This window comes from Calyptranema fuscum S582 (assembly GCF_055793305.1).
Window position 1 is genome coordinate 1 of record NZ_JBSLYH010000003.1, and the last position, 57671, is coordinate 57671.

44 protein-coding genes and 1 pseudogene are annotated in these 57671 nt (G+C 48.5%); 19 read left to right on the forward strand and 26 right to left on the reverse strand.

The window, feature by feature from the left end; translation table 11 throughout:
* A partial coding sequence (locus ACR6Z4_RS02945; protein ID WP_479715726.1) for an alpha-mannosidase occupies positions 1-2260 on the reverse strand: 2260 nt, incomplete at its 3' end.
* 216 nt (positions 2261-2476) lie between these two features.
* Between ACR6Z4_RS02945 and ACR6Z4_RS02950 the strand changes: the two genes are divergently transcribed.
* Positions 2477-4513 (forward strand): hypothetical protein, encoded by a 2037-nt coding sequence (locus ACR6Z4_RS02950; protein WP_479715727.1) that lies wholly within the window; start codon positions 2477-2479, stop codon positions 4511-4513.
* Between the two features lie 364 nt (positions 4514-4877).
* A complete protein-coding gene (locus tag ACR6Z4_RS02955; protein WP_479715728.1) occupies positions 4878-6299 on the forward strand; it encodes a sensor histidine kinase in 1422 nt (473 codons plus the stop codon).
* Between the two features lie 119 nt (positions 6300-6418).
* Here ACR6Z4_RS02955 and ACR6Z4_RS02960 read toward each other — a convergent pair whose 3' ends face one another.
* Both ACR6Z4_RS02960 and ACR6Z4_RS02965 read right to left on the reverse strand, forming a co-directional pair.
* On the reverse strand, positions 6419-7573 hold the full coding sequence (locus ACR6Z4_RS02960) for a transposase (protein ID WP_479715729.1): 1155 nt from the start codon (positions 7571-7573) through the stop codon (positions 6419-6421).
* 414 nt (positions 7574-7987) lie between these two features.
* Positions 7988-8707 carry a hypothetical protein gene (locus tag ACR6Z4_RS02965; protein ID WP_479715730.1) on the reverse strand — a complete coding sequence of 240 codons (720 nt, stop codon included), beginning with the start codon at positions 8705-8707 and terminating at the stop codon, positions 7988-7990.
* Positions 8708-8926: 219 nt separating this feature from the next.
* Here ACR6Z4_RS02965 and ACR6Z4_RS02970 point away from each other — a divergent pair, with 219 nt between their 5' ends.
* Complete coding sequence (locus ACR6Z4_RS02970; RefSeq protein ID WP_479715731.1) at positions 8927-9130, forward strand: RNA-binding S4 domain-containing protein; 204 nt, start codon at positions 8927-8929, stop codon at positions 9128-9130.
* A 225-nt stretch (positions 9131-9355) separates the two neighbouring features.
* On the opposite strand, the gene ACR6Z4_RS02975 is transcribed toward ACR6Z4_RS02970, so the two are convergent.
* Complete coding sequence (locus ACR6Z4_RS02975; protein ID WP_479715953.1) at positions 9356-9859, reverse strand: hypothetical protein; 504 nt, start codon at positions 9857-9859, stop codon at positions 9356-9358.
* 571 nt (positions 9860-10430) lie between these two features.
* Here ACR6Z4_RS02975 and ACR6Z4_RS02980 point away from each other — a divergent pair.
* The 3 genes from ACR6Z4_RS02980 (at position 10431) to cofH (ending at position 13719) form a co-directional block, all read left to right on the forward strand.
* Complete coding sequence (locus tag ACR6Z4_RS02980; RefSeq protein ID WP_479715732.1) at positions 10431-11282, forward strand: calcium-binding protein; 852 nt, start codon at positions 10431-10433, stop codon at positions 11280-11282.
* A gap of 769 nt (positions 11283-12051) precedes the next feature.
* Positions 12052-12339, forward strand: a complete 288-nt coding sequence (locus ACR6Z4_RS02985; RefSeq protein ID WP_479715733.1) for a DUF2470 domain-containing protein — start codon at positions 12052-12054, stop codon at positions 12337-12339.
* A gap of 240 nt (positions 12340-12579) precedes the next feature.
* Complete coding sequence (gene cofH, locus ACR6Z4_RS02990) at positions 12580-13719, forward strand: 7,8-didemethyl-8-hydroxy-5-deazariboflavin synthase subunit CofH (RefSeq protein WP_479715734.1); 1140 nt, start codon at positions 12580-12582, stop codon at positions 13717-13719.
* A gap of 235 nt (positions 13720-13954) precedes the next feature.
* On the opposite strand, the gene ACR6Z4_RS02995 is transcribed toward cofH, so the two are convergent.
* The 6 genes from ACR6Z4_RS02995 to ACR6Z4_RS03020 form a co-directional block, all read right to left on the reverse strand.
* The gene (locus tag ACR6Z4_RS02995) at positions 13955-14503 is read right to left on the reverse strand and encodes a deoxycytidylate deaminase (RefSeq protein ID WP_479715735.1); all 549 of its coding nucleotides are present in this window, start codon (positions 14501-14503) and stop codon (positions 13955-13957) included.
* Positions 14504-14549: 46 nt separating this feature from the next.
* Positions 14550-14984, reverse strand: a complete 435-nt coding sequence (dut, locus tag ACR6Z4_RS03000) for a dUTP diphosphatase (RefSeq protein ID WP_479715736.1) — start codon at positions 14982-14984, stop codon at positions 14550-14552.
* Between the two features lie 336 nt (positions 14985-15320).
* Positions 15321-16304, reverse strand: coding sequence for an Rpn family recombination-promoting nuclease/putative transposase (locus ACR6Z4_RS03005; RefSeq protein WP_479715737.1), 984 nt, complete (start codon positions 16302-16304; stop codon positions 15321-15323).
* Between the two features lie 387 nt (positions 16305-16691).
* Complete coding sequence (locus ACR6Z4_RS03010) at positions 16692-17030, reverse strand: P-II family nitrogen regulator (protein WP_479715738.1); 339 nt, start codon at positions 17028-17030, stop codon at positions 16692-16694.
* Positions 17031-17325: 295 nt separating this feature from the next.
* A complete protein-coding gene (locus ACR6Z4_RS03015; RefSeq protein WP_479715739.1) occupies positions 17326-18378 on the reverse strand; it encodes a WG repeat-containing protein in 1053 nt (350 codons plus the stop codon).
* A gap of 47 nt (positions 18379-18425) precedes the next feature.
* Entirely contained in the window at positions 18426-19223 is a 798-nt protein-coding gene (locus tag ACR6Z4_RS03020; RefSeq protein WP_479715740.1) for a hypothetical protein, read from the reverse strand.
* Positions 19224-19348: 125 nt separating this feature from the next.
* Between ACR6Z4_RS03020 and ACR6Z4_RS03025 the strand changes: the two genes are divergently transcribed.
* The gene (locus ACR6Z4_RS03025) at positions 19349-19594 is read left to right on the forward strand and encodes a hypothetical protein (protein WP_479715741.1); all 246 of its coding nucleotides are present in this window, start codon (positions 19349-19351) and stop codon (positions 19592-19594) included.
* A gap of 170 nt (positions 19595-19764) precedes the next feature.
* Here ACR6Z4_RS03025 and ACR6Z4_RS03030 read toward each other — a convergent pair whose 3' ends face one another.
* Positions 19765-19959, reverse strand: a complete 195-nt coding sequence (locus tag ACR6Z4_RS03030) for a hypothetical protein (RefSeq protein WP_479715742.1) — start codon at positions 19957-19959, stop codon at positions 19765-19767.
* Positions 19960-20224: 265 nt separating this feature from the next.
* Here ACR6Z4_RS03030 and ACR6Z4_RS03035 point away from each other — a divergent pair, with 265 nt between their 5' ends.
* Both ACR6Z4_RS03035 and ACR6Z4_RS03040 read left to right on the forward strand, forming a co-directional pair.
* Positions 20225-23053: an NACHT domain-containing protein gene (locus ACR6Z4_RS03035; protein WP_479715743.1), complete on the forward strand. Its 2829-nt coding sequence runs from the start codon at positions 20225-20227 to the stop codon at positions 23051-23053.
* A 451-nt stretch (positions 23054-23504) separates the two neighbouring features.
* The gene (locus ACR6Z4_RS03040; protein WP_479715744.1) at positions 23505-25703 is read left to right on the forward strand and encodes a phosphoketolase family protein; all 2199 of its coding nucleotides are present in this window, start codon (positions 23505-23507) and stop codon (positions 25701-25703) included.
* Between the two features lie 101 nt (positions 25704-25804).
* Here ACR6Z4_RS03040 and ACR6Z4_RS03045 read toward each other — a convergent pair whose 3' ends face one another.
* Positions 25805-26515, reverse strand: coding sequence for a CADD family putative folate metabolism protein (locus ACR6Z4_RS03045; RefSeq protein WP_479715745.1), 711 nt, complete (start codon positions 26513-26515; stop codon positions 25805-25807).
* A gap of 214 nt (positions 26516-26729) precedes the next feature.
* Between ACR6Z4_RS03045 and ACR6Z4_RS03050 the strand changes: the two genes are divergently transcribed.
* Positions 26730-26861: a hypothetical protein gene (locus ACR6Z4_RS03050; RefSeq protein WP_479715746.1), complete on the forward strand. Its 132-nt coding sequence runs from the start codon at positions 26730-26732 to the stop codon at positions 26859-26861.
* A gap of 86 nt (positions 26862-26947) precedes the next feature.
* Positions 26948-27193 carry a DUF4351 domain-containing protein gene (locus ACR6Z4_RS03055; protein ID WP_479715747.1) on the forward strand — a complete coding sequence of 82 codons (246 nt, stop codon included), beginning with the start codon at positions 26948-26950 and terminating at the stop codon, positions 27191-27193.
* Positions 27194-27226: 33 nt separating this feature from the next.
* Here ACR6Z4_RS03055 and ACR6Z4_RS03060 read toward each other — a convergent pair whose 3' ends face one another.
* Positions 27227-30037, reverse strand: a complete 2811-nt coding sequence (locus ACR6Z4_RS03060) for a tetratricopeptide repeat protein (RefSeq protein WP_479715748.1) — start codon at positions 30035-30037, stop codon at positions 27227-27229.
* Between the two features lie 259 nt (positions 30038-30296).
* On the opposite strand from ACR6Z4_RS03060, the gene ACR6Z4_RS03065 reads away from it, so the two are divergent.
* Complete coding sequence (locus ACR6Z4_RS03065) at positions 30297-31616, forward strand: ATP-dependent DNA helicase (protein WP_479715749.1); 1320 nt, start codon at positions 30297-30299, stop codon at positions 31614-31616.
* 299 nt (positions 31617-31915) lie between these two features.
* On the opposite strand, the gene ACR6Z4_RS03070 is transcribed toward ACR6Z4_RS03065, so the two are convergent.
* Both ACR6Z4_RS03070 and sds read right to left on the reverse strand, forming a co-directional pair.
* Complete coding sequence (locus tag ACR6Z4_RS03070) at positions 31916-33022, reverse strand: glycosyltransferase (protein ID WP_479715750.1); 1107 nt, start codon at positions 33020-33022, stop codon at positions 31916-31918.
* Positions 33023-33028: 6 nt separating this feature from the next.
* A complete protein-coding gene (gene sds / locus ACR6Z4_RS03075; RefSeq protein WP_479715751.1) occupies positions 33029-34000 on the reverse strand; it encodes a solanesyl diphosphate synthase in 972 nt (323 codons plus the stop codon).
* A gap of 169 nt (positions 34001-34169) precedes the next feature.
* Between sds and ACR6Z4_RS03080 the strand changes: the two genes are divergently transcribed.
* The gene (locus ACR6Z4_RS03080) at positions 34170-34304 is read left to right on the forward strand and encodes a hypothetical protein (protein ID WP_479715752.1); all 135 of its coding nucleotides are present in this window, start codon (positions 34170-34172) and stop codon (positions 34302-34304) included.
* Between the two features lie 187 nt (positions 34305-34491).
* On the opposite strand, the gene gltD is transcribed toward ACR6Z4_RS03080, so the two are convergent.
* Together gltD and gltB are read right to left on the reverse strand one after the other, a co-directional pair.
* Positions 34492-35976 (reverse strand): glutamate synthase small subunit, encoded by a 1485-nt coding sequence (gene gltD, locus ACR6Z4_RS03085; RefSeq protein ID WP_479715753.1) that lies wholly within the window; start codon positions 35974-35976, stop codon positions 34492-34494.
* Positions 35977-36092: 116 nt separating this feature from the next.
* Positions 36093-40709, reverse strand: coding sequence for a glutamate synthase large subunit (gene gltB, locus ACR6Z4_RS03090; protein WP_479715754.1), 4617 nt, complete (start codon positions 40707-40709; stop codon positions 36093-36095).
* A 1038-nt stretch (positions 40710-41747) separates the two neighbouring features.
* On the opposite strand from gltB, the gene ACR6Z4_RS03095 reads away from it, so the two are divergent.
* Complete coding sequence (locus tag ACR6Z4_RS03095; RefSeq protein ID WP_479715755.1) at positions 41748-41960, forward strand: hypothetical protein; 213 nt, start codon at positions 41748-41750, stop codon at positions 41958-41960.
* A gap of 358 nt (positions 41961-42318) precedes the next feature.
* Here the strand turns inward: ACR6Z4_RS03095 and ACR6Z4_RS03100 are convergent, their stop codons facing one another.
* Positions 42319-42852 carry a tetratricopeptide repeat protein gene (locus ACR6Z4_RS03100; protein WP_479715756.1) on the reverse strand — a complete coding sequence of 178 codons (534 nt, stop codon included), beginning with the start codon at positions 42850-42852 and terminating at the stop codon, positions 42319-42321.
* A gap of 342 nt (positions 42853-43194) precedes the next feature.
* On the opposite strand from ACR6Z4_RS03100, the gene ACR6Z4_RS03105 reads away from it, so the two are divergent.
* The 3 genes from ACR6Z4_RS03105 to ACR6Z4_RS03115 all read left to right on the forward strand — a co-directional run bounded on the left by ACR6Z4_RS03105 (position 43195) and on the right by ACR6Z4_RS03115 (position 46309).
* Positions 43195-44766 (forward strand): mechanosensitive ion channel family protein, encoded by a 1572-nt coding sequence (locus ACR6Z4_RS03105; protein ID WP_479715757.1) that lies wholly within the window; start codon positions 43195-43197, stop codon positions 44764-44766.
* A 1-nt stretch (position 44767) separates the two neighbouring features.
* A complete protein-coding gene (locus ACR6Z4_RS03110) occupies positions 44768-45109 on the forward strand; it encodes a cupin domain-containing protein (RefSeq protein ID WP_479715758.1) in 342 nt (113 codons plus the stop codon).
* Between the two features lie 825 nt (positions 45110-45934).
* Entirely contained in the window at positions 45935-46309 is a 375-nt protein-coding gene (locus tag ACR6Z4_RS03115) for a hypothetical protein (protein ID WP_479715759.1), read from the forward strand.
* Between the two features lie 324 nt (positions 46310-46633).
* Here ACR6Z4_RS03115 and ACR6Z4_RS03120 read toward each other — a convergent pair whose 3' ends face one another.
* The 8 genes and pseudogenes from ACR6Z4_RS03120 to ACR6Z4_RS03155 all read right to left on the reverse strand — a co-directional run bounded on the left by ACR6Z4_RS03120 (position 46634) and on the right by ACR6Z4_RS03155 (position 55390).
* Entirely contained in the window at positions 46634-47356 is a 723-nt protein-coding gene (locus ACR6Z4_RS03120) for an amino acid ABC transporter ATP-binding protein (RefSeq protein WP_479715760.1), read from the reverse strand.
* Positions 47349-48002, reverse strand: a pseudogene (locus tag ACR6Z4_RS03125) (amino acid ABC transporter permease); the annotation flags it as partial. The pseudogene ACR6Z4_RS03125 and the gene ACR6Z4_RS03120, both read right to left, overlap by 8 nt.
* Before the next feature lie 456 nt (positions 48003-48458).
* Entirely contained in the window at positions 48459-49271 is an 813-nt protein-coding gene (locus ACR6Z4_RS03130; protein WP_479715954.1) for a transporter substrate-binding domain-containing protein, read from the reverse strand.
* Positions 49272-49576: 305 nt separating this feature from the next.
* Complete coding sequence (locus ACR6Z4_RS03135; protein ID WP_479715761.1) at positions 49577-50506, reverse strand: nucleoside hydrolase; 930 nt, start codon at positions 50504-50506, stop codon at positions 49577-49579.
* A 2-nt stretch (positions 50507-50508) separates the two neighbouring features.
* Positions 50509-51102 (reverse strand): Uma2 family endonuclease, encoded by a 594-nt coding sequence (locus tag ACR6Z4_RS03140; protein WP_479715762.1) that lies wholly within the window; start codon positions 51100-51102, stop codon positions 50509-50511.
* Positions 51103-51182: 80 nt separating this feature from the next.
* Positions 51183-51818: a type I restriction endonuclease subunit R gene (locus tag ACR6Z4_RS03145; RefSeq protein WP_479715763.1), complete on the reverse strand. Its 636-nt coding sequence runs from the start codon at positions 51816-51818 to the stop codon at positions 51183-51185.
* A 197-nt stretch (positions 51819-52015) separates the two neighbouring features.
* Positions 52016-54436 (reverse strand): hypothetical protein, encoded by a 2421-nt coding sequence (locus tag ACR6Z4_RS03150; RefSeq protein ID WP_479715764.1) that lies wholly within the window; start codon positions 54434-54436, stop codon positions 52016-52018.
* Positions 54437-54940: 504 nt separating this feature from the next.
* Complete coding sequence (locus ACR6Z4_RS03155; RefSeq protein WP_479715765.1) at positions 54941-55390, reverse strand: peroxiredoxin; 450 nt, start codon at positions 55388-55390, stop codon at positions 54941-54943.
* Between the two features lie 702 nt (positions 55391-56092).
* On the opposite strand from ACR6Z4_RS03155, the gene ACR6Z4_RS03160 reads away from it, so the two are divergent.
* Both ACR6Z4_RS03160 and ACR6Z4_RS03165 read left to right on the forward strand, forming a co-directional pair.
* Positions 56093-56476 (forward strand): hypothetical protein, encoded by a 384-nt coding sequence (locus ACR6Z4_RS03160; protein ID WP_479715766.1) that lies wholly within the window; start codon positions 56093-56095, stop codon positions 56474-56476.
* Positions 56477-56875: 399 nt separating this feature from the next.
* Positions 56876-57232, forward strand: a complete 357-nt coding sequence (locus tag ACR6Z4_RS03165) for a hypothetical protein (RefSeq protein WP_479715767.1) — start codon at positions 56876-56878, stop codon at positions 57230-57232.
* Positions 57233-57671: the final 439 nt, after the last annotated feature.

Consider the following 57671-nt stretch of genomic DNA (forward strand, 5'->3'; position numbering starts at 1 on the left):
GAGTAGGGGTGAGCCAGAAGAGGCGGTAGCCGATGCCGGGGATAGATTGGGCTAGGAATTGGATGTGAAGCGTCGTATCTTTGCCCTGATTCCCATCAATATCCTCGATAATGCCAATGGTGCTGGGGACGGGGTTGCCGTTGAGGTCATGCACCTGCCAGATTTGCTCCATCGATTGAGCCGGAAGGGCGATCGCCACCAGTTCTGACCGTTCCCAGGTGAGGGAATTGAATACCAAAATCGGTTGGCTGTTTTCATCAGGCGGTTGCGGTAAACCGATGTCAGCGGCGATCGCCCCCAACGCCTCCGCTAAAATCTGCTGCCCCACAGCTTGCACCTCCGCCCAGGCGCGATCCGCATCGACAAACACCTGCGGAATCGCCGAACCGGGCAGAATGTCATGAAACTGATTAAACAACACCCGCTTCCACGCCGCTTCAATTTCAGCCTTAGGATACCGAGCTGCCGTCAGCCAACTTGCTATCGACGCAAACACCTCCGCCTGATACAACAACCGCTCAGACTCACGATTTTGCCGCTTTTGACCCGCATGAGTGGTATAGCAACCGCGATGAAATTCCAGATACAGCTCAGAATTCCAGACCGGAAAATCAGGAATCGGCAACCCAGCCCCACCAGCCAAACCCCCGATCGCGCCCCCACCCTTCATCCCTTCATCTCTCTCTCCCCCATCTCCCCCACCCTTCATCCCTTCACCCCTACTCTTCATCCCTCCATCCCCATCTCCCTCACCTCCCAACTCCTCCAAATACCCCAACACCGTCCCAAACGCCAACCGAGGGAAGAAAGGCGATCGCTGCCACCGACGAGCAACCTCAAGCATGTCCCGACTGGGACCCCCACCATGATCACCAACACCGGGAAGCCAGAAGGCATGGGAAATTCCGGTTTTCTGTTCCCAGGTGCAGGCATAGGTTGCCATTTTGATCGGGTCGATGCCTTCACCAATGGGCGGCGACATATAACTGAGAATGGCAGTGCGATCGGGCGCTTCCCAATAAAACAAGTCGTAGGGAAATTGAGTGGTGTCGTTCCAGCGCAACTTTTGAGTGACGAAATAATCCACGCCCCCTTGTTTGAGGATTTGTGGTAGTTGCCAGGTAAACCCAAAACTATCCGGCAACCAGGCAACTTTGCAGAGCGGAGCGGTGTTTAACGCATCTCCAGTCACATCTCCAGCCGAAAACTTTTCCCGGACATAGCGCTGACCGTACAACACCTGACGCACCAGCGATTCTCCATTGATCAGATTGAGTTCCGGTTCTACCCAGAGTCCGGCAACCACTTCCCAACGTCCGGCAGCAATCTGCTGCTGGATTTGGGCGAATAAGTCAGGACGGTTTTGCTCGAACCAGTCATACAACGCAGGGCTGGAGTGGCAAAAGATCAGCTCTGGAAAGTCTTGCTGAAGCGCCAGAACAGAGACGAATGTGCGTTCTGCAGCATCCCAGGTTTCAGCGACCGGCCACAACCACGCCAGATCCAAATGGGCATGTCCTAATAGATTGATCTGGCGGTGTTTGATCCAGTCACTCCAGGGAATTAAGGTCTGCCGAACTGTTGCCAAAGCGTGATCAAATGCTGAGCGATCGCCCACCATCGTCCAATCAATTCGCGCGATCGCCCTTTCCAGTTCCAATAAGTTCTCCGGCGCGAAGGCAGTGAGATAGTGCTGCACCACAGCTAGCTCATCGGCAACAAATCCCGGCTCTGGACAAACGGCATCTGCTAAATCCGCAACTTCGTAAAGGCAAACAGACCGCACCAGAGCACCCTCATCGTGCCCCGGACTGATCAGCCGTAGCGCTAGATTAAAGATATCTCCCGGTTGTGCCGCCGCACTGAGGCAAATGCGAGTAGAACAATCAAACAAATCTCCCGCTTGCACGCGATCGCCATTGACAAAAATTTCAGCGTCCTCTGCCCACCAGGTCAAAGCAATCCGCAGCACCAATCCAGCTAAGGGATATCCGTGAGAATTTGAGGGAACCCGGATCTGCTGCCCCAGCCAGAGCACCTGCTGCCCCTTTGCCCAGGCAATGTGGTGCCGCGCATTCAGATCTGCGATCGCCCAATCATCCCAGGTTGTAGGTTGAACCGCTTGCTCCATCGGAACATCGCTTAACATATAGCGCCAGCTGGACTGAACATCGATTTGCGTCAGGTGGCGCAGACGTTGAATGGCGTTTGTAACAAAATCTTGTGCTGAGGGATCGGCAGAGTTAACAGAGACGGTCATCTTTCCACTAAAATCAAGGCATCCCCCTGCTTATATCACCAAACGGATTCGTTGATGGTATGGGAAGGCGATCGCCTGCTCATGGCATGGCTCAAGATTATATGACGTATGCGTTGTCGTGTGAGAGCCTTGCTCCGCGCGGCTCTCACACGACAACCGAATCTATCCAGACGCAAAGCGCTATAAATTACATTCCAGTTATTGGGTTGAACTGCGATGGCTTCTACAGGTCGTTTTCAAAGTCGAATGTTTAGCCTGGTGTCGCAGCAGTCGTTACGGTTGCGCGATCGCCTGGCTCAAACCCTGAGACAGGTCAAAGTTGGCATGATTTGGGGCACTCAGATTGCCCTGTATCCCATCTATGCGCTGTTTCAGTCTGCGCGCATGGTCGATCGACAACTGCGACAGGCAACCCGACAAGCCTATCCCCGGTTGCAAGCGGCTAATCGGGTGATTCAACGCATTATCTATCCGACCCGACCCAGCCTCGCACCCCAAGCGGATACCCCCGTCCGGCGGGTATTGAGAGCCGTGAAAGAGTTTGTTACACCAGCGGCTTTGCCCCCTCTGCCAGCGGGATTGCGGATGGACATCCCCCCGATCGATCCACCCCTGACGGCTCCGTTAAGTGCGTTGCAATTGGCAGAAACCCAGGCGATCGCCGCTACCCTGGAGCTATCGGGTACGGTCGAACAACGCCTGACGACCTTGTCAGAAATCGAAGCGGTTGGCGAAATTCAGGGAATTGCATCGTTGCTGAGCAACCGCGCCATGGTGTTGGTGACAAACCACAACCAGATTTTAGATATTCTCACTGCCGAGCAACAATGGCAGTTGCGCCAGCAGATTGCCTGGGAAGTCGCAGGCTATTGGCGCGAACGCAAGCGATTACAAGCTGCCCAGCGATCGCTGCCGCCTTTCTTACCCCTCCCCGTGCGGCGCAAAAATCTATTGCCACCAGTGCAACAATTCCGCCAGTTGATGGCATGGATGCAGACCAGCCCCGTCGCCGTTGCCACCAATCTGTTTCAAGAATCAACGTTTGTTGCCATTGTCCAGGTTTCGTTAGACAGCCAATTGGCGATCGCGCGTCAACTGGGAGGTAAAGCCCTGAAACTACTGTCTGCGGCTGAGCCAACCCCGGCTACACCCAACACCACCCCCAAATGGCACGTTCCCCTACTACCGGCAGCGAACACGGCAGTTAACTGGGCACACTGGCTATTCCAGCGATCGGTGTTACAGCTTAGCCCAGAAGGTGGCTCGCTGGTCAATGTGTCCGCCCCTAACCGCGTATTAGATAGCGCCCTCAACGCCCCTGCCAAAGAAGGACTGCTGGATAATTCACCACTTTTACAGGGACGTCAGACTGGCTCACCCCTGTGGTCTGGTTTTCCCTTTCAAGCTGTATCGCTGACCAATGCAGCCTGGAATCCTGACGCTTCATTGCGCTCAGTCGGCACCCATGAAACGGCTCAACCGCAGACCGCTGAGCCAGCCGTAACCGCAACCTCTACCCCTGCCAAATTGTTACAGGCAGCCGCTGAGGCAGCAACATCGCTGGTTAAAGGTGCCACGTCTCCATCTGTGGAGCATCAAGCCTCTTATATTGATACCCAGGCTACGTTCATCGGCTATGTCCGCCATCCGTTAGAACAACTGTTGACCTGGCTCGATCGCGGCATGGCATGGCTAGAGGAACAGGTGCCGCACTGGTGGAACTGGTTGCAAGAGCAGGCAATGTCTGCCGATTTCCCGGCTCTGCGGCAACGCGTGCAAGACCTGTGGCAACACCTGCGAGACGACATTGCTGCCCCAGACTTAATCCCCAGATTGCGTGACCGAGTTCTCCACACCGGGCAAAAGCTACGCCAGCAGGTAATGACGGACATTGCGCCCCGGCTAACCGTAACCTTGAAGCAGGGTTGGCAATCTTTACAAACCTGGATCAGGGCAGAAGCGGTGCCAACCATGCAGGCAAAACTACCCGAACTGCAAGCCAAAGCCGTCCAACTCTGGCACTGGAGCAAAGCCCAGGTAACTGACCCCGATCGAATTGCCCACCTCAAGCAAACCGTTGGGCAATACCAGCAACGAGTTCAGGAGCAGATCGCAGCGTCTGACCTTGTAGCGCAGGTCAAACAAACGGTTGGGCAGCAACAACAGCGACTTCAAGACTACCTTGCCTCTTCGGCAGCCGTTGCCCAGGTTAAACATCAGGTTCGCCAACTCTGGCAACGATTCCGCCGATGATGCTCTGGAAAGGGTGATACCTGTTTGGCAACGCTCACAGTCTGAACGTTACAAACAGTGATCAACACCTTATAAAATCCGCCCCAAATTCTCCGTATTTTTCGGAAATGCTGAATATCCCCTGTATTTTAAATTTTGATGACTGAGCGATCGCTCAGTAAACGCGCTCATTTGAAAACAGGGGTTGCACCTAAAAATTGATTGGCGAGTTTAAATCTACCTTTAAAACCTATGAAAATAAGGTTATAATCTTTACAGAAGTTTAAGGTTTTAGTCTAGGTACACAACAATCCTTAAGCCTCAGTTAAGAACGGGTCGCATCACACCGCTTCGCTACTATTTTTCAAACTTTAAGGCATTTCCGATGACTTCAAAAGCACCTGTTAGGATGCAGGACTTTGCCGTGACTCAATCTTTTGGGCAATTATCAAAACGCGACATCGACAGCATCATCCGCTTGTCTGAAGGAAGTGTGCCATCAAAAGATACGTTTTGGCTGTACGATCGGGCGATCGCAGCCACCAGTTGTGGAATTGTGATTGCCGATGCAACCAAACCCAACCGCCCCATCATTTATTGCAATCCTGCTTTTCAATTGCTTACCGGATACACACCCGAAGACGTATTGGGGCACAACTGCAAATTTTTACAGGGTCCCGAAACCGACCCAGACACCATCGAGCAAATCCGGCAAGCGTTGCGACAGGGTACGGAATGTCAGGTTGTGATCAAAAACTATCGCAAAGACGGCACGTACTTTTGGAATGAACTCAAGATTTCTCCTGTCTACGATGAGGCAGGCAGCATTACCCACTTCATTGGCGTCCAAACCGATATTACAGAGCGATTGCAAGCAGAAGCAGCATTGCGTCAGTCAGAAGCCCAACTGCGCGAAAAGACAATTCACTTAGAACGCACGCTGGCAGAACTCAAACAGGCTCAGACCCAACTGATTCAAAGCGAAAAAATGTCGAGTTTGGGGCAACTCGTTGCCGGTGTTGCCCACGAAATTAATAACCCGGTTAGTTTTGTATACGGCAACTTGCAATATATCCAAAAATATACTCAAACCTTACTTGAAACGGTGCAGATCTATCGGCAGCATTGTACTGATTTGCCCGCTGACGTGCAGGCAGAGTTAGACAATCGCGACTTGAATTTCATCATGACAGATCTGCCCAAGTCGTTGAGTTCGATCAAAGTCGGGGCTGAGCGCATCCGAGAAATTGTTAGCTCGCTACGTAGCTTTTCTCGACTGGATGAAGCCGACGTTAAGCCCGTCAATATCCATGAGGGCATTGATAGCACCTTAATGATCCTGTCCAGTCGTCTCAAATCAGGTACATCCGAACCAGCGATCGCCGTGATCAAACATTATGGTGATTTGCCCCTGGTGCAGTGTTATCCAGGGCAGCTCAATCAAGTATTTATGAACATTTTGAGTAACGCGATCGATGCTTTAAAAGAACCGTCTCGACCTCGCAATCTCGCAACCCCATCCTTTATCCGCATTACAACTGAATGTATTAATCAACACTGGGTCAAAATTTCGATTGCCGATAATGGTGCAGGCATTCAAGCCGATGTTCAACAAAAAATATTTGATCCATTTTTTACGACCAAACCTATTGGCAAAGGAACAGGATTGGGGCTTGCGATTAGCTATCAAATCGTTGTGGGTCGGCATCACGGGCAATTAAGTTGTCAATCGCAACTCAATCAGGGAACAGAGTTTGTTATTACTCTCCCTGTGACTCAAACCAACAGTATTGAAACAGATATCTAAAAAAATATAGTCATCAGCTCCTAGCCCTCTGCATTCGACCTCGAGCTAGCATTGCAAACACTAAATTTTGCACCATAGGGGTGTGGGCTTAGTGGTGCAGAAAACTCATAGCTGTCTCACTATGAGAATGAAACGACTTTAGAGAACTCAATGCGGCAATCCAATGCGGTTCGCTTCTTTCGGGAAGCACAAGCTGGAGGTGGGTTTGTCTTGGGCAACGCTAACAGTGAGGGCAAGGGTAAGCGTTGATAGCAAAGCCCTGCCAATTGACGCAGACCCAATTGCAGAAAACTCAAACCCCGCTCTCCGTGCCAATCAATCGAAGCTCGTTGTCTGGCTCGCACCAGCAGCATCGCTAACATCAAGGCAATCAGTGTGGCACAATCCAGTAGCATCAATAAGCAAGTCAGAGCCTGAGCATTCCGTAATCCGGACTGCAAAACCTTGAAACCGGCAGACTTGTAATCCTTGAAATGGGGTTCAATGCCACCAAATCGTTGACCATAGAGGGCAAAGGTTTGCAACGAGGGGGGATGGTCCGATAGAACCGCCCAAGCGTCTTTCGCATCGCTGAGTTGGGCAGTGACAAGATGAGCATCAATGTCCGTGAAGACCCTTACATTCTGGTACAGATAAGCCTGCCCAGAGGGTGGAATGAGTTGGTCTACTGAGTGGGTTTGACCCTTGGCAAGCGTGACCGTCAGATCTGATTTGACCCGGATTGCCCAAGACCATTGGTGCTGGCTGAGCCAGCGGATTAACGACGCATGTTCAAAGCCTCGGTCGGCGAGCAAGGTGACTTGAACCCCCGGTGGTAAGACATGTTTGGCACGCTCTAGCAAAGGTTGATACTGCTCAAAACCCACCATCGCACTGCCATGTTCCAGCACCACTTGAGCCAAGGTAAAGGAGCGTCCACCCCAGGCAAAACAGACTTCGATCAAACAAAACTGATCCCACAGCATACTGGTGTCAAGCGTGAGCAACACGGCTTCTCCAACAAATGCTGTCAAAACATGGCGTAGCATGGGTTCATAAAACCGCTCAGCATTAATCTGTTGATTATGGAGAAAATAACTCAATCGCTCCATGTGAGCACGAGCTTGGCAATCCCGGTGTCGCAGATAGGTGATCCACTCCCCTAAGCAGGCACTTTGCGATTGCAGAATCGCCGCAACAATTTCGCTAAAGCCCTGGAGATGTCGTTGGTCTTTCGGGCATACCCATTGACGGAGTTGGTCTTGCAGTTGACGATACAAGAGGGGTGTTTCCATGAGGTTTGCTGATAGTTGGGGAACTTCAGCGTCTCATGAAACGCCCCCTTTCGGGTACTCCCTATCTCATTTGAGACTCTCAGCAGAATAAGCCTTTCAAGACTTTTCTGCACCACCAAGGGGGTGTGGGTTGCGCCCCCATGCACACCGCTATAGCGATCCTAAATCAGTTGTGAAAGCGCCCGCCCTTCGGGCGGGCGCTTTCACAACCGATCATTTTCACGAATCAAATAGGATTGCTATATATAGCGGTGTGCAAGTTCGTTAAGTACACAAGCGGTGTTGTGGGGCGCGGAGCGCCCCACAACACCGTACTGAATCAACCTGCACAGCGCTATATATGGTTAGGAATGGAATTAAATAACTCCGCTGATTTGTTGTACGGGCGAACGGTCGTTCGCCCCTCCAAACGATTTAATATTCGATCTTATTTAATCCACGATCCTTAACGATCTGGCGTTGTCTCTGTTGAGCCTGATTAAATTGTTGCTGAGCTGCTGTCAAAGCCGTATAACGGCTGGTTGATTGCATATCCCATTGCACTTCTGCCAAAAACAACAGGCTACCAGACATAACCAAGCCTGAGATTAAATATTGGCTCCCCGGAAACATGGGTAAAAGGGCGATCGCCATCAGGTGCAACATGCCAGTGAACAAAAAAGCACGCGATCGCAATCCCCAGGCGGTACCAAAATAGCCAACAGCACTCAACCCCAACCACAGGGGGCAAAGATAGGGCAAGATCTGCCAGACTCCGCCAAAGATACCCAGATTCGTCACCCCCACACCTATCAGCATCAACCCAACCCAGCCATAGACAACCCAGCGGACTTGTTCGACGGTGACCCAATACCATGTCAGACGGAGGGTGCTATAGCTGGCAATGAGCGTTAGCATCGACCATAGCACTGACTGAGTTAGCCAACTGATTGGCAGAACTTCAGCGGTCAGAAAAATCACGCCTGTAACACAGCCCCAGAGCAAAAACACCTGATCAATGCGGGTATAAAACCGGGACAATAGAATGCGATCGTTAACCTGAATATGGAGCTTAAATAGTCCGCAAAGATCCTGGATATCTAATGCCTGCTGCTTCCGTCGCAGGATGGGTTCAGCTGTGTTAAATGCCGTCATGCCGTCGATCGATATCCCCAAAGGGGCGCTAGAGAAAGGAGTCTTGCAGTTATCTTAACAATTCTTTGCGTATTTTTAATAAAGTATATAGCAGTCCTCAATGAGCCATTGCTATTGTTCGGAAACGCTCGCCGCGCGCCTTTCCAAAAAAAAGACGGACAATTGGAAGTATTACTCTCACACGAATCATTCGGATTTAGGACATCTTTTGGAATATTTATGAGTGCTGCAAGCAATTTCATTAAGCTCGATCAATTTTTGAAGTGGATCGGCGTTGCCCAAACGGGCGGTGAGGCAAAATCGTTAATTCAGTCAGGGGAAGTCAAGGTCAACAACCAGATCGAAACCCGGCGAGGTCGCAAGTTGGTAGAAGGCGATCGCGTTTCTCTGGGCAATTTGACCTACGATGTGTCCCTCGATTAGGCATGGTTTAACCGAGGGATGAAGGTGAGCGCGAACCCCAAGGGTTCACATTCACCTTCATCCTCAACATCAGCACCAACAACATGCTGAGGATCGTGGATGTAATAAAACCCGATTCTTTTTGAGAGCGCGGCGGTGGAGCCGCGCTCTCAAAAAGAATTACAGGTTAATTAATCTGTGATCCTAACTACAACATCCGTCAGAATCAGAAAAATCAGCATGGGTCTATTGAGGCTCTGCTTTTTCCACGGAGCCATCATTCACCCCTAAGGTCAATTCCAACGGTCGTTGTTCTGGATAGGCTTTGACCACCTGCCGATAGACAGAATAATCGGTGGGCAAAATGCGAGGTTGCCCATTCATATCAAAACTGAGGGAATAGTCCACAGACTTAATTAAAGTAGGGGTGCCGATCCGTTCTTGACCTTGCTGTCTTGCTTCCATCTCATCTACGGTCGGTCGGGGTGGCAACGCGGGCCACCACAGCCCCTGATCATCGGGTCCGGTAACGGCATCATCGGGGCGTAGTCCGTTTTGGTTGAGCAGTGAGGTCGAGGCAAATTTTTCAAATCGTTGACGCCGACCTTCAGAATCGCGTAAATATTCGACTTGCCAGGTATAGCTAACTAGAGCGGTGGCATCATATTCACGGGTCGTGACTGTAGTGCAGCTCGTGAGCAGCGTACTCAGCGTCAGAGTGGTCAGTATCGTTTTGGCAAAACTGGGCAAGTTTTTCTTTTGGACACCCGATTTAAGATGAACCGTTGGGGGAAGATCGTCAGTCTTCAATCTATTATTCTTTGAAATTGGATCAGAGAGATTTTCTGATTTCGAAGTGCCTATTTGCATTTTCTAACAATCCTAACAAGAAGATTAAAAATGAAACTTTTGCATGATTAAGTCTGTCGATTGAATAGACTTCTTTTCAATGGTATTCGTTCGGCGTTGTTGATGTTGAATCGGCAAACCCCTTCCTAATGTTGTGGCTATTGTTGCGCGTATCCTTTACGTTTGACTCAAGTTTTGTTAAGACATGGACGACACCTGTTGAAGCAAATCAATATTTGCTATAGATAGAGTTTGTGACTTGAGTTCCTACGATAAAGACGCTACATCAAGAGGTTTTGTTCACTGGCAGCATAACGTGAGCTATAGGGAATAGTCGATTTCATAGCAGATTTAATCGCAGGAATCTTACCCTCAACCACAAGTTTTTTGAACTACCCTATTGGGTAGGTTCTATTTCGAATCTGTTGTATTTTTTTTGATGACGATCGCGATCGCAAGGAGAGTTTTCAGTATGGCAAATACAAATTTGACCGATGGGAATGACAATTTTGAAGGCGGGACAAAAGCAGATACGATTCTTGCTCTAGCGGGTCGAGATTTTATCTTTGGCTTGGGGGGTGACGATAATATTTTTGGCGATGATGGCAACGACCGTCTGGGTGGCGATGAAGGAGATGATGAGCTTTATGGCGGTGGGGGCAACGATCGCGTCACCGGCGATGATGGGAACGATCGGTGTTTTGGTGGATTGGGCAATGATAAGCTCTATGGCGGTCAGGGAGACGATATTTTGTTTGGCGATCAAGCCAATGATGTGATCTCGGGCGGCACCGGAGACGACTGGTTAGATGGAGGGGATGGCACCGATCGCCTCACCGGGGGAGACGGAGATGATCGCATGGAAGGAGGCAGCGCCAAAGATATTATGGTGGGCAGCTCTGGCAATGATGATTTGATTGGAGGCACGGGTGGCGATCGCCTGGATGGTGGTACGGGCGATGATGTCTTGCTGGGTGGTTCCAGTCCCGATACCTTAGTCGGCGGCACAGGGCGCGACACTTTTTATTACCAAAAGAGTAATGAAGGCACCGATCGGATTACCGATTTTGCAGTAGTGGACGACTTTATTCAAGTGTCTGCGGATGGCTTTGGCGGTGGCTTAAGAACCAATAACTTCATCGATGTCTCGCAATTTCGGATTGGTTCCTCCGCGCAAGACTCTAGCGATCGCTTTATTTACAACGACGACACGGGGCTATTGTTCTTCGATCCCGATGGCACGGGGAGTGCCACTGCATTTAAATTGGCAGTGCTTTCGACGGGTCTAAAGCTGACCAATAACAATATTTACGTGGTGGCATAGGTTTGACGGAGTCCTCATCTGAATCCAGGGACAAGCCAACTCGTGTTGCGAACACTAAATTTTGCAACCTGGGGGATGGGGGCTGCGCCCCCACGCAGGGGTGGAACCCCTGCACCCCGCTATAAAACGTTTAATTGGGTCTACTAGACCGTTTCTGAAAAAATAACAATGGGTTTTCAAACTGTTCCATCTTGCCTGATAGAGTGAGAGCAGATCAGTCCTGTCGGACGTAAACGCTTGCTGATGCTCGATTTATGCCTCATATCTCCTGGGGCGTGTTTTAAAACTCGCTAAGAGGGTTGTTTTTTCGTGCGCTTCGCGCACGAAAAAACAACCTTTAAACCAGACCCTAGAAATGAACGGCTTACTTGCGACAAATCTCTAAGAGGCTAGCCGCAGACGCAATGGTTTGTGCCCGAAGGCCATAAACTATCGCGTCTGCCCACCCCGTTTTAGAGACACTCTGGCACAGACAATACCCCCATTCAAGATTCAGGATTTACTTTTAATCAATGAAGAAAAAATTACGTAATGCTATAAATGTCCTGATCAGCGTGGTGCTGATCACCTATATCGCCGGTAGTATTTTTCGTCTGGCAGTGTTTTTCTTAGAAACCCAACATGTTTTGTAAGGATCAGCGATTAATGAAAACCCAGAAGTTTAGGGTTGGAAGTGCGGCGACGCCACGCTTCCAACCCTAAATTTGCGGGCTTATTAAATCCCCGATCCTGAATAAGATTCACCGATTGAAATTAAGGAACGTTGCTCATGGCTGATCCGATTTCTCCTGCTATCAGCGATCGCATTTGCAAACATATGAATGAAGATCATGCTGAAGCGGTTACTATCTATGCCAAAGTTTTTGGAGGAGCCGCTCAGGCGATCGCCGCTGAGATGGTCAGCATTGATCCTCGCGGTATGGATTTAAACGTGCAAGAAGACGGCTCAACCAAAGCCCTACGAATTGAGTTTGACCACGAACTACAAGACTCAGAAGATGCACACCATACGCTGATTGCCATGATCAAACAAGCGCGATCGCAGGCAGCGCCCTGATTTTAATTAAGAGTACGACCAATCTCTGTACGGGCTTGGCAGTGCCAAGCCCCTCCTGCACTTCGATTTGCCCAAAAATTCGTTTGAATTAGTATGACTGAAGCGTTGCATTACTCCCAATCGCACCTCGATCGGCAGCGTCTACAGCATTCCCATTCATCGCCAAAATCAGCACCGTCTATAATCTCTACATAATCTCTACAATGATGGGTAAACAGGTTGTAGGGGATAGATGGCATTGTGGTTGTTCAATACTTTGAAACCGTAGATCGTATCCTCGATCGCGCTCTGACGGGAGATGATATTTCTGAAGCCGATGGGGTCATGCTTTTGCAACAGACCGCACCAGAGGCGATCGCCCAGATTCAAGACGTAGCCGATCAGTTGCGGCAGCAGCAGGTGGGGAATACCGTCACCTACGTCATCAATCGCAACGTCAACTTTACGAACATCTGCGAGCAGCACTGTAGCTTCTGTGCATTTCGTCGGGATGAGGGCGATGACGGAGCTTATTGGCTCGATGACGGGGTTATTTTAGAAAAAACAGCGGATGCTGTGCAACGGGGTGCTACAGAAATCTGTATGCAGGGTGGCTTAAACCCCAAAGCCAAGATCGATGGCTCCTCATTATCGTTTTATCTGCGGCTCATTCATACCATTAAAGACGCCTATCCACACCTGCATCTTCATGCCTTTTCGCCCCAAGAGGTGCAATTTATTGGCCGCGAAGATGGCTTGAGCTATGCCGAGGTGATTGCCGCTTTGCAAGCCGCTGGGGTTGGCTCGATGCCCGGAACCGCCGCAGAGGTGCTGGATGATGAGGTGCGCAAGGTACTCTGTCCAGAAAAACTCAATACGGCAGAATGGCTCGATATTATCGGTACAGCACATCGCTTGGGCATGCCGACGACCAGCACGATGCTATCCGGACACATCGAAACCCCCGCCCAGCAAATGCGCCATTTGGCAGCCTTGCGATCACTGCAACAGGCGGCTGTTGAAACTGGCGATCGCGGCATTACCGAATTTATTTTGTTGCCTTTTGTCGGACAAGAAGCCCCCAAACCTTTGCGAAAACGGGTCGGGCGCGACCAACCCGTATTAGCCGATGCGCTATTGCTAACAGCTGTAGCACGTATCTTTTTGGGCAATTGGATTGCCAATCACCAACCCAGTTGGGTGAAATTGGGCTTAGCCGGGGCAACCGATGCCCTCACCTGGGGCTGCAATGACATCGGCGGCACTTTGATGGAAGAACACATCACCACCATGGCAGGTGCCCAAGGCGGAACATGTATGGAAGTTGCCGATCTGGTTGGAGCAATTCAGTCTTTAGCGAGACCCGCCCGACAACGCGATACCCTCTATCAAGCCGTGTGACCCAACAATCGCATCTGTAGCCCATCAATCTCTCTAAGGATTTGGCATTGCCAACCCCCTACAGCATCTGTCGCAGTTTCAATTTAAATGGTTAATCAGGACAAGGGTTCTCACACAAACTCCTGATTTCGTCTCGACGGTTGCTATAGCGCTGTGCGGGTGATTCAGAACGGTGTGGTGGGACGCAGAGCATCCCACCACACCGTTTCTGTCCTGAACAACTTGCACACCGTTATCAATCCACTATCGACGTTGTTTTTAACAGAGACATAGCTGACCTCTCTGCAATATCCTGAGACAACTGAATTTTGTGTAACTGAATCAAACCTTCGAGCGTGAAAGAATCTCGAACAATTGCACTCTTCTCAGACATGAACGATGTTTCATAAAACACATCATGAATGCCCGCCGAAATAATGAGTTTCAGACAATATAAGCAGGGTTCTAGCGTTACATAAATACTGGCTCCATCGGTTGGAATGCCGTGTTTAGCTGCTTGCGCCAGTGCATTTGCTTCCGCATGAACGGCACGAGACGGCATATCTTTACTCGCATCACAACTGCTCAACCCGTCGTAACAATAGCCCTGGGCGATGCAATGAACTGACCCCGAAGGTGGCCCGTTATATCCCGTCGCTAAGACTTGTTTATTTTTGACAATGACAGCTCCGACCGGGAAAGCAAGACAGGTCGATCGGGTAGACGCTAGTTTTGCCAGCATCAGGAAATATTCGTCCCATGAGGGTCGTTGATGGGGTGTAGGTTTTTGTGGAGGTAATTGCATGGTATATCGATATGTGGACGATGACAAAAAGCAGTTGGGCAGAACATTAAACGCCTGTTGAGCCAAACCCCCCTGCGCCCCTTGCCGTCGCATCCAATTCTTCAACCTGCTCTACGGCTACCTGAAAGACGGGTTTAATCACCATCTGGGCTATCTTCATCCCTATCGCTACATGAAAAGGGTGTTTCCCGTGATTGATTAAAATCACCCCAACCTCACCCCGATACCCCTCATCGATCGTGCCTGGGGTATTGAGAACGGTAATTTGGTGTTTGAGGGCTAATCCACTTCGAGGTCTAACCTGCGCTTCCGTATGAGGTGGTAGCTGAATGCTAATTCCGGTGGGAATAAGCCCACTTTCACCAGGCTCAATCATTTTCTCAGCTGCTGCAAATAAATCCATACCCGCATCCCCATCATGGGCATATTGGGGCAGACGCGCATTCTCGTTGAGCAGCTTAACTTTTAGTAAAAACTCCATGACCCCACCAAAACTAATCGAACCGAATCAGGCTAGCAGAGGATGAGCCTTTAGGAAAGCTGATAAAACAAATCGGACTCGGCATCAGACATGTGGCAAGCCATCAAATCATATAAGGGCTTAGGAGCTGTAAAGAAATAACATGAGCTGGGCTGTTAGCTGTTGGCTAATAGCTAACAGCCAGCCAAAACCATGAAACTATTTTCAACAAGCCCTCAGCATTGGGGCAGGGACTTTCGAGATACATCAAGGATTTTTTACAAATGCTAAGCCCCTACACCAGGGCAACACACACTGAGCTAGAACCAGGTTTTTTAGATGGGCATCACGCGATCGCTACTCAAGTTCTTGCAACCACGCTACTAAATCCGACAGCTTAGTAAAGTCCAGCAACGCTTCACCTAACGCTTCTAACTGCGATAGAGAAAGGGCAGTCATAGGCGATCGCACTGAGTCTGGTAAGTCTCCAAACCGACGAGTAAGTTGACGCAAGATGAGTGTTCTGGCTTCCTGGACTGCACCCTGCTCGATTCCTTGCTCAATTCCCCGCTCGATTCCTTGCTCGATTCCCCGCTCAATTCCTTGCTCGATTCCCCGCTCGATTCCTCGTGCCATCCAACTGGTGACAATTTCCATGACGCCCTCCCGTTGTAATGGCTCTATTTTACTAATCTCTGCTTGAAATTCCTGTTCTTCGACATCGCTCAGCCGTAAGTAGGTGTCGATGAACCCAGAAATTAAACGCATCCGTGCTGGGTCTAATTGCAAGGTTGCTAGAAGACGTAAACATTCAACTTTGACTTTAGGGCGATCGCTTGCTGCAATTTGCATCTTAGCCATTAATGCAGCGGCAACCGGATTGGATTGGGTTAAAAAGTCGCGCCAATTAAGACGATTGAGTTGAATTGATTCAAACTTAAATTCCAGTACAGTTCGATGGGGAAAGGCAACGCGATATGTATTCGGTTCTTCTCTCTGGGGTTCATCAAACGAAAAGACGACAATGGGGTAAATACGTTGCAAATATTTTTGGTGCAATCGAGCAAAGTAAAAGAACATGCGCCGTGTGAAATTCTGTTCTGTAGAAGACTGGGCTTCTAGATGAACCAGAAAAGCTGCTGCCGATTGAGCTTGCTTCACTTCAACCAGCAGATCAATGATTTTCTCCTCTCCCGCCGTTAAATCTGCAAAGTATTCTTGTTGTAAAAAGCGAATCGAGTCCCGCTCGATGGTGCAAGCAATGTCTGGCAGGAACAGTTCTAGAAACTCAATGAAAAATGTAGAGAGCAGTTCTTTAAACAAACGATCGTGGTCAATCATAAGTTGCCCAATGGGGTGAGCCGGAGGTGCAAAGTGATGAGATGGATAGCGATCGCTTACAACACTACGCGTTCAGAAGCAAGATGATCATGTGTTGAACACAGTAAAAGTCTTGCTTCTACCGACTCACCGATCCCCAGTGCGGTCGTAACTGGCTATCTAGTAGACCCAACTAAACGTTTTACAACGGGGGTGCAAAGGTTCCACCCCTGCGTGGGGGCGCAGCCCCCACCCCCCATGTTGCAAAATTTCGTGTTTGCAACACTAGATAACGCTCAGGATGATGAATTGAATAAAACCCATTTTTTTGAGCGAGCAACGGCTTCGCCATCGCTCGCTCAAAAAAATTACTCGTTCATTAATCGGCGATCGCCAGATAACGCCTGGTTAGATGGCTTCCAGGTTCGTTTCTCCAGTCCGAATCCGGATGATTCGATCGACTGGGCTGATGAAGATCTTGCCATCGCCAATCTCGCCAGTGCGAGCCGCAGAGATGATTTTCTCTACTACCATATCGACCTGGTCGTCTTCAACCACGATTTCAACTTTGAGTTTTTGCAAAAATTCAACGGTATATTCTGAACCCCGATAGCGTTCAGTTTGCCCTTTCTGCCGCCCAAATCCGCGTACCTCTGACACGGTCATGCCTACGATGCCCGCATTGACCAGAGCAATTTTGACTTCATCGAGCTTAAAGGGGCGAATAATCGCCTCAACCTTTTTCATCTATAACCTCACTCCGTATACATTATCTGTTCGCAAACTGATTTGCATTACTTCTAGAGAAAGTACCTTTAAGCGTAAAGGCAAAGCTTTCACGTTTAAAAACAGCTCTCCAGTGAGCAACGCACACTGGCTTGAATGGTTGTATCACCGCCAGTCGAAATGCTTTCGTAGCGAGAGATACATTTATAGTTCAGAACCTATCACATCCTCTGCTATAGCAGCTTTAAAAAACAATTCCCTGGGGGTTTGACTGACCTGAGATAGGACGCGCCAACGGTGTTGTGATTCCCTCACTTTAGTCAGATAAGCCCCAATTTCGGTTTCCCTTTAGAAAATCTCCTGTTTTGTTGATATATCGCCAGCGATCGCCCATTTGCACCCATGCCCACCCTTGCGCAAACGAACCCGCACTGACAAATTGGGCATCGATCACGAGTTTTCCGGTGGCATCGATGTAGCCAAAGCGGTCGCCCAGTTTCACTGATGCCAGCCCTTCGGAAAAGTCGGCGGCAAAGTCAAACTGAGGGGCAATCGCCAGTGTGCCATCGGCGTTAATGTAGCCCCACTTGCCATGCTGGAGAACAGCAGCCAACCCTTCAGAAAAGTCAGAGGCAAAGTCAAACTGAGGCGGAATCACCGGGACGCCACTGGGATTGATATAGCCCCACTGTTGACCACGGCGAACTCTGGCTAAGGATTCAGAAAAAGTAAAGGCACCATCGAGATCTGCTGGAATGGCGATCGCCCCGGTGGGATCGATATAGCCCCATTTGCCACGGATCCGCACGGCTGCCCGTGAGTCGGCAAAACTCCAGGCATCTTCAAATTGAGAAGCGATCGCCCATTTGCCGCCGGGGTCAATAAACCCATATTGGTCATTTACCTTAACAGCGGCTAACCCTTGCGAAAACTCGCCCGCCAGTTGAAATTGCGGCTCAATCACCAGTTCCCCATCCGGATTAATGTAGCCGTAGCGGGTGCCGGGACGCACGACAGCTAACCCTTCGGCAAAGGAATTGGCGCTGATATATTGGGGCGGAACGACAATCGCACCCGTGCGATCGATGTAACCATAGACCTGGTTAACCCGTGCCAGTGCCCGTCCTTGCGAAAAAGCAGAGATGGCTTCTAACGCCGGATCGATCTCTGAGACGATTTGACCGGATTCGTCCATGCAAAACCAGCGATCGCCCGATCGCACGACGGCTAACCCTTCAGAAAAATCAGACGCCGAGTCAAATTGCAAAATAGTAGTCATAGTCGCGGCTTCGGCAATGGCTGGAACGCCCCAGTCAGACCCAGAATGAATCAGAGTCTGAGTCAGCGGAGGGCGGCAAGAAGTCATCATAACAGCGATGAGGCTAATCCAAAACCAGAGCGATCGCATCATGGGTCCTATTGTTGGGTTGCCTGTTCTGTTCCCAATGCCGATGCCCCTACAAATGCCCATTTGCCATCAAGCGCACCATTGGGTTGCCGTTGATATCCTACAACCGCACAGTTTTCATTACCATAGGCGACGGCGATCGCACTGCCTTGCTGAATGCCAACCCCACGAAACTCGCCATTTGCCTGCCACTCAAACTGATACAAATCTCCTGCCGGAGTAATCGTTAACTCACCCGTATACGTCGTGCGATCGGGATTGGTGCCAGCGAGAGTATAGGTGCCAGCAATGCCATCTTCAGATTGCTTGCGGGTGGCTTGCTCCGTCCCTGTCTGATTTTGACCATAGGCACCCCAGATGCCAGATAAGTTCCCATCTTCCAGGATCTGGTAATTGACCACAGCACAACCCTCGCCACCATAGCCTACCGCAACAAAGTCACCCGACTGGATGCCAACCCCCTCGAATGTATTTCCGGCAGTCCACGAAAATTGATACACATCCCCCCGTTCCGTTACCGCTAGACCGCCCTCATACTTTGTGCCATCGGGGTTTGTGCCACTGATGGCATAGCTGCCAGAGAGATCGGCTCCGGCGACTGCAATGGTTGACGCCAGATCAGACACCTCCGGAGACGGTTGAGTTGATGATGTAGCCGTGGTTTCACCGGCATCGACAGGACTGGCTGTAGACGATGGGGTTGAGGTAGAAGACGAGAAAGATCCGCAAGCCGTTAGAGTACTGAGACAGATCCCAGACCACAAAACGACTGCTTTTGAGCGCGGCTTGGCTAGAAAATACAGCATAATCCACTCGTTAACTTCATAAGGCGATTTTAGCGAGTCGTCGGATGGGCAATGCCTACCGAACGAACGCTATAAGATGGATTAAAAGGGATTAGAGCAAGCAATAACCAGAAAAGACACTAAAAATGACAACAACTGTAAGTTTGAAAATTACATTTGACGCATTAATTGAGGCAATTTCGACCCTTGATCTGCCCGAAAAGCACAAACTTTTAGAAATTTTGGAAGATCAGATTTTTGCAACGGAAGAAGAAGCGTTGGAAAATGCCCCAGACGTTCTCTCGGATGTAGAAGCCGCTCGAAAAGCGTATGAAGCAGGTGATTATCAAACGCTCCAAGAGTATGTTGCCAGTCGAACCCCACAACCCTGATGAGCTACGCTGTCATTATTCCTAAACCTGTGCAAAAACAGCTCAGTTCGATCGCCAAGCAGTAGAGTTCTCAGGATCAAATTCGTTGGTTCTAGCTCGTCGAGTTTCAAACCTCAGGTTTTCAGTTTTCCATGAGAATCGCCAAGCTCAGACGTCAACCTGTCAGCTTTCTAACTCAGGTTATCTTCATCTTCATCATCAAGTAGCCCAAAAATAGCCGTTGTTCCAGCGATCGCAATGCCATTGGTCGTGTTACTCAATTGCTTTTGAATATCGGTCGGGTTAGACAGAGTAGCAAGGTAAAAGCTGGTGCCTGAGGCAGTCGCAGTGATAACAATAGCAAGAGTAAACAGTTGTTTCTTCATGGTTTGGATACCGGGTTAACATGCTTCCAGTCTCTCAAAGCTATGCAAGGCAAGCTGTTCAGGGATTGTTCAGCCAGTGTTCAAGAGTGTTCACCATTGTCCAGCTTTGTTCGTGTAGATAGAATAGTGACCAAGCTGGAATAGCGGAGCAATAGGAGGGATGGAGCGATCGCGCAAATTGGTTCTGACAGATTGGACAAAAGCGAACGACGCTTTGAATCTATACTTCGAGGGCAATAAATCGAAGCTAGCAGTGCACGTTAAAATGTCCCGCACCACTGTCACCGCTTTTTTCAAACCGGAGCCTGTGCGTGAGGCGGAGTTTCGTAAGCTCTGCTTGGCGCTGTGGTTGAGGTGGCAAGAGGTCTCTACGGTTCAGGCGATTCCTAACGCTCTCCAACCCGAAAACAAGACCGATTCACTCCAGCAAATTCGAGAGCATTGCCGCCAGAAAATCCTCAACCAGCATAGTCGGATGCGACTACTGAGTGGGGAGGAGATTGGGGTGGATCAGCTTTATGTAGATGTCTGGTTGCTGAATCGATCGCCTCGAACTTTTCACGTATCGCAGTCGAAACTTTTGCAAACTTTTGATCTGCGAAATGATCGCTTAGGATTGGGTGAGCGTCTCCGCCGAAATCCAGGCTTCGAGATTGCAAATCAGCATTCCAAATTAGTAATTCTGGGCAAGCCTGGATCAGGCAAAACAACTTTCCTGAAGCACTTAGCAGTGGATTGGTGTAAGGGGCAGTTTCAACCAGATCTAATTGCTGTTCTGATAGAGTTCCGTCGAATTCAAAATGAAAATTGGCATTTATTAGATGCAATTGGCAAGGAACTCACGGTAGACGATGGATATCAGATTAGAGAACTTAAACAGAAAATTAAAGAATTAAGCGAAAAAAATACAGCTTCAAGAGAATTCCTAGAAAAGAATCAGCAAATTAGAGAGTTACAGCAACAGTTAAATAACTTGTTGCTACAGACCCTTTTAATCCAGGGCAAGCTTTTAATACTGATGGATGGTCTGGATGAAGTACCCACAAGTGATCTTCGACGCAAAGTGCAAGTTCAACTCCAACAGATTGCAGAACATTATCCCCACAATCATTTTATCTTAACCTGTCGTACTCAGATTATGACTTCAATTCCCAACGGATTTGTTTCAGTAGAAGTAGCAGATTTTAATCCAGAACAAGTAAAACAATTTGTCCAGAACTGGTTTAACTCGGGTAGCAATTTTCAAAGGGAATCTACCTTGTATTGGAAAACATTTAATAATGTAGTTGATAACAATCCATCGCTCAGAGAACTGACAGTTACTCCAGTGTTATTAAGTCTGATGTGTTTAGTATTTCAAGATGAAGGAGAAATTCCGTCAGACAGAGTTTGGTTGTTTCAAAAAGGAATTAAGTTACTCTTGAATAAATGGAACGATGCTAAAGAGATTGATAATTGGGAAGTAGGAAGTAAAATCTATCAAAAATTGAGCGTTGAAAAAAAAGAGGAATTGCTCACTGAAATTGCTGTACGAAAATTTGAAAATCTGAAGAATTTCGTGCTGTTTAGCCAAGATGAAATTGCAATTCAGATCGCCAAGTCTTTAAAGCTTGATAATCGGAATGAGGGAGTTGCAGTTCTAAAGGCTATTGAGGCGCAACATGGTTTGCTAATTGAACGGGCAGATGAGGTTTGGTCTTTTTCTCATTTAACCTTCCAAGAGCACTTTACGATTCAGTGGCTGACTCAATTATCCCCTGTACACCTCGTTGAAACAATTACAAATCAACAATGGCAGGAAATTATTAAACACCTGGTCAAATCGCACCAACCTGCCGATCAGCTATTACAGATGATTAAACAATCTATCGATCTATCGATCGTGGATGAGCCAGAATTAACTCAATTTCTGACGTGGGTTTTTCAGAAGGCAGAGTCTGTTCAAGTGAGATATAAATCAGCAGCAGTTCGAGCTTTCTATTTTGCTCTAGCCTTTCCTCTCGACCACGACCATGTCTATAATCTTGCTCATGCCCGCAACCTTGCCCTTGATCTCCCTCGTGACTCTGATCGTGCTTTAGCTCTTGCTGTTGCTCTTGACCTTGCTCTAGCCTTGGCCCTTGATCCTAATCTTGTCCTCGACCTCGTTAGTGATCAAGATCACAGCTTAGAACCCAATCTCGATGTTGATAGTGCCCTTGTCCTTGCTCTTGCTCGTACCGGTGACCTTGCTCTAGATAGAAATCTCAAACTCGATCGGGCCCGATCTCGAGATCTTGACATCAGGCTAGCGAATAAATTAGAACAACTCAGGACAAAATTACCCCAAGCTCTCAGAGGGACTAGAGAATTCGAGCAATGGTGGCAGGCTAGCGGAGATGAGTGGGTTGAACAACTGCGCCAGATAATGATTAATTATCGTAACATTGGACACAGTTGGCAATTCACAAATACTCAACACCAACAAATACAAAGTTATCATGATGCTAATAAATTTCTTGTTGATCTACTAAAGATCCAAGGAGTCGTAAGTGATTTGGCTCGGATTGAAATTGAGGATGCGCTTTTGCTGCCTTGGGAAAAGTTATCATGCAGTCAATCAGCAGTCTATAGGAAGGCAACTTTAGCAATATCTGCACTTGTTAGTGTCTTCATATCTTACTCCCATAAAGATTATGACTTACGCGAGGAATTGGATCGACATCTCGCCAATCTTAAGCGTCAAGGCAAAATCCAAGCATGGCATATGGGTGAGATTGAAGCTGGGGTCGAAAGGGATGCAGTGATTAGACAACAGATCGAGACAGCCCAAATCATCTTGTTGCTAATCAGTTCTAATTTCATTGCATCCAACAACTGCTACGAACTAGAATTACAACGAGCACTCCAACGACATGCAGCAGGGACTGCTCGCGTAATTCCTGTCCTGCTTAAGCCCACCGATTGGCAGGGCAGTCCATTTAGCCATCTTTCGCCACTACCAACTAACGGTAAACCGATCACGCTTTGGGAAAATCGGGATGAGGCTTTTGTGAGTGTGGTTGAGGGTATTCGCAGGGCGATTGAATCACTTCAGGGAAACAATCAGTTGTGAGGTGCATGGGCTAGACAGAAGACGCGATCGCTCTTCCATTTCATATTAAATCTCAAGGCGATCGCCTCCCAACATTTAACGGATGCTGGGGATTCTGATTTTCTCTATGGAAACCATCAGAAGAAATCATGAGCCAAACATTGGCTTCTAAACATCAGGAATTTTTCTAAAACATAGCTTACCCAATAGCAATTGATACGGTTCTCAATTCTAATTTATAGAGTAAAGATTAAGTCCTAAAATCATTCCTATCAGTTGATCCCCCCTAGCCCCCCTTCAAAAGGGGGGAACTTGATCGGGATGCTTAAGTCCCCCTTTTGAAGGGGGATTTAGGGGGATCAAAACCTGATTGGCACATCCGTTTCTCAAGCGCTGATCTAGACAGGTTTAAACCGATCGCAGGACAGAGAAGCCGTACAATTGTTAAGTGATGTAATAAGACGCTCAATACATGACTGCTGTGACCCAAATTCCTAGCTTCTGTGACGGTATTCAATATTTTGGAACGGTGCCCCCGGAGTTTGAAACTCTCGGTAAAGAACCTGCGATCGCATCTGGGAAACTGGCGATCGCCAATCCAACCGATGCTACTGCGGTATATCAAACGCTGCTCTATGCCGATGCCCTGCGCTATCTGATCTTGCAAGTAACGGGCAGCAAAGCATCGGGGCATCCGGGTGGGTTTGCCAGCCAAGCAGAAGCCTATGCAGCACTGGTCATGTTGGGCTACAAAAACATTCTGACGGAGGTGGGGCACCATGCCCCCGGTTTCTATAGCGCCATGTTTCTCGACCGTTCCCTGGAAGATATGGGAATTCAGACGGTACAACAGTTGCGCGATCGCTTCCGAGAAAAGCATGGGCTATTAGGGCATCTCTCTGGTTACATTCCGGGCATTCTGGCTCCGGCAGGGCCGTTGGGTCAGGGGCAGCATTTTGCTATGTCGGCAGCGTTATTGCACCGCGACACGTTGTTTCCTTTTACGGTCGGGGATGGTGGCTTGGGCGAACCCTACATCATGAGTTCGATGGCGCATTTCCATACGAGCTACCCTGACGTCACCAACTTCTTACCCGTGCTGGTCTGGAACGGGTATTCGCAAGAACACCATAGTATGGTGTCTACCTTTTCAAATGAGCGAATGATCGAATTCTGGCGCGGCAACGGTTTTGCTGAGGTCGTACTGGTTGATGCCAAAGACTTTGATGATAAACATCAAGAGGGAGCATATGCAGACAGCACTGCCTTCTCATTCCCACATCGGCTAGCCTTCACCCAGGCGGTGCTGGAAGGCATGGATCGAGCGGCTCGTTCTGCCCTGGGCGGCAAACTGACGGTGTTCATTATCAAGCAACTTAAGGGGGCAGGGGTGCATGCGCGGGGTTCTAAGTCCCACAACCTCTATCCCAAAGACACGCTCGACAGTCCTCATATTATGGACGCCCTGAAAACGTGCGCGTTGACGCCTGAGGTCTGGGAACTGGTGCGCACCAACTGCGAACGAGCAGGGGGCGGGCCTGCGGCAAAGACAGCGGTCACAGAATTTGAATTGCCATTATCTGATCTGGGAACGTTGCCGCTTGAAGAATATCCGGTAGGTGGCGATGCCAAAGTTTCGACTACGGCAATGGGACGGTTAGTCGGCTATGTCGGAGAACGCGATCGCACCTTTTTAGTCACCAATGCCGATGGCAACGAAGCATCGGGGATTGCCAATATCAACCAGGCACTCAAAATCAACCATCCTGTCACCGACCCGATCTATAACCAGCAACCGGGCGGACAGGTCTACGAACCCTTAAGCGAAGATGCGTGCGCCGGATTGGCAGCAGGGCTGTGTTTGATGGGTGCGCGTAGCCTCTGGTGTTCTTACGAATCGTTTGCCATCAACGGCTTACCGATCTGGCAGACGGTGACACAGGCAATGGCAGAATTGCGCCGACCCACCCCTTCTACCATTACCCTGTACACCGCAGGGGCATTGGAGCAGGGACGTAACGGTTGGACGCACCAGCGCCCCGAAGTTGAAGCGTACTTTGCGGCAATGATGCGCAATGGCAATGTCTTCCCGCTGTTTCCACCCGATGCCAACAGCATCCAGGTGTGCTACGACTGGGCATTGACGACTAAAAACAAAGGCGTTGTCATCACGGCCAGCAAGTCACCGTTGCCGATTCGTACCACGTTTGAACAAACCCGTCAGGCATTACGCGACGGTGCGGTAACAGTGCATGAAATTCCGGGTGACAAAACGGTTGTATTTGCTGTGATTGGCGATATGACGCTGATTCCGGTATTTGAAGCGGCAGCGTATCTGGAAGCCGAAGGCATTGGCGTGAAGATCGTCTCGGTGGTCAATCCTCGTCGCCTTTACCGTTCCCATGATGTTGCCTGGGATACGTGCTCTGAAGCCGATGGTCAGTTCTTAAGCGATGAAGGCTTTACGGCGCTGTTTGGCGGCGATGCTCTGATCGGCGTGACCGGAGGTGCCAGCGGCATGTTGGAACCGATTATGCTACGCAGTACGGCAAAACGCGATACCTTTGCCTGGAAACGGGGTGAAACCACCGCCAGTGCTGGAGAGTTGATGGCGTTTAATGGCATTACTGCCGATGCCATGGCAAAACGGGCGATCGCTCTGGTGCATTAAATCCATCCCAACCATCCCTTAGGATCTGTACAAAATTAAAACCCCTAACGTTTCTGGAAGAGTGCGGCGGAGCCGCACTCTTCCAGAAACGTTATTCAAGGTTAAACTGTTGCCATTTCGGGTTGTGCCATCAAATCCTGACAGTAGGTTTCATAAACCCCATCCAGGAAACGCCAGAGCGCTTCTGCTGCTTGGGCTGCCACTGCCAATACTTCTGCTTGCTTTGCGTCTGAATCAGCATACTGTTCGATCAGCTTCAGTTCGGCTTCGGTATGCCAAACATCGGCGGCTTCATGCACACTGAAGAATTCGTAGTCCTCTGACTGGTTCATGCCATAAAACTGCTTCAAGCCATCGATTTTCACCGATGCGATCGCCGGAATTTGCGATTCATAGGCATACAACGCTGCCAAACCGGCGTAGAATGGCGAGTTCAGACACAGACCACGGAACGTATCCACCAGATTCGTAGTAGTTGCCAACGATTCTGCTTGAGTCAGGTCTGCCTCAGTTGCACCCAGAGCGGCTGCAAACGTACGCCACAGAGCCGGATGGTTTTTGTTACCCCGTTCTTCTTCAATCAAATTCTCTAGAATTTCCTGACGGGCTGCAATTGAGCCATTGATAGCGGGAGTGTTGAAATGCACTGCACTCAAATACGTCGGGAAGGCAAGCACATTTTGGAAATATTGAATGGCGTAATGCTTGAGATGGGTACGAGTCAACTTCCCTTCTGTCCATGCCACATAAAAAGGATGGTTCAGCAGGTGTTTTTGCTCGATGATGGCGTTCAGTTGTTCACGAAGCGTCATTGGGATCTCCATCATATATTCATAGTGTCAATTGCAGGTTTGAATGCTGCATCCTAAACACAGTACACCTTTTTCGCGGCGGCACAAAGCGATATTGCCAGGGTCTGTTTTAAAAGTTGTTTTTTCGTGTGCGAAGCACACGAAAAAACAATCCTCTTAGCGAGTTTTAAAACACGCCCCAGCAAAATCAGATTCCCGATCAACGGGTTGAGGGATGAACCGCTTCGTCATCCACCCTACGAGCGATCGCGTCCATCTCGTTTATCTGGATGCATTGGGCGAAATGGAGCAGTCGAAGAGAAGTCGAGAACATGTTGGGATTGAACCTGAAAAAATCCAAGTATAGCGATACGCATTAAGGTTAGGACGGGGTGCAGGGGTGAAACCCCTGCGTGGGGGCACCGCCCCCACCCCCCTGATGTCCTCACTAGATTGCGTAGAACCATATATCAAAAAGCCAAGGCAGAAGGACGGCAAGAGGGACGACAAGAAGGAGAACGATCGCTAATTTTACGGCTTTTGATGCGTCGGTTTGGAGAGTTACCTGATCAAGTGCGATCGCTGATTCATACTTTATCGTTAACGCAACTGGAAGCGTTGGGTGAAGCGTTGTTAGACTTTAGCAGTTTATCTGATTTAGAAGCATGGTTAGCGAGCGTGAATCCATCTGCTCAGTAGACTTTGGTAGTGGCATTTAGGTTAAGTTCAACCTTATTCGCCGATCAGTTCGCGGAACCAGCTATCTTCCCAGAAGTTGCGGAAAGAGCGTTCGGTTTTAGCTTCGACACGATAGTCGGGATTACGCTTAATTGCCTGTTGCAGGGTTTCTAACGCCAGATCGATGTCGCCCTGTCGGGCATAGCACAAAGATTTGTTATATTGCGCTTCGGCGTATTCGGGGTTGGCTTCGAGGGCTTTGTCGAAGCTGGCGATCGCTTCTTTATAGCGTCCCAGTTTGAACAGGGCAAAGCCGCGTTTATCCCACGCTTTGTGTGATGTCGGTTTGACCTTGAGAACTTCGTCAAAGGAGGCGATCGCATCTTCATGACGGTTGAGTTCTTCCAGTGCCAGTCCTCGGTTCATCCAGGCAGTGGTGTCGTCGGGTTGAATTTGTACAGCACGGTCAAAAGCATTGAAGGCTTCTTCGTGGCGTTGCAACATTCCCAAAGCAACCCCGCGATTGACATAGGCTTCGTGGTAGTCGGGTTGTAGTTCCAGGGCTTTGTCGTAGGAGGCGATCGCTTCTTCCAATTGCTTCAGGCGACTGAGGGTAATCCCCCGGTTTAACCAGGCTTTGTAGTCGGCAGGTTGGAGAGTCACGACCTGGTCGAAGGCAGCATAGGCTTCTTTATAGCGTTTGGCTTCTTGTAAGACGACGCCCCGTTGATACCATGCCACGGCATTTTCTGGATCAGACTGAAGGGCACGGTCAAAGGCAGCGATCGCTCCTTCGGTGCGCTTCATTTCGACCAGCACCATGCCGCGATTGAGCCAGGCAGTGGGGTGATCGGGTTGCTTTTCTAAGGCTCGATCATATTGGGCGATCGCCTCTTCCAAGCGACCTTCTGAGAACAGCGCATCACCCTGAATCAAGTAGTCTTCCAGGGTAAAGAAGAATTCCGGATTGGCACGTTTTAACACCTCCAGCTGGTGGGTCAATTCTTCCAGTTTTTGCTGGGTTGCCAGCAGTCGTTGGTGGGTTTCCGATTCAAACGTTTCGGCTAAAAATTGCGGCGAGATCTCGGCTAGACGTTGCAAAATCTCCTCTTTTTGGGTTTGGGCATCGGTTTGAATCGCAGACAGTTGAGCAGCGAGATCGGCTTCAAATTGTTTCAGGTTTTGCAAGGTTGAGTCGTGTTGTCCCTGACTGCCTGTTTCCAGGTCTGACAAATAGCTGGCAAATTTAGCTTCTAATTTTTCTAGATTTTGGCGAATCTTATCGCGTTGCTCGCGCACTTCAGTTTTAAATGTATCGAGTTGCAGAGTCGCTTCGGCTTCCGTCCGTTTGAGCGTTTCTAAGATCAACTCTTTACGTCCATTGGCTCCGGCTTGGAGTTCTGCCAGTTGATGCGAGAATTCAGCTTCCAGGTGTTCTAAATTTTGGCGCAGGGCATCGCGTTTGACCTGGGCTTCGGTTTGCAAGGTAGACTGTTGGGTGAGAAACTCGGCATCGAGTTTGATCAGATTTTTTTGAATGGCATCGCGTTGAATCTGCACATCTGCCTGAATTTGACCAATCGTTGCTGCCAGGTCTGACTCCAACCGTTCGATTTTGCGATTTCCGTCTTCGCGTTGGGCTTGGATCAGGGTTTGCAATTCACCGACTTTACGGGTGAGTTCTTCTTCCAACCGTTGCAGCGTGCTGATCATCAATGTCACTCGACTGTTGCTGCTGCTTTCCAGTTGAGATAGGCGAGCATTGGCTTCGCTTTCTAGTTTTTGCAGATTGTCGAATACTAAATTGCGGCGTCCATCGGCGATCGCCTGGAGTTCTGCCAAACGTCCACCAAACTCTGACTCCAGCCGCTGAATATTGTCGATCGCCAGGTTCTTACGGCCATCGGCTCCGGCTTGCAGGTCAAACAACCGGACGGCAAATTCAGATTCCAGCTTTTTCAGCCGTTCTAAAAACTGTTCGCCCTGACCGTAGGCACCCGAATGCAGGTCTTCAAACTGTGTCTTTAGCTCCGCTTCCAAGCGTTTAAAGGTTTCCAGGGTCTGATCCTTTTGTTGGCGCATCCATGCCTGGGCTTCCAGGCGCAGTTCTTCTAATTTGGGAGCCAGTTCTGCCTCCATGCCGCTGAGATGTTTGAAGGTTACCTCGCGGTGTTGCTGGGCAGTGTTGCGCAGATCGGCAAGTTGGGCAGCAAAATCGGTTTCAACATGCTGCATTTGTTCTAGCATCGAGCCTTGACGTTCTTGAGCCGTGCGTTGCAGCTCTTTCACCCGACGGCTGAAGTCGGTTTCTAAGCTATCTAGATTTTGGCGGGCAGCACTGAGTTTTTCGTCCAGTTCGGTCGAATTTTTCTGTTTTTGTTGGGAAAATTCGCCCATTAGTTGCGCCAATGTGTCGCGTTTGGCTGCCAATTCTCGCTGAAAGTCTTCTGCTTCTGCCCCCAGATCATCGGCAAATTCTTCGTAGTTCTTCAGCATGGTCTCGATTTCTTGCTTTGCCGCCTCGATCTTGCTGTTCAGATCGCCCAGAGTTTGCAGATGGCGGGTGACAATTTCGGTGACTTCTCGAATGACAGAGCGACGCAGCAATAACAAAGAGGCGATCGCCACTGCCAAAATTAAGATCAGCGTTGCCAGCAGAATAAAAAATAGGGTTGCTGCCCAGGCAAAGGGGGTATTGGATTCTGGACTGCGGGGTTGAGCCGGTGTCACTTGGGCAATCGGACTCTCTGGCGTGTAGGCTTGTGCCAGCTGCGCTTGGATGCCGCCCACAGACAACAGCAACATTGAAAGCGTCGCACTGCTTTGCAATACTCTGGCTACCGTCTTTGGATTTCTGCGCTTCATTACCCCTTCCTCTGCCGATCTGTCAGATCTATTATGCGATCGCTCTACGGTGCAATCGTCTATCCTTTCAAGAGTAATCAAAATTCGTCCCCTATGGGGTGTTTGAAGTATCCCTCCGGACATTTAGCGCTTATTTTTTACCAGAGCTGTGCGATATAGGACTCTGATAAACAATAAACGGCTGATGGCTGGTGGTGGACAGCGGCTTCGCCGCTGTCCACCACCAGCCCCACAATCTCAGCGGTCAACCCCATCTTCTATGACCCAAGACGCAGATAAAATTCCAGAAATTTTACCTGGGATGACGCTCAATCAGCAGCAATGGCAAGTCTTGAAGGAACTGGAGCAGTTTGTTCAGGGCAAAGAAAAGCTGTATTTATTGACGGGCTATGCCGGGACAGGTAAAACCACGTTGTTGCAAGCGTTGATCAAACGTATGCGAGCAGATGGCGATCGCCGTCCCATTGTGCTAACCGCCTTTAGCAACAAAGCCACCAAAGTTTTAGAACGGATGGCAAACCGCTGGGGGTTGGGGGTCGATTGTATGACCTGCTGTAAACTGTTGGGGCTGAAGCCAGAAATTGACCCGACGACTGGAAAACAAGTATTCAGACCCGATAGCAAGAGCGAAACTTTGTTCGATCGCTATCGCTTAGTCATTGTCGATGAAGCCTCGATGATCAATGAAGAGATGTGGCTTTTGCTGACCGAGGCGATCGCCAATCTGTATCAACAGACGCAACTTTTATTTGTTGGCGACGTAGCACAATTGCCGCCGATTAAAGAATTAGAATCCAAAGTCTTCAGCCAGATTTACGATCGGTCTGACCTGACAGAGGTGGTTCGCTATGGGGGTGCGATCGGGGTGCTGGCAGAGTCGATCCGCAATCAGTTATCTCAGTCCCAACTGCCGCCGTTTCAAACGGATAGTAATGGCGATCGCACCGAAGGCGTATTTATTGTGCCGCGCTGGGAATGGGATAAGCTATTGCTCAAAGCCTTTCAAAGCAAAGCGTACACAGAGGATCCCGATTATGTCCGGGCACTGGCATACACCAACAAACGGGTAGACAGCCTCAACCGTAAAATTCGTACTGCCATTTATGGTGAAGAAACCCCCCGCTTTGTCAAAGGCGAACGCCTGGTCGCCAATTCCCCCTGCCTGATCAACGACTCTGTCGCTCTGGCAACCTCGGAAGAATGTGAAGTCTCAGGTGTGGCAACCGGAAAGGAGGGAGAGTGGCAGGTCTGGTTTTTGCAAGTGGTCACGGAAGAGGGCAAGCAACGCAGTTTGAGTGTCTTACATGAAGCCAGCCAGCCCGAATTTATTCGTCGTCTAGACCTCTATGCCAAAGAAAAACGGTGGCGCGAATTTTGGGACTTAAAAAAGCTATTTGCCGATCTAAATTATGCCTACTGCCTGACGATTCATAAGTCGCAAGGTTCGACGTTTCAAAATATTTTTGTGGATGTGCCCAATGCGTTGATTAATCGCAATATTCGCGAACGCAATCAACTCTTATATGTCGCCGTAACACGAGCCGCTAAACGATTATTTTTATATAGCGGTACGCATTAGGGTTAGGACGGGATGCAGGGGTGGAACCCCTGCGTGGGGGCGGTGCCCCCACCCCCCGCTGTCCTAACTAGATTGCGTAGAACCATATCAGTAGATCTTATAGGCTTCTCGCGCATGGATAGATGATGGGTGTTGTGTGAGAGCCTCGCCCACGCAACACCTTGTACCATGCACAATCAAGAATGGCTGTAATAGGTTATGGGCTGTGCCCACAACTCATGTAGCTATCCCAAAGGGGTTATGAGAGGCGCACCCCGGAGGGGTGCGCCTCTCATAACCCGCTGAATAACTTATTATTGCTAGGGCTGAAGCTGATCCAACTGTGCCTGAAATTGGTCTAGCTCTAATTGACGTTGTAAAAATTGAATTTCGAGTTGCTCTAATTGAGCCTGTCGTTGTTGAATTAAAAATTCTAAATATCGAGTTTTAGCGGATGAGGTTGATTCAGATCTAAATGGCGTTTCCAGAATCTTTGTCCAAGCCTGAATCACACTTTTCTCTTCCACTTCGTATGAATAGTGGTGATGAATAAATTCAGAGGCTAGCCTGCTTTTTTCTGCAAGCGCTTGAGGATTTGTATGATACAGGTGAATCACCGATTCCACCGTCTGAGCTAAAGAAATCACATCCCCTCGTTTAATCGGATACGAAAATTCGGGTTTTAGATATTCGCCATCATTTAAACCATCAAATCCAATCACGGTGCAGCCGCAGGCTAGCGCCTCTGCCGGAAACATACCAAACCCTTCTTGATACGTAAACCAGAGCAAAATCAAGGATTCTTGAAGAATTTGGGCAACGTCTGCTTCCGATTTATTTTCAATAGGAACGAGTTGAAAATCCTTCAGGCTATCTCTGAATTTGAGAATATTAATGACTTGCGTCAGGTCTTCACTGCCTTTGGATGTAAGAAAAGCAATTTGCCTTTTTTTAGCTGAATTAAATTGAAATAGGGATGGATTAAATCCGTAATAAATGCGATGCACATTTAAGTCAGGAAAGACATAGCTTAAATACTGCTGATTATCATTGGAAACGGCGATCGCCGCAATCACATCTTCATCTAAATAAGGGGTACGAAAATCGTAAAGATTGAGTGAGTAATTCAGGAACGTATAGTAAGCATTTTGATTAAAAATAACCTTCTTCGTGCCCCGATGAATCTCAGCAATATCCGGTCCATAGACTTCAGGAATCACTAAAATATCCGCATCGGTTAACTGAAGTTCTGACTCATAGGTGACTCGGGTTTGGTTTTCAAACCATCGGCACCGAAAGCCAGGTTGAGTGTGCAAGACTGCTGCTGAAAATCCGTGGGCGTTTAAGATATCGACCTGGCGATACAACTTTTTGACGCCCCCATGTCGGGTTTCCGTATCCGGACAAATAAAGTACAGCTGAGTCATCGCACTCTAATACAACCGCTGCAATACATAATCAGCCATTTCAGTCAATGCCTGACGCGACTCAGATGCAGGTAAGTCCATCAGATCGTGAACGGCAGATTGGGCATGATGGGTTGCCAATTCCCGCGATCGCTCAATGCCGCGTCCATCTCTGATTAAGGCGATCGCCTGTTCCAAATCACCTTCTTGGGCAAACTCACGCTCGATCAACACCTCTAGATAGGGTTTTTCTTCCAGAGCATATAATACGGGAGCCGTTAAGTTACCACTCTTTAAGTCAGATCCTGCGGGTTTACCCAAGGCATCGGATGAACTGGTAAAGTCCAGAATGTCATCGACGATCTGAAATGCCAGACCAATATTGCGCCCATAGTTATAGAGATTTTTGGTGGTTTCCATAGAAAGCCCACTCAAAATTCCGGCAGACTTACAGCTATTTGCCATTAAAGATGCCGTTTTGTAATAGCTTTTCTCTAAATACGCCTCAATGGAAAGGCTGGTGTCAAATCGGTTAAGACCCTGCTGGATTTCGCCCTCCGCTAAATCCATAATCACCTCTGACAGTAGCTTGACCACAGCCAGGTTATCGAGGTTAGCCAAATACCAGGACGATTGCGCAAACAAGAAATCACCGGCTAAAACAGCGACCCGATTACCAAAACTGCTATGCACGGTGGGAATCCCCCGACGAGTCTCCGCTTCGTCTACGACATCGTCGTGCACCAGGCTCGCCGTGTGAATCATCTCTGTAATCTCTGCCAACCGGCGGTGCTGAGCGGTAATCTCTTGACTGGGCATGGTTGCTCTGGCGGTGAGCAATACGATTGCAGGTCTCAACCGTTTACCCCTAGCACCAAAAAGGTGCTCTGCCGCCGCATAGAGAATGGGGTGACGTGCACCGACGAGCTGTTTGAGATTATCGGTCAACAGCCTTAGATCTGCTTCAACAGGGGCAAAGAGAGAAGTGGTTGAGGTCATGGATAGGCTGAATCTATAGTAAGTTACGAAATTTTACATATCTTGCATTTATTCTAAGCTAAGCCTTCTGCATCTGGAATCAAATGATCCAACTTCTCTGTCACAATTCAGGCAAATCCAGGTCAGAGTAGAAAATATTTCTCTCAGCCAGTACACCCCATTAAAGGGAATGATCACTCAACTCACCGATGATGCAGCTGAGGATCGCAAACTCATTGTTGGGTTGCAAACCGAAAACCGACGCATTCTTGAGCGACTGGAACACCACATGAGTAATGGACACAGTCATCCCTCAGAGTCGTAACTTTGGTAGTCCTACAAAAACAATGCAGTTTCGTTGCGCAGGCTTCGCCTGCGCAACGAAACCGTTGGCGATCGCTAGACCCCAAATTAAGGATCGTGGATTTAAGAAAACCGAAGATTTATTTTTGGAAGCGCGGCTCCGCCGCGCTTCCAAAAATAAACGTCCGGGTTTTAATTAATTTGTGATCCTAAGGTAAATCGGTGTTGCCCATAAGGTAAAGGTCACATTCTCGTGCGGCACCGCGCCCTTCATTAAACGCCCAAACCACCAGGCTTTGTCCCCGGCGGCAGTCGCCTGCGGCAAAGACACCTGGAATGCTCGTGGCATATTTACCATAATCGGCTTTAACATTGCTGCGGGCATCGCGCTCCAGACCTAAGGCATCCAGCAGCGGTTGTTCGGGTCCCAAGAACCCCATTGCCAGGAGTACCAGTTGAGCGGGTAAGACTTTCTCCGTTCCGGGAATAGGTTGGGGAATGAACTGTCCTTTGTCGTTTTTCGTCCATTCCACCTGTACGGTATGAACGGCTTTGACCTGACCGTTTTCGTCAGCTTCAAACTGGGTTGCCGTGGTGGTATAAACCCGTGGGTCATCGCCAAACTTAGCCGCCGCTTCCTCTTGCCCGTAGTCCATTTTGTAGACCTTGGGCCATTCGGGCCAGGGGTTGTTGGCAGCCCGTTCCAGGGGAGGTTTGGGCAAAATTTCTAACTGCACCAGGCTATTGCAGCCATGCCGGATGGAAGTACCAACGCAGTCGGTGCCAGTATCGCCTCCTCCGATAATCACCACATCTTTACCTGCGGCAGAAATAAAGTCGCCGCCGGGTTCACCATCCAAAATAGCTTTGGTGTTAGCCGTAAGGAAATCCATGGCGAAGTAGATGCCTTTAAGATCCCGTCCTTCGATCGGCAGGTCGCGAGGTTTGGTTGCACCCGTACAGAGAATGGCAGCATCAAATTCCTTCAGCAAGTTTTCTGCCGGGAAGTCTTTACCGACCTCCGTATTGCAGACGAACTTGACCCCCTCTGCTTCTAAGACATTGAGCCGACGCAACACCACATCCTGTTTGTCTAGCTTCATATTGGGGATGCCATACATGAGCAGACCACCGGGGCGATCGGCACGCTCAAACACAGTGACCTCATGCCCAGCCGTATTGAGTTGTGCTGCTGCGCATAAACCAGCAGGACCCGAACCAATCACAACCACTCGTTTACCCGTGCGTTTGCTGGGGGGATGGGGGTTAATCCAGCCTTCATCCCAGCCTTTTTCGGCAATCGAATATTCAATGTTTTTGATCGTTACAGGCGGATTGTTGATGCCCAGCACACAAGACCCTTCGCAAGGTGCCGGACAAACTCGCCCTGTAAACTCAGGAAAGTTATTGGTTTTATGCAAGCGATCGAGGGCTTCTTGCCAGAGACCTCGATACACCAGATCATTCCACTCTGGAATCAGGTTGTTAATTGGGCAACCACTTGCCATGCCGCTGATTAACGTCCCTGTGTGGCAGAAGGGAATGCCACAATCCATACACCGCGCACCCTGAGTTCGCAGATTTGCCTCCGGCATGGGGAGGTGAAATTCATCCCAATTACGGACGCGATCGCCTGGATCAAGTTCAGACGGGAGTTCGCGGAGAAATTCAATAAAGCCTGTTGGTTTTCCCATAGTCGTGTTTGGTGATCGGTAAGGAGGGGTGAGGAGATGGGGAAAAGGGTTTGGGTATGAGTTGGCTATGAAACCTCCGGTTTCATAGCCAACTCATACCCGGATTTAGCGATACCCTAACTGCCACCAATGCGGGCAACATCGCGGGCATTTTCCTCGAAAGCAGCGGCGAGGGCATCGTCTCCGGTTAACCCAGCGGCGATCGCACTGGCGATCGCTTGTAGTACCCGCTTGTAGTCTTTAGGCATGACCTTAACGAACTTGGGCACCATCTCTTGCCAATGGGCGAGAACATTGGCTGCTTTCTGGCTATGCGTATAGTCCGCGTGTCGCTGGATCATCTGATAGAGGTCGTCGATCTCTTCGGGGTCGTCTAGCGTTTCCAAACCGACCATCTGAGTATTGCAACGCGTCGCAAAGTCGCCCACTTCATCGAGAATGTAAGCCACTCCACCACTCATACCAGCGGCAAAGTTACGTCCCGTTAAACCCAGGACAACGACCTTACCGCCAGTCATATACTCGCAACCGTGATCCCCGATCGCCTCGACTACCGTATTGACCCCAGAATTGCGCACACAGAAACGTTCACCTGCCATGCCACGAATATAAGCCTCACCAGCCGTTGCACCATAGAAGGCAACATTTCCGGCAATAATATTTTCTTCAGCAATAAAGGTGGATTGGGCAGAGGGATAGAGGATGATCTTGCCGCCGCTGAGTCCTTTACCCAGGTAATCGTTGGTATCTCCTTCCAGTTCTAAGGTGACGCCCCTGGGCACAAAGGCACCAAAACTTTGTCCGGCACTGCCCTGGAAGTGGAGATGCACCGTATCGTCGGGCAATCCTTCCCAATGCCGTTTGGTGATTTCGTTCCCCAGAATCGTACCCACCACCCGGTTGATATTGCGGATCGGCAAGGTGGCGTTCACCTTTTCGCCGCGCTCAATGGCGGGTTTGCATAGATCCAGCAGCACCGTAATATCCAGAGACTTTTCTAAGCCATGATCTTGAGGAATCTGACAATACCGTCCCACCTCATCCCCGACGTCCGGTTGATAGAGGATGTTGGACAGATCCAAACCCTTAGCTTTCCAGTGATCAATGGCTTGTTTAGGTTCCAAGACATCCGTGCGACCAACCATTTCATTCAGCGTCCGGAAGCCGAGCTGTGCCATCAGTTCGCGCACTTCCTGCGCAATAAACCTCATGAAGTTGACCGTATGGGCTGGATCACCCGTGAAATTTTGCCGCAGTTGCGGATCTTGGGTGGCAACTCCAACAGGGCAGGTATTGAGATGGCAAACGCGCATCATGATACAACCCAGCGTCACCAGCGGTGCAGTGGCAAAACCAAACTCTTCAGCCCCGAGTAGAGCGGCAATCACCACATCGCGACCTGTCTTCATTTGCCCGTCGGTTTCTACGGCAATACGCGATCGCAAATTATTTAACACCAGAGTTTGATGAGTTTCTGCCAGACCCAGTTCCCAGGGTAAGCCTGCATGTTTGATCGAGGTTTGCGGCGAAGCACCTGTGCCCCCGTCATGACCAGAAATTAACACGACATCAGCGTGGGCTTTAGCGACTCCAGCGGCGATTGTGCCGACGCCAACCTCAGAGACTAATTTAACGCTAATGCGAGCGTCACGATTGGCGTTTTTTAGATCGTGGATCAGTTCTGCCAGATCTTCAATCGAGTAAATGTCATGGTGGGGCGGTGGCGAGATCAACCCCACACCCGGCGTCGAATGGCGTACCTTAGCAATCCAGGGATAAACCTTTTTACCCGGAAGTTGTCCGCCTTCTCCCGGTTTAGCGCCCTGTGCCATTTTGATCTGAAGTTCTCGCGCTTGCGACAGGTACAGGCTGGTTACCCCAAAGCGACCGGATGCCACCTGTTTGATCGCACTATTTTTAGAATCGCCCTGATCGTTCGTCCAGGTATAGCGTTCGGGGTCTTCACCGCCTTCGCCCGTATTCGATTTGCCACCAATGCGGTTCATGGCGATCGCCAGCGATTCATGAGCTTCTTTAGAGATAGAGCCGTAGCTCATTGCCCCGGTCTTAAACCGCTTCATGATCGCTTCGACGGGTTCTACCTCTTCGATGGCAATCGACGGTCGTTGTTTGAATGTCAACAGCCCCCGCAGGGTAAAGAATTTCTGGTTTTGTTCATTCACCAAGGCAGCATATTGCTTGAACAGCTCGTAACTGCCTTCCCGCACCGCCTTTTGCAGCGTGTGAATGGTTTGGGGACTGAACAGATGGGCTTCCCCTTCCTTACGCCACTGATATTCACCGCCCACATCCAGGGTATGCCCATTCACCTGACGATCGGGGAAGGCATGATGATGTCGCAGTAACGCCTCTTGCGTAATCACATCCAGACCCACCCCTTCAATCCGAGAGGCAGTCCAGCTGAAGTATTGATCAATCACCTCATGGTTCAGCCCGATCGCTTCAAAAATCTGTGCGCCGCGATAGCTCTGAATGGTAGAAATACCAATCTTCGAGGCAACTTTGACAACCCCTTTGGTGGCAGCTTTGATGTAGTTTTTACACGCAGTTTTGTAGTCAACATTGACGAGCAGCCCTTCGTTGATCATGTCGTGGATCGTTTCGAAGGCGAGGTAAGGATTGATGCCACCGCAGCCATAGCCAATCAGCAAAGCATGGTGATGAACTTCACGGGGTTCGCCCGATTCTAATACCAACCCGACGCGGGTGCGGGTACCTTCTCGAATCAGGTGATGATGCAACCCGGCAACCGCCAGTAATGCGGGAATAGGTGCGTGGTTTTGGTCTACATCGCGATCGCTCAGAATCAGAATACTGACCCCATCGGCGATCGCTTGATCGGCTTTAGCACAGATCTGTTGCATCACGGCTTCCAATCCCTGGACTCCTGCATGAGGATCGAACAGGATCGGCAACACGATCGACTTAAAATCACCGTCTGAAAGATGCTTCAGCTTTGCCAACTCCTCGTTGCTGAGAATAGGCGTTTTGAGCTTGATCAAATGACAACTTTCTGGCTCTGGCTTGAGTAAATTGCGCTCAGACCCGATCGTGGTTTGCGCCGATGTAATAATCTCTTCGCGGATCGAGTCGATCGGCGGATTGGTTACCTGAGCAAACAACTGCTGGAAGTAATCGTAAAGGAGTTTGGGGCGATCGGATAGCACCGATAGCGGCGTATCGGCACCCATTGCCCCGACTGCTTCTACCCCATCCCGCGCCATCGGCGTTAACAACATCCGCAGTTCTTCAAACGTATAGCCAAACGCCATCTGCCGCTGGATTAACGTCAAAGACTCCGAGGATACGGCGTGACCATTGGTCTGGGTTAAAGATGATTCTGGTGCGTCGTTGAGATCGTCCAGATCGACCAAATATTGGTTGAGCCAGTCTCGATAGGGATGCTCAGAGATAATCTGCTGCTTGATTTCTTCATCGGCAATAATCCGTCCCTGTTTCATGTCTACCAGGAACATCCGCCCCGGTTGCAGACGACCCTTGAGCGCAACCCGTTCCGGCTCAATCGGTAGCACCCCTGCTTCGGATGCCATAATCACCAGATCATCTTTGGTGACGTAGTAGCGAGAAGGCCGTAACCCATTGCGATCGAGTACGGCTCCCATGACGGTGCCATCGGTAAAGGCGATCGAAGCCGGTCCATCCCAGGGTTCCATCAAACAAGAGTGATATTCGTAGAATGCTTTTTTCTCGTCACTCATGGACTCATGAGCCGTCCAGGGTTCTGGGATCATCATCATTGCCGTATGGGGCAATGACCGTCCCGCTAAGACCAGCAGTTCGAGGGCATTATCAAAAATCAGCGAGTCGCTACCGTCGATGTTAATGACAGGATGCGCCTTTTTCAGATCATCGCCAAATAGCTCTGACGCAAACAGCGACTGACGCGCGTGCATCCAGTTGATGTTGCCGCGTAAGGTGTTGATCTCGCCGTTGTGGGCAATGTAGCGGTAGGGGTGCGATCGCTCCCAACTGGGAAACGTATTGGTACTAAAGCGAGAATGCACCAGACCCAAGGCACTGGCAAAATCAGCATCGTGCAAATCTGGATAATAGTTGCCAACCTGCTCAGGCATCAACATGCCTTTGTAAACCAGGGTGCGGCAAGACAAGCTAGAGGGATACCAGCACGGATCAATTTGGGGAACCCGAATCTCCGTGTGGGCGCGTTTGCGCATAATGTAGAGCTTGCGTTCAAACGCTAAATCATCTGCCAACTCAGCCGCCCGCTGGATAAAGACCTGTTGCATGAACGGTTCGCTGGCTTTTGCCGTTTCGCCCAACGATGAGTTGTCAGTGGGGACATCGCGCCAACCTAAAACGGTTTGCCCTTCTGATAAGACAATTTGTTCAAAAACTCGCCTGCCCTCAGCACGCTGCGCTGGATCCGGAGAGGCATAGATCATGCCGACGCCATATTGCCCCGGTTCTGGCAATGAGATGCCTTCGGCAGCCGCGACCCTGCTCATGAACTCGTGCGGGATTTGGATCAGAATTCCTGCGCCGTCTCCTGTATTGATCTCCGCACCGCACGCACCTCGATGCTCAAGGTTCAAAAGGATAGTCAGCGCCTGCTCTACAATTTCGTGGGATGCCTTACCTTTCATGTGCACCACAAAGCCAACACCACAGGCGTCGTGCTCAAATTGCGGATCATATAAACCTTGTTTACGGAGGCGTTCGTTGCTGTTCATTTTGATGCCCTGGCGACTAAAAAAGGGTCATCTAGCGGATCGGACACCGCTAGCTCTAGCTACCCTGGATTGTCCAACAAAGATAGCGTTTGATGCCAGGTCTTAAGGATGTTCTCAGATCTGGCAACTCATTTTCGTTTATTTCAATTGGGTTTTGGGAGTCAGAAATTTTTCAATCTTCTGTGTTGTGTAGCATCACCTGAGACGCCTTTGAAACACAATGACCTAAAAAAATCTTTACAGCCAATTCTGCAATCGCAGTTTTGAGATTATGAGTGAGATTCATCATAATATGCTGTATTCGAGTCAACTTCTCATTTGATTTTTACTCTTGTCAACAATCTAGAGATCACTCCTGTCTTGATTCAACGGTAATTGAGAGATATTCTCACCCCTCTGGCGTTTAAGCGGATATCAGCGCATCGTTGGTCGATCCACAAACCACAGGAAAAGGGTTGATAGAAGGCGGAAAGCACTAAATTCTAGAGTGCTACATTTTCTGCTATTCATTGATCTGCAAAAAGTAGCTTTTGTTACGGTGTTCAGTCGAATTTTAATTTTGCTTGATCGAATACATATGGGGCAGGCAAACTGATGCAGGGATAAAATGACAAACCTTCCGTTGATCCCTGTCCATCTTGATCGAATGGTGTGTAGATATCCCTGCTTCTTTCACCTTAATTTCTGTTAGGAAAATACAAGTCTCAACCCGCATTTAAGTCAACCAAATTCAAGCTGACATCGACTATTTTGAGTTGGATGATTTGGCGCAAAAACTGAGCAGGCGATCGCAAACGATAGCCGTTCTATAGAATCAATTGTGAGAGCGCACTCCTTCGGGGTGAGCCTCTCACAACCCATTGGAGATTGCTATATGACATTGCCATCAATATTTCTTGGGAATTCTCAATATCTGTAAAGAACTCCCACGTTCTGTAAAACAGCGGGGTCAAATGACCGGGGTTCTGGCAATCATGGTAAGTATCCGCTTCACAACCTCGCGTATCATTTGAACGCATTACGGAAGGACGCAAATTTATGACGGTGATTTCTCCTCAAGCTGTCTACGAAAACCTCAACCTGCTAGAACAGGGCGACATCGTTAAGAGTGCTGTATATCGAGAATTAGCTCAATCTGTGTTGGCAGATCCCAATGTGAGTTTAAATTGGCGACAGGCGATCGCAGAACGCCTCAGCCAAGCAAACCATCTGCTTGCCATGCTAACGGTTGGTCAAGACGATAGCTATTAGACCCTAATCGATTGGTTGGAAATTTAGCGTGGGTGCCGCGCGAAGCGCGGCACCCACACCAAATTTCATAGGTCAAATCAGCAATGCCCTTAATTCAGAGTCATTCTCAATAAAAACAATGAACGTGAAGGGTGGCGTTTTTCTGACGGAGAAACGCCACCCTTCAAACTAAAATAACTTGAATACCTTTGTGGGGAGAGTGCGGCTCTGCCGCACTCTCCCCACAAAGGGTTGCTTTTTAATTTTGTCAGGATCCTTAAGGAATGGGAATCAAATAACTCCGATGATTTGTTGTACGGGCGAACGGCCGTTCGCCCCTCCGAACGATTTGATATTCGATCTTATTCAATCCACGATCCTAAGTTGAAAGCACCAAGCGTTTTCTCAACGACTCTGCCCGCCGTTTGGCAATAGAGCTTTTGGGATCGCACTTGAGCGCCGCTTCATAGCTTTCCAGTGCCTGACTGATCAATTGCTTCTTTTCATAAGCAAAACCCAAATTATTCAGAGCCGTTACATAATTGGGCTGGAGTTCCAGGGCTTCTTTATATTGACGCATGGCTAAGTCATATTGCTCTTGTGCCGCATAGGCATACCCCAGAGCATTGTAAAGCACTGCAATATTATCTGCGCCTTCTAAATCCTTGGCTTTGAGTGCTTTTTGAAATTGTGCGATCGCCTGAGAATATAACTTTTTATCCAACAAGATCCCGCCCAATTCGTAATGCTCCTGAGAGGTTCCCTTCTCTTTGGTCAACTTATTTTGTAACCGCGTGAAGGTCGTCTCTACCCGACGAGTCTTCAAGATCTGACGAAACAGGAAAATTGCTGCGATCGTCAAAAGGGAAAGCAACACACTGAGATAAACGACTGGTAGGAGAGAATTATCCATAAATCATTAAACGATTTAATAAAAGCGCAATTTGTCTACTCTTTTCTACAGACTACACCAGAATGTAATCCATAGACGTATTTCTCATGGGTATAGCTTGACGCCATCGAGTTCGGATAGGTGATGTGTGGGAAAGCGGCGCGGCGCGCCGCTTTCCCACACATCACTAGTCGGGTTCTGGGTGCGTAGTTCGATATAACCGGGTCTCGCAATACCGAATTTTTGATCTGACGGTTAACCTGGGATGTGGCTACGTTTTAACTTTTTCATACTGATCCGCACTCCATGAAACGGAAACGCTCCTTCATCCGACTTCGAACTTTCCGACCCTGTCTAAAAACCATGCTGATGCTTGGGATAGCATGGGTGCTATTTTTTGGTTTATTTTGGGGATCGGCGATCGCCGCTAAAGAAACCACTCGTGCTCCAGTGGTACTGGATGGGCATCCCCTGTTTCAGGTTAGCGATTACGGACGATTTGACGCAGAAGAACGGGCACAGGCGATCAATCAGCATTTGCAAGACATTATCGAATCGACCACTCCAACTAGCGTGGGGATTGCGGAGAGTCAAGACAAAAACAAAAACGGCACCACTATTCTGATCGACGGTCAGCATTTGATGACGGTGACCGCACGCGATGTGTTGCCGGGACAAACGCCTGAAGAACAAGCGCAACTTTGGGCACGGCAGATCGAAACAGCCATCCGACAAGCACGAGACCATCGCACACCCGAATATTTACAACGGTCTATTCTGTTATCAGTCATGGGGGTGGCGATCGCCCTGGTATTGCATTGGTCACTCGGACGCTGGTGGCGATCGATTCGTCCTACCCTCCATTCCCTTTTGCCCCAGGCGGACGACAGAGAAGCAACTGCCGGACAATCCACCGCTCTCAATCTCTTATTGAGTCTGATCCTGGCGTTTATTCGCAGTGTGCTCTGGCTGAGTCTGTTCTTTTACATTGCCAATCGCTTTCCCCTGACTCGGCAATGGGGATTTATTGCTTTCGATGTTCTTCTCAGTAGCTTTACCTCACCGGCTCTGACCCTGGGCAATACCAACTACTCGATCATCGACCTGGCATTGTTAGCCACGATGTTATTTGGGCTGGTCATTTTCTCTAAAATTTTTACCGACTTACTCAAAACTCGGGTGTTGTTAATGGCAGGGATCAACCGGGGTGCCCGTGAAGCCCTCGCCATCATCATTCACTACGGTTTAATTTTTATTGGCTCGCTGGTTTTCTTACAAATTTGGGGGTTAGACATCAGCTCACTCACCATTTTGGCAAGTGCCTTGAGCGTCGGTGTAGGCTTTGGTTTGCAAGATATTGCCAAGAATTTTGGCAGTGGTTTAGTTTTGATCTTTGAACGCCCCATTCAAGCAGGCGATTTTGTAGAAGTGGGGAAGTTTCAAGGTACGGTTGAACGCATTGGCGCTCGCAGTACGGTGATCCGAACCCTCGATCAAATTTCAATCATCGTACCAAATTCTCGATTTCTGGAAGAAGAAGTGATTAATTGGAGCCACGATAACCCGATTTCGCGCTTACATTTGCCGCTCGGGGTTGCCTACGGATCTGATATTGAAAAGGTGCGATCGCTGCTGCTTGAGGCGGCTAAAGAACAAACGGGCGTGCTTTCGATTCCGCAGCCGCAGGTCTTTTTCAAAGCATTTGGTGAGAGTAGCTTAGATTTTGAACTTCTGGTTTGGACGGCAGAACCAAGTAAACAATTGCCAATCAAAAGCGATCTGTACTTCCGAATTGAAGCGCTATTACGTCAACATCAAATCGAAATTCCGTTTCCTCAGCGCGATTTAAACTTGCGTGCCGGTGCGTTTCCGATCGAGCTATCGCCCCAAATGGAAGAAGCATTTAAACAATTTATGACATGGGTCAAACCGTAATATGAAACATTGCTCGCTCGCTCAGCTTCCGCAAGAAGATGTCTCTCACAATCCAGAGATCAAGAAAAAAGTCATGCTCCGGGCAGGAGATCTGCCGCATCTGACCAACTTCTCTCAGGCACGGTTTGCCCCCCACCAGTCAGCCATAGCCCATGCCCATGCCGATATGTGTGAGGTCTTTTTTGTCGAATCAGGTATGGGGATCATTCGCATTAACCAGATGGATTATGAATTATCTCCAGGGGTGTGTGTTGCGGTTGAACCTGGAGAACTGCACGAAGTCATCAATACAGGCATGGCAGAACTGGTATTGACCTACTTTGGGCTGAAGACTACGCCATAGGCAATATGTAACACTACGCGCTCAAAGTCAGGAATATGACGGGTTGCAAAGCGGCACAGAGTGCCGCTTTTCAACCCGTCACCTGTTCTCATCTGCATGGGGCATTGCCTCATACTCCCAACCTGCTGACGTGAATGCGTAAAGCTATATGGGATATGGGAAGCATGGATGAATGAGTGCTATTACTCAATCGAGATATACGCAGATCAGAAAAGCCTTGTGGGTTAGATTCAGCGTTTTTACTTGTGAAGACTATCCCGAAACAGAGGTATTGTGATTGTAGTCATCGATAGTGATGGGTCGAGATCATCCCCCACCCATCCTCGACATCACCTCACGATCGAGAAAACTCTGCAAAGATAAACTTATCGCTTCCTGGAGATTATCATTATGCAACGCGTTCAATTCCTACTCGAAAGCAATCCAGAATTTCCCCTCTTCCTCGAATCAGTTGCTGGTATTTTGGGGTTTGTTTTGTTGATTTGTTTGCTTTAGTGACGATGGCTGCATTTTCTCTATCGCATCAATTCACCAGATCTAATTCACTAGATCTATAGACTACAAAGAATTGGAATTGGGCTAGAGAATATACCCGCCTTCTGGCGTTTCAGGTTTTCTTAGAAATTTTTCAGGCTCCTATCAGATACCTATCAGATCGATCCGTCATCCTGGTAGATGAGTAACAAAAGAAATCAAATGCGTGGTCAATGGATGCGTTCGAGTCGTTCCATTCCTACCTCGTCCATCACTCTTCTGACAGGTGACGGAAGAACCGAGAAAATGCCACCATTCTTGAGTATCTCAATGTTCTAGGAGACTGAAGTCATGAAACGCCTAATGCTTGCAAGTTTTTCTTTATTAATGGTGTCTGCTGTGGTTATCCCTGCCGCCAAGGCAGATGAAGTGCAGAATACGGCACAAAATACGACCGAAAGTACAACCACGTTTCAAGACGCCATTAGTTACCAAACGAACCCCGCTGAAGTCGTCAATTTGGCGCGCAACGGCTATTTCCTTGATGAAGGGGTTCCAAGTTTTGCCCGATTGCAGTCAGATTACTTGAATGGGAATTTGAGCGCAGAGGATGTCATCCAGGCGGCGATCGCCCAGGGTCGAGTTTCCCAGGATACGATCGACGATTATGAATACGTTCAAGCCGTTCGTCTTCAGTTGCAAGATTTGGGTGATCACAACAGGTAAGCGGTCACTATCCTGGTTCTACCCAGATAGCGCCGTCCGTCTAAGTTCATGCTCATAGTGTTTCTGTAACAACTCTCACGTGAGTCAAGCGCATAGTGTTGAGGGAGAGCCGCACGGAGTGTGGCTCCCTCTCAACACTTGTCATTTCTCCAGGCGTGAAACGCGGCAAAACGCGAGTGGCAGTGCCACTCGCGTTTTGTATGGCACCGCGCGGGTGGATTGAATACGGTGTTGTGGGGTGCAAAGCATTCCACAACACCGTTTCTGCATTTAACGAACTTGCATACCGCTATAGTGACCCACGTTAGAATTGCCCCACCTGCACTACAGCATTTTTTCTAGGAACTCACGGGCGCGATCGCTTCTGGGATTCGTAAAAAATTCCTGAGGGGGTGCGTCTTCTACCAGACAACCCTGGTCGAGGAATAGGATGCGATCGGCGACTTCACGGGCGAACCCCATCTCATGGGTGACAATTGCCATGGTGATCCCCGTCGTTGCCAGAGCTTTCATCACCTCTAGCACCTCTTTGACCATCTCTGGGTCAAGAGCCGAGGTTGGTTCATCGAACAGCATCGCTTCGGGTTCCATTGCCAATGACCGGGCGATCGCCACCCGTTGTTTTTGCCCACCAGATAACCGAGATGGGTAGACATTGGCTTTTTCGGATAGCCCAACTCTGTTCAAAAGTTCCATTGCCTTATCGTGTGCAACCTGGCGATCGAGCTTTTTGACCTTGAGGGGAGCATAGGTAATATTCTCCAGCACCGTCATATGAGGAAATAAATGAAAATGCTGGAACACCATGCCGATGTTTTGTCGAACTTTGAGGATGTCGATTTTGGGTCGAGTGATATCGACATCTTGAATGTAGACTTTGCCCCGTGTGGGCACTTCCAATAAGTTCATGCAGCGCAGCATGGTGGATTTGCCCGATCCCGATGGACCAATGATGGCAACGACTTCTCCTCGTTTGATTTCCGTGGAAATGTCTTTTAATACATCCAGCCTGCCAAAAGATTTGCAAAGAAATTCGGTTTTAATCACTGAGTCGCATCCTCCTTTCTAGCACACGTGCGGCGATCGTTAGCCCCATCACCATGGCGTAATAAATCGCTCCGACAAATAACAACGGTTCAAAATAAATAAATTTTTCTGCGCCAACAATTTGGGCGCGACGCAGCAGATCGGCAGCACCAATGGTAGATACTAGGGCAGAATCTTTCAACAGGGCAATACTCTCATTCACCATGGCAGGCAAAATATTTTTAAATGCCTGAGGCAAAATAATATCCAGCATCATCGGCTGGTATGCCACCCCCAGCGACATTGCTGCCTCGCGTTGCCCTTTGTCTACTGCCTGAATTCCACCTCGAATCGTTTCTGACACATAGGCAGCAGAGTTGAGGGTAAAGGTAATTAACCCCGCCTGAAACGCGGTGATGTCATACCCCGTGAGCTGGGGAGAGGCGTAGTAGACCAATGCCAGTTGCAAGATTAGAGGAGTGCCCCTGAAGACGGACGTGTAGGCATCGGCAAACCCCTTAAGCGGAGTGAGACCCGAAATTTTGAATAACGATAAAATGGTTCCCCAGAGAAATCCACAAATTGCTGAGCCAATAGTGTACTTCAGGGTTTCAACAATGCCCCCCAAGATGTAAGGGATAGACGGCACAATGCGCGAGAAATCTAAATCTAAGGCTGCCACAAGATAGGCAGGGGAAGGCGAAAGGTCAATCAAAGTAAGACTCATGCCCCCATACACTCCACATCACACCCAAAACTGAACGTCATGATTCTATAAAGCTAAACACCACGTACTATCAACGGATCACACTGTCATTCTTTCTGAGAGAGCGGCGGCTGCGCCGCCGCTCCCTCAAAGAAAATGAGGTTGATTCAATCCACAATTCTTAGAATCGTGGATGTAATAAAACCGAGATTTATTTTTGGAAGCGCGGCGGAGCCGCGCTTCCAAAAATAAACTTCCGGGTTTTAATTAATTTGTGATTCTTAGGAGATGTCGGAAAAAGATGTGCCCCCTGTAAGGGCGAAGCATTCGTTAGATAGTCTTTGGTACATGACGAACATCATGGTTCGAATGCTGCGCTCCTACAATTTGCTGGGATGACCTTTTCTAGAAATCGCCTTAGCTAGCCGGTTGATCACCAAACCATTTGGTGACTAACTCATCGATTTTGCCGCTACTGATCATTTCTTGTAGAACGGGATCAAACTTGGCGACCAGTTCTGAATCTTTGGGAAAGGCGATCGCAGAACCGGCAGCTCCCTCATTGGGGATGGTGTTGAATTCAAGATCAGCATTGGCTTCAACGTAACCTTTGGCGACCGTATCTTCGACGATCGCCGCGTCAATTCGACCCGCCTTCACTTCTTGAATAATTTCGTTGATGCGGTTGAGGGGAACCACATCCGCTCCTTGAATTTCTTTAGCGACGCCTTCTTGGATAGAGCCAAGTTGCACGCCCACTTTTTTGCCACTGAGGCTGTCTGGTGTCAGCAAATTACTACCTTTCTGGGCAATGATTGTGTTTTTTGCTTCGTAGTAAATGGCAGAGAAATCAACGTTTTGCTTGCGTTCGTCGGTCGGTGTCATCCCTGCCATGACAAAATCAGCCCGCTTTGCCTGTAATGCCGGGATTAATCCATTGAAGTCCATATTATTAATTTCCAAGCCGTACCCTAATTCGGATGTAATGTACTTGGCAATATCGACATCAAACCCGATGATCTCTTCGCTACCACTCGACGTTTCAATAAACTCATACGGGGGATAATCCGCAGAGGTTGCCATGGTTAATGTTTCGGTCGGGCTTGCCGCCGTCGAGGCATCGGGACTATTGGCGGTTGTCTCAGGGGTCTGGGAATTACAGGCTGTCGTAATAAAAAAGGCAACAACAGCCGTCAGCAAAAAGGTGAATAAAAACTTAAATGGTTTCATCATTGGATACTTGACACCTTGAATTAAGCAGTAGGGACGTTGAGTTGGATTTGACGAAAAGCGATCGCTACATAGAGCCTATCCGAAACGTTGAATAATCGTGATTGGAGGGCATGACCATCCGTTTTTTCACACAGTTCGGCTAGAACTCACAGCAATTCAACAAACCTACACTTTGCCATAAAAGTTGAACCCTAATTGCTCTCTCTTAACCATTGCCCTCGAAGCCAACCTCAGGTTTGAGAGAGCGACGGCGCAGCCGTCGCTCTCTCAAAAAGGATGACAGGTTAATCAATCTGGAATCTTTAGAGCAGTGCCAAACGTTGAGTCAGTAGTTGATAAAAGCCATCGGCATTAGCAGACATAACAACATTGGTATTGGCGGCACGCTGAGTGGTTTGCCAGAGGTCAACAATGGTGCGCCCCATAGTGAGATCACTCATGGTTTCCACCTCCACAAACAGAGGCTTAAAGGTAAACAATTCTGGCTTAATCAGATAGGCAATCACACAGGGATCATGAAGCGGACTACCTGCCATGCCTTTGCGTTCGACTTCCTCAACCCCATAAAACCCCAACATATCCGCAGCCGTTTTGCAAATGGAGGTGTTCATGCCGCGAAGGGTGGCTAACCGGGCGGGAGTACTGAGAACGGTATGGGTGACATCCAGCCCAATCATCGTCAGCTTGATACCACTGTTGAAAATCACCTGAGCAGCGTAGGGATCTACGTAAACGTTAAATTCTGCTGAGGGTGTGATGTTGCCCTGAGACATGGCTCCGCCCATCATCACCAGTTCATCAATTTTTAAGGCAATGCGAGGTTCCTTTAGAAACGCGATCGCCAGATTAGTTAATGGCCCCAGAGTTGCAACGGTCACTGGGTTAACCGAACCCATCAACGTGTCGATCAAAAAATCAACCCCATGCTTGGGTTGCAAGGGCATCTGCGGTTCAGGTAACACCACCCCGGCTAACCCCGTCTCGCCATGCACCTCAGCAGCGGTCATCAACGGTCGCAAAATCGGTCGGGTACAACCGGCATAAACCGGGACATAAATCCGTCCTGCCAGTTCACAAATTTGTCGGGCATTGCGTTGCGTTTGTGTCAGTGGCACATTACCTGCAACCGTGCTGATGCCAATCAGGTGCAGTTCAGGAGAGGCAAAGGCTAACAAGAGAGCGATCGCATCATCTACGCCGGGGTCACAGTCAATAATCAGGTTTCTAGGCATGGTTAAGCGGGCGTCACACCAAAGATTTCATCAGCCGTAAGGGCAAATGCTGACACTATATCAGATGCAATCCGCTCATTTGCCTTCACCAGTGAATCCTCATAGGCTCCATCCACCCACTTGCATACGGTGATCTGACGTTCCTGTGGATCGACAATCCAATATTCCAAAATGCAGCGTGCGGCATATTCGGTATGCTTGTGGCGATAGTCGCGCATCCGGTTATTTACCCCCGGACTTACCACTTCAATCACCAATGCCGGTGGTGGCATATCTCTGGTGATAGTGCCACGCGATTTACCGGCTAGTGCAGCTTTGGATGCTTCACTATGAACAATCAGATCAGGCAATCTGCACCGTGCCTGCCGTCCACTGACTTCGATTTCTGTCTCTTTGTAAGAAATCATCTGAAAGGGAACAAGCTTTAGTAACTCAACAAACAAAAACCGGGTTAGTTCTGAGTTTTCATCTGATTCGGGTGGCATTTCCACTAACTCCCCATCCACCAATTCATAACGGGTATCGCTGCCATCGTCATAGGTCAGGTATTCCTCAAACGTGAGTCGTGTCGTTTTGCCGGGAGTGGTTTGAGTCATAGCGGCATTCACCGAATATGGATTAGAAGTGCTGCGATGGCGATCGCGTTTATTGTGATCTTAACGGGAGATCCACTCCTCTATCGTTGCAGAGCAATCTGAACAATCTGTTTAAGAATTTGTAACACCTCGTAAAGTCGATTGCTCCGGGTGAGCAACGTATACGTTTCTGAAAAATCGTATTCGGGCGTTGCTCCACGTCTGACTTTCAGAAAAATAAAGCTATTGCCATTGGTCACCATGCCGAACAAAGGCTTTTCTGGTAAGGGATTTGCCATCATATACGCCAATGTTTGGGGGATGCCCACTTCCACATCAAACTCTGTTTCTTTCGACTCAATCACTGTCCGCCAAAATTGCTGTTGAACAACCAAAAAATCAATCCGACCCCGTAGGGTTTCAGTTGCAATCGTGGTTTCGATCTCCACGGGAACTTCCGATCGCAGCCGAAACGGTGGATCGTAAAAGCCAGCCATTTCTAATAATCGCGATACCACGATGGCATTCACGGCTCCTTCTGCCACCTGTCCTGCTTCCCGATGGTAGCGAAATCGTTGCCGAATTTGATCGAGCGTTCTCCGGTCTGACTCATCCAAGGCGGGTAAATCGCTGCACCACTCCGTAAAAAAATGATCATCCTGCGATCGCTGTAAGCCAAATCGCTGATGAACATCATTCAGAGTTTTAACCGCCTGGGTGACAGCTGTTTGTACCATCGGACAGAGTCTCACTCATGCATCTACTGCGATCTTAACTAGGATTGAGGCAGCGATCGCATTTACAAAATTTGTACATGCGATCGCTAAGAATTGCACATTAAAGAAAATCCGAATGTTGTGTGTAAGAAGCTCTGCGTTGCAGCGCTTCTTACACACAACATCGCTTGATCTAATCTGCGATCGCTACGGTTGCTTTACGAGACTTCTGTGGGTGCAGACTTGGCAACCGATTGAGTTTCATTAGAGGATGGTTTGCTACCAGAATTCCTCACATTCACCAGTTTGCCGAGCAGATCAAACCAAAAAGGCGCACCCATGGAAATAGCAACGCCTGCAATCAGCCAACCAAACAAAATCCGAAGTAATGCCAGAGGATAATGCACCACAATGAATACACCACTTCCTAAGAGATTGCTAATGGGTGAGAAAAAGGATTGGACAACATTCGTTGAGGCTTGATTTGAGGCTGAGGTGGCTTGATCGCTCTTTGCCTGATCGGGTAAACAAACCTGATAGAACTCCGACCAATTGGATGGTAGATCATTCAATCCATCGGGCAACTTACAGTTGAGCTGATCCGTGACGTTGGCTGGATTCCAACCAATCGGTAAGGCAAGTTCCTTCAAGGCTTCATCCGTTTTTGCCCTGGCTTCATCAAGTGTTTTGGCATCGGTGGCAGATACAGCGCGGGTCGCGACGACCGTGCGGAGGTTTTCATCATTGGATAGTCGATCCACAATAAATCCCGCATCTACATTCGTAGCGACCACTAACACTAACCCAATCAGGATCGCAACCCCTTTGGCATTACGTTTGTAAACGCCAGAGGCACGAGACATAGAGCGATCGAACCAAACAGCAACCTCTTCTCGAAATTGGTTGATATCATTACTGGCTTGCTGGGTTTTGGTCTGAGCACGCCTTGCCAGAATAGCAAAGCTTTCCTTCACTGAGTTAGGCAACCGGGCTAAAATTTGTTGGGTAATTTTGTAATTTTGATAGGTCTTGTAGAGCGATCGCTGTTTCTCCTCATAGTCTTCCGACCATTGTTGATCTTGACTGAGCTTTGACAGCACGGTGTCAATCAAAAGCTGCCGTTCTTCATTTGATAGTTGGTCAAGCGCCCGATCAATTAAACCAAACTCTCCTTTGGCGACATCGCCATACAATTCTTGGGGTGTGAGTTTATCGAGAATAGCCGTGGTTAACTCGTGCTGATCGTCTTCGGGCAAGCGTTCAGAAATTTCAATAATAATATGTTGCCGCTGGCGTCTTAACGTTTCAGGGGTCGAAATGGTGAACCGTTGCCATTGATGGGTAAACCAGGTTCGAGTGCGGCGCATTAATCCGCGTTTGCGTCGGACTGGTTTGCTTGCCTGAATCAGCGCATTCTCATATTTGTTGGCGATCGCCTGCAACTTTTGCTCAAAGGGTTGCACCGTTTTGGGATATTTTTCCAACAGTTTTTGTTCAATCTGCGCCAAATGATTGATCACCAGTTGCTGTTCCAACACTTCAACCTGCGTCGCCAATAGTTCATCTTTCAATAACGGTAATACGACGAGATCCAGTTTCGTACCATCCGCCACCAGTTCTTGATAAGCGTCTGCAACTTCTCGATAGGTGCTGCTACTTTGATTGACCAGTTCAGAAAATTCGAGCAGTGACGGACACAAGCCTCCCGATGCCACGGCACGCTCACTTTTTTCACCAAATACCCCCCGTTTGAAAGACATCAGCCGCTTGGCAAAATAGGCGATATCGCCTTGCGGAAGGGGTGTCGGGCGATCGGTTTCAGGATCTGCGATCGCCTCAGCAACGTCGTTTGGTTGACCATTAGCCGATGACTCGTTGATCGCTTCAGGAGTTGGTGCTGGATAGTTGGCAATGTAAGCACTCAGGCTCTCCCCCATGCGTTCAACAGAGGTTGCTAAATTTGTTTCCCCAGTTTTGAAGTCATTCAAAATATCGTCAAACTCTTCGACAAGCGTCAGAAAATTCTTATCCTGATCCAGGTGCCGAAGCTCTGCTCGCTCTGCAATGAGCCGAATTCTGCCCTTGTTCCACAATTTTTTCAGACGCTCATCACTATCGGCAGGAGGGCGTACCACTCTCTCTTCACTGCCATCCTCATCGTGTTTTATTTGAACGTCATACACTCCAATAATGCGAGTTGCAAACTTTTGCAGCCTCACCTCAATCAGCTTCCGGGCTAAGTTTGCCAGCCCAATCCGTTCCAGCAAAGACGTCGCAAACGTCTCGGGTGCAATGTAGGAAGGTCCTGTCGATCGCTGGTTGCCAAAACTACCTCGTTGATTGTTGGGCAACAGCCATCTTGTAATTTCTCGCGCCTTTCCGGCTAATCCTTTCGCTTCTTGATTAATGTTTTTGAGCAAGGGATCGTCATACAGTTTGTTGACCAACTCTCTGATATGTTCTTCTTCCTGGGTTCCGACTCCTCCGGCTAACAAAATTTCGATCGCATCCTTCAAGTGCTTTGCTCGCCACTGGAGTAAGGTGGTCAGCAGTTCTTGAATTTCTGATGCCAATAAACTGAGAATTAAGAAGATAAAGATTAACCCGATCGCTACATCCAATACAAACGGTAGATTCATGTAGACTCCCCTGATTCTTCTATAACCTCTAGCGCTTCGCGCCTGGTTAGATTACGGTTGTGTGAGAACCCTTGCGGAGCGCAGGTTCTCACACAACCTTTGTCCTAATCAACTCCTCGACTGCTATGGCTTTACGTAGTCACGTTGGGACGTTGGGGTGTGGGGCGGTGCCCCACGCAGGGGTTTTACCCCTGCACTCCGTCCTAACCTAAGTGCGTAGCACTACAAGTAGATGATCGTAATTAAAAACCGGGGGAGCGCCCCGGAGGGGTGTTCCCCCGGTTTTTATAACATGGTTTAATTCTGGCTACCTAATTATATAAAACTCAATGTTTAAAGCTAAAAATAGACGAATCAATCGACATTAACTAAAAAAATACCTGACGTTTTCCCACAAAAAATTGAACGTAGTTTTAGAAAACTTGATGACGCACTGAAGTCTCATTTTAGTGAGTTTTTCAGTGCGTTTTTTATGAACGGTAAAGTTCGCCTCAGGCGACCATGTTATAAGCCTAAGTCAGCTAAAATATCGCCAGCGTGGGTGTCGGTTTTGACGCTGTCGTATACCTTAATAATGTCGCCGTTGCCATCGATCACGTAGGTGACACGCATGGCATACTGAAACCCATTTTTTTCCCCGGCTACGTCATAGGCAGTGGTGATGGCACCATCTGTGTCTGCCAGCAACGGAAAGGGCAAGTTGAACTTTTGAGTAAAGCTCTGGTGAGACGTTTCATCATCTCGGCTGACACCCAATACGACAATATCTTTGCCCTGGTAATCACTGTAGGCATCACGGAAACTGCAAGCCTCTTTTGTACAACCGGGAGTATCGTCTTTAGGATAAAAATACAGAACGACCGTTTTCCCAGACAGGCTAGCCAGAGAAACGACGTTGCCATTGGTATCTTTGGCAGTAAAGTCAGGAGCTTTTGTACCAACTGATAGAGCCATACGATTGAGAATCCTTTGTCGTTGTAGAATCATCGGATTGCAAATTAAATCAACCTCAGACGTTCAGGTTTAGAAGCACAGCGACGCCACCTTGCCAAACCGAACTCTTCAGGTTTGTCTAATCCACAATCCTTGCGATCGCAGATATATTCATCTGTGCTTCCTTTTGAGAGAACGATAGCGAAGTCCTCGCGCGCTCAAAAAGATACTTAGATTTTATTCAATCCACGATCCTTACTAAGGATAGTAAAGCTAAACTTCCCCCGGTCTCACAAAGCCAGGAATTTTGCTGATTTCACCCCAATGCTCTTTAAACGTTGAGCAAAATTAAAGGGGGTAAGGGGGACGGTACTCGACACCATACTGAATTCAGTATGATTAAGGGCTTATATTCTGCGGTATCCGCAAAAAAACAGGTTTTTGTTAACTGATTGTGGAGAATTAGCGAAAGTTGTGTTCTAGAACACAAACTTAGATATTATTGCTATACTGGCTTGACAATTCAATCACTCCACTCTATGGCAAATGACGGCAGGTAAAGGGTATAACCAGTCACTGCCATAGGAAACCGAGTCAACAGTATTTTCCCGGATATTTTTGTCCGTAGTTTCACTTATTTTATTTCCTGAGTAATACGGATCGTTCGTGTATGGATTACACCGATGTTGTTCGACGTCGCCAAACGTTAAGCTTTTAGCGTTCATGGTTGTAATTTTTACTGACCTTATTTCTCTCAACTCTGCCGTCAAAAAGGACCAAGTTATGGCTTTTAAATTTTGGTTCAACGGAGCAATAAGAGAAGGGTTGTTCTACCAGAATCAGTTATTTTTTCAGTTCCAAAGATTCAAATTGCATCAGCAAAGCTTGGCGTATGCTCTCAGTTCTCAACTGTGGCAAAAAGATATTCAATCCATCGTCATTCTTTCGTGCCAGGATTGTACGCTTTGGATTGATTTTAAAGCTCACAATGTGCAAGAACTATTGGCAGATATTCAATTTCAGGATTTGAATGCTTTAGTTGATTGTGAGATCACATTTGACTTAGAGCATCGACCGATTTGTTTTTGCTGTGCTCCAAACCATTAAACGCTACTGGGTTTGTAACTAAGGATCACACATTAAATAAACCCCAGATATTTATTGTTGCAAGCGCGGCAAGCCACGCTTGCAACAATAAATCTTTAGTCTTATTAAATCTACGATCCTGAGAATTTTTCTGTGGGTAAACGCGAGTTACAAACCAACCGTTTTCAAGATAATTTCTGGTTTTCGTTCAGTTTGTGTTGCTCTATCGTAGGGATACAGCATTGGGTAAAACATCATTGATTGACCTCGAAAATCTTTGCCCAAATGCTACGCCTTTACAGGATTAGATAGTTCCGACACAAAATCCATCAGTATCAGGATGATTTTAGTTGTAACTGCTATTCATCCTGAGCTGCTCTAACGTTTGAGAGTGCAGTCTCAAATTGTTCGAATGCATTAATGACTCTGGAAACAGTGAAGAAATCTCCTGGAGGTCATTTGTTGCGCTTATCTCCTCTGACTGCCTACTATATTCGGAAACTCCTGTATCAACATGCAGGAGAACTTAAATTTATTGTTGCTGAAGGTGCAGGAAAACAAGCTAATTATTTAGCAGATCTCAATGCAGTCTTAGAAAGTTTGTATTTAGAAGAGTCTGAGATTGAAGCTGCGGTCAAACGATTGGAAATTTTAGTGTATTATCATCAAACTTTTTCTGCTTATACTGCCCTTCATAAAACAGAAGTCAATAAAGCAGAAAAAGAAATTTTTTGGGTTTTAGGGTTCAAACACCGCACGAGTACCAACGCCCAATAATAAACGCCCAATACTATTAGCCGGGAGCTGACCATAGCAACCTCACAACCGCAATCGCTTCCGATACGAAGTGCTGTAAGTCACATCCTCTTAAGTAACATCCTCTAGGGTTTGAAAGTGTGTTGGCAGTGCGTGCCTTCGGCACACACTGCCAACACATGGGTCATTTGTGGTGTGTGTGGGCAGATACACCAATAAATTGTTAAATAATTCTGTTAAATCAAATACTTTTTCTTTTGATCCTCGAAAATAAAAACAGCAAGGTAAGGGTCAATTCTTTTTGTCCGGTTCTTGCTATTTACAAAACAACTTTATTTAGACTCGCGAGTCTAAAGTGCCAGGTTGTACTGCAAAGGGGTTATGCCGCTGTGCCCTTGTGCTAACTCTTGAAGGAGAGCGACGCCAGAGAGTTAGGCAGTGCATCCATTTAAAAATCAAA

Bases quoted from the DNA above. Each gene is read 5' to 3' on its own strand.
- ACR6Z4_RS02950 (WP_479715727.1), top strand. From the start codon at position 2,477: ATGGCTTCTACAGGTCGTTTTCAAAGTCGAATGTTTAGCCTGGTGTCG.
- ACR6Z4_RS02955 (WP_479715728.1), top strand. From the start codon at position 4,878: ATGACTTCAAAAGCACCTGTTAGGATGCAGGACTTTGCCGTGACTCAA.
- ACR6Z4_RS02960 (WP_479715729.1), bottom strand. From the start codon at position 7,573: ATGGAAACACCCCTCTTGTATCGTCAACTGCAAGACCAACTCCGTCAA.
- ACR6Z4_RS02965 (WP_479715730.1), bottom strand. From the start codon at position 8,707: ATGACGGCATTTAACACAGCTGAACCCATCCTGCGACGGAAGCAGCAG.
- ACR6Z4_RS02970 (WP_479715731.1), top strand. From the start codon at position 8,927: ATGAGTGCTGCAAGCAATTTCATTAAGCTCGATCAATTTTTGAAGTGG.
- ACR6Z4_RS02980 (WP_479715732.1), top strand. From the start codon at position 10,431: ATGGCAAATACAAATTTGACCGATGGGAATGACAATTTTGAAGGCGGG.
- ACR6Z4_RS02985 (WP_479715733.1), top strand. From the start codon at position 12,052: ATGGCTGATCCGATTTCTCCTGCTATCAGCGATCGCATTTGCAAACAT.
- ACR6Z4_RS02995 (WP_479715735.1), bottom strand. From the start codon at position 14,503: ATGCAATTACCTCCACAAAAACCTACACCCCATCAACGACCCTCATGG.
- dut (WP_479715736.1), bottom strand. From the start codon at position 14,984: ATGGAGTTTTTACTAAAAGTTAAGCTGCTCAACGAGAATGCGCGTCTG.
- ACR6Z4_RS03005 (WP_479715737.1), bottom strand. From the start codon at position 16,304: ATGATTGACCACGATCGTTTGTTTAAAGAACTGCTCTCTACATTTTTC.
- ACR6Z4_RS03010 (WP_479715738.1), bottom strand. From the start codon at position 17,030: ATGAAAAAGGTTGAGGCGATTATTCGCCCCTTTAAGCTCGATGAAGTC.
- ACR6Z4_RS03015 (WP_479715739.1), bottom strand. From the start codon at position 18,378: ATGATGACTTCTTGCCGCCCTCCGCTGACTCAGACTCTGATTCATTCT.
- ACR6Z4_RS03020 (WP_479715740.1), bottom strand. From the start codon at position 19,223: ATGCTGTATTTTCTAGCCAAGCCGCGCTCAAAAGCAGTCGTTTTGTGG.
- ACR6Z4_RS03025 (WP_479715741.1), top strand. From the start codon at position 19,349: ATGACAACAACTGTAAGTTTGAAAATTACATTTGACGCATTAATTGAG.
- ACR6Z4_RS03030 (WP_479715742.1), bottom strand. From the start codon at position 19,959: ATGAAGAAACAACTGTTTACTCTTGCTATTGTTATCACTGCGACTGCC.
- ACR6Z4_RS03035 (WP_479715743.1), top strand. From the start codon at position 20,225: ATGTCCCGCACCACTGTCACCGCTTTTTTCAAACCGGAGCCTGTGCGT.
- ACR6Z4_RS03040 (WP_479715744.1), top strand. From the start codon at position 23,505: ATGACTGCTGTGACCCAAATTCCTAGCTTCTGTGACGGTATTCAATAT.
- ACR6Z4_RS03045 (WP_479715745.1), bottom strand. From the start codon at position 26,515: ATGACGCTTCGTGAACAACTGAACGCCATCATCGAGCAAAAACACCTG.
- ACR6Z4_RS03050 (WP_479715746.1), top strand. From the start codon at position 26,730: ATGAACCGCTTCGTCATCCACCCTACGAGCGATCGCGTCCATCTCGTT.
- ACR6Z4_RS03060 (WP_479715748.1), bottom strand. From the start codon at position 30,037: ATGAAGCGCAGAAATCCAAAGACGGTAGCCAGAGTATTGCAAAGCAGT.
- ACR6Z4_RS03065 (WP_479715749.1), top strand. From the start codon at position 30,297: ATGACCCAAGACGCAGATAAAATTCCAGAAATTTTACCTGGGATGACG.
- ACR6Z4_RS03070 (WP_479715750.1), bottom strand. From the start codon at position 33,022: ATGACTCAGCTGTACTTTATTTGTCCGGATACGGAAACCCGACATGGG.
- sds (WP_479715751.1), bottom strand. From the start codon at position 34,000: ATGACCTCAACCACTTCTCTCTTTGCCCCTGTTGAAGCAGATCTAAGG.
- ACR6Z4_RS03080 (WP_479715752.1), top strand. From the start codon at position 34,170: ATGATCACTCAACTCACCGATGATGCAGCTGAGGATCGCAAACTCATT.
- gltD (WP_479715753.1), bottom strand. From the start codon at position 35,976: ATGGGAAAACCAACAGGCTTTATTGAATTTCTCCGCGAACTCCCGTCT.
- gltB (WP_479715754.1), bottom strand. From the start codon at position 40,709: ATGAACAGCAACGAACGCCTCCGTAAACAAGGTTTATATGATCCGCAA.
- ACR6Z4_RS03095 (WP_479715755.1), top strand. From the start codon at position 41,748: ATGACGGTGATTTCTCCTCAAGCTGTCTACGAAAACCTCAACCTGCTA.
- ACR6Z4_RS03100 (WP_479715756.1), bottom strand. From the start codon at position 42,852: ATGGATAATTCTCTCCTACCAGTCGTTTATCTCAGTGTGTTGCTTTCC.
- ACR6Z4_RS03105 (WP_479715757.1), top strand. From the start codon at position 43,195: ATGCTGATGCTTGGGATAGCATGGGTGCTATTTTTTGGTTTATTTTGG.
- ACR6Z4_RS03110 (WP_479715758.1), top strand. From the start codon at position 44,768: ATGAAACATTGCTCGCTCGCTCAGCTTCCGCAAGAAGATGTCTCTCAC.
- ACR6Z4_RS03115 (WP_479715759.1), top strand. From the start codon at position 45,935: ATGAAACGCCTAATGCTTGCAAGTTTTTCTTTATTAATGGTGTCTGCT.
- ACR6Z4_RS03130 (WP_479715954.1), bottom strand. From the start codon at position 49,271: ATGAAACCATTTAAGTTTTTATTCACCTTTTTGCTGACGGCTGTTGTT.
- ACR6Z4_RS03135 (WP_479715761.1), bottom strand. From the start codon at position 50,506: ATGCCTAGAAACCTGATTATTGACTGTGACCCCGGCGTAGATGATGCG.
- ACR6Z4_RS03140 (WP_479715762.1), bottom strand. From the start codon at position 51,102: ATGACTCAAACCACTCCCGGCAAAACGACACGACTCACGTTTGAGGAA.
- ACR6Z4_RS03145 (WP_479715763.1), bottom strand. From the start codon at position 51,818: ATGGTACAAACAGCTGTCACCCAGGCGGTTAAAACTCTGAATGATGTT.
- ACR6Z4_RS03150 (WP_479715764.1), bottom strand. From the start codon at position 54,436: ATGAATCTACCGTTTGTATTGGATGTAGCGATCGGGTTAATCTTTATC.
- ACR6Z4_RS03155 (WP_479715765.1), bottom strand. From the start codon at position 55,390: ATGGCTCTATCAGTTGGTACAAAAGCTCCTGACTTTACTGCCAAAGAT.
- ACR6Z4_RS03160 (WP_479715766.1), top strand. From the start codon at position 56,093: ATGGTTGTAATTTTTACTGACCTTATTTCTCTCAACTCTGCCGTCAAA.
- ACR6Z4_RS03165 (WP_479715767.1), top strand. From the start codon at position 56,876: ATGACTCTGGAAACAGTGAAGAAATCTCCTGGAGGTCATTTGTTGCGC.